General features: G+C 67.6%; 45 protein-coding genes (2 of these 45 running past the window's edge). 24 read left to right on the forward strand and 21 right to left on the reverse strand.

Translation table 11 applies throughout. From position 1 onward, the window contains the following. From ABZ942_RS20350 to pruA, 3 genes are all read right to left on the reverse strand, one after another. On the reverse strand, positions 1-1,117 hold the 5' portion of the coding sequence (locus ABZ942_RS20350) for an amino acid permease (RefSeq protein WP_357384120.1). 320 nt of this gene lie to the left of the window's left edge; only the first 1,117 of its 1,437 coding nucleotides appear in the window; it begins with the start codon at positions 1,115-1,117; its stop codon lies off the left edge, out of view. 186 nt (positions 1,118-1,303) lie between these two features. Continuing rightward, positions 1,304-2,272 carry a proline dehydrogenase family protein gene (locus ABZ942_RS20355; protein ID WP_357384122.1) on the reverse strand — a complete coding sequence of 323 codons (969 nt, stop codon included), beginning with the start codon at positions 2,270-2,272 and terminating at the stop codon, positions 1,304-1,306. After that, on the reverse strand, positions 2,272-3,909 hold the full coding sequence (pruA, locus tag ABZ942_RS20360) for an L-glutamate gamma-semialdehyde dehydrogenase (protein ID WP_357384124.1): 1,638 nt from the start codon (positions 3,907-3,909) through the stop codon (positions 2,272-2,274). The genes ABZ942_RS20355 and pruA overlap by 1 nt, the downstream gene beginning before the upstream one ends. Before the next feature lie 163 nt (positions 3,910-4,072). On the opposite strand from pruA, the gene ABZ942_RS20365 reads away from it, so the two are divergent. Then, positions 4,073-5,314, forward strand: coding sequence for a helix-turn-helix domain-containing protein (locus ABZ942_RS20365; RefSeq protein WP_357384126.1), 1,242 nt, complete (start codon positions 4,073-4,075; stop codon positions 5,312-5,314). A gap of 402 nt (positions 5,315-5,716) precedes the next feature. Here ABZ942_RS20365 and ABZ942_RS20370 read toward each other — a convergent pair whose 3' ends face one another. Then, positions 5,717-6,304: a TetR/AcrR family transcriptional regulator gene (locus ABZ942_RS20370; RefSeq protein WP_357384128.1), complete on the reverse strand. Its 588-nt coding sequence runs from the start codon at positions 6,302-6,304 to the stop codon at positions 5,717-5,719. A gap of 316 nt (positions 6,305-6,620) precedes the next feature. Between ABZ942_RS20370 and ABZ942_RS20375 the strand changes: the two genes are divergently transcribed. After that, on the forward strand, positions 6,621-8,462 hold the full coding sequence (locus ABZ942_RS20375) for an alkyl sulfatase dimerization domain-containing protein (protein WP_357384571.1): 1,842 nt from the start codon (positions 6,621-6,623) through the stop codon (positions 8,460-8,462). Between the two features lie 74 nt (positions 8,463-8,536). On the opposite strand, the gene ABZ942_RS20380 is transcribed toward ABZ942_RS20375, so the two are convergent. Continuing rightward, on the reverse strand, positions 8,537-8,779 hold the full coding sequence (locus ABZ942_RS20380; RefSeq protein ID WP_357384130.1) for a hypothetical protein: 243 nt from the start codon (positions 8,777-8,779) through the stop codon (positions 8,537-8,539). A 372-nt stretch (positions 8,780-9,151) separates the two neighbouring features. Here ABZ942_RS20380 and ABZ942_RS20385 point away from each other — a divergent pair, with 372 nt between their 5' ends. Then, a complete protein-coding gene (locus ABZ942_RS20385) occupies positions 9,152-9,784 on the forward strand; it encodes a hypothetical protein (protein WP_357384132.1) in 633 nt (210 codons plus the stop codon). Here the strand turns inward: ABZ942_RS20385 and ABZ942_RS20390 are convergent. Next, a complete protein-coding gene (locus ABZ942_RS20390) occupies positions 9,739-10,872 on the reverse strand; it encodes a BTAD domain-containing putative transcriptional regulator (RefSeq protein WP_357384134.1) in 1,134 nt (377 codons plus the stop codon). The genes ABZ942_RS20385 and ABZ942_RS20390 overlap by 46 nt on opposite strands. Positions 10,873-11,214: 342 nt before the next feature. On the opposite strand from ABZ942_RS20390, the gene ABZ942_RS20395 reads away from it, so the two are divergent. From ABZ942_RS20395 to ABZ942_RS20450, 12 genes are all read left to right on the forward strand, one after another. Beyond that, a complete protein-coding gene (locus tag ABZ942_RS20395; protein ID WP_357384136.1) occupies positions 11,215-12,147 on the forward strand; it encodes a LysR substrate-binding domain-containing protein in 933 nt (310 codons plus the stop codon). Between the two features lie 208 nt (positions 12,148-12,355). After that, positions 12,356-13,969 carry an AMP-dependent synthetase/ligase gene (locus ABZ942_RS20400; protein WP_357384138.1) on the forward strand — a complete coding sequence of 538 codons (1,614 nt, stop codon included), beginning with the start codon at positions 12,356-12,358 and terminating at the stop codon, positions 13,967-13,969. A gap of 150 nt (positions 13,970-14,119) precedes the next feature. Continuing rightward, positions 14,120-15,370 carry an NAD(P)/FAD-dependent oxidoreductase gene (locus ABZ942_RS20405; protein ID WP_357384140.1) on the forward strand — a complete coding sequence of 417 codons (1,251 nt, stop codon included), beginning with the start codon at positions 14,120-14,122 and terminating at the stop codon, positions 15,368-15,370. Beyond that, positions 15,367-15,972, forward strand: a complete 606-nt coding sequence (locus tag ABZ942_RS20410; RefSeq protein ID WP_357384142.1) for a GDSL-type esterase/lipase family protein — start codon at positions 15,367-15,369, stop codon at positions 15,970-15,972. Before ABZ942_RS20405 ends, ABZ942_RS20410 begins: the two co-directional genes overlap by 4 nt. 31 nt (positions 15,973-16,003) lie before the next feature. Continuing rightward, positions 16,004-22,357, forward strand: a complete 6,354-nt coding sequence (locus ABZ942_RS20415) for an SDR family NAD(P)-dependent oxidoreductase (protein ID WP_357384144.1) — start codon at positions 16,004-16,006, stop codon at positions 22,355-22,357. A gap of 167 nt (positions 22,358-22,524) precedes the next feature. Further along, on the forward strand, positions 22,525-24,555 hold the full coding sequence (locus ABZ942_RS20420; RefSeq protein WP_357384146.1) for a beta-ketoacyl synthase: 2,031 nt from the start codon (positions 22,525-22,527) through the stop codon (positions 24,553-24,555). Then, a complete protein-coding gene (locus ABZ942_RS20425) occupies positions 24,552-26,114 on the forward strand; it encodes a PfaD family polyunsaturated fatty acid/polyketide biosynthesis protein (protein WP_357384148.1) in 1,563 nt (520 codons plus the stop codon). The genes ABZ942_RS20420 and ABZ942_RS20425 overlap by 4 nt, the downstream gene beginning before the upstream one ends. Further along, entirely contained in the window at positions 26,111-27,799 is a 1,689-nt protein-coding gene (accA, locus tag ABZ942_RS20430) for an acetyl-CoA carboxylase carboxyl transferase subunit alpha (RefSeq protein WP_357384150.1), read from the forward strand. Before ABZ942_RS20425 ends, accA begins: the two co-directional genes overlap by 4 nt. Beyond that, positions 27,799-28,296 carry a biotin/lipoyl-containing protein gene (locus ABZ942_RS20435; RefSeq protein WP_357384152.1) on the forward strand — a complete coding sequence of 166 codons (498 nt, stop codon included), beginning with the start codon at positions 27,799-27,801 and terminating at the stop codon, positions 28,294-28,296. Before accA ends, ABZ942_RS20435 begins: the two co-directional genes overlap by 1 nt. Then, the gene (locus ABZ942_RS20440; protein ID WP_357384154.1) at positions 28,293-29,675 is read left to right on the forward strand and encodes an acetyl-CoA carboxylase biotin carboxylase subunit; all 1,383 of its coding nucleotides are present in this window, start codon (positions 28,293-28,295) and stop codon (positions 29,673-29,675) included. Before ABZ942_RS20435 ends, ABZ942_RS20440 begins: the two co-directional genes overlap by 4 nt. Positions 29,676-29,774: 99 nt before the next feature. Then, complete coding sequence (locus ABZ942_RS20445; RefSeq protein WP_357384156.1) at positions 29,775-30,779, forward strand: acyl-ACP desaturase; 1,005 nt, start codon at positions 29,775-29,777, stop codon at positions 30,777-30,779. Positions 30,780-30,912: 133 nt separating this feature from the next. Continuing rightward, complete coding sequence (locus tag ABZ942_RS20450) at positions 30,913-32,382, forward strand: DUF222 domain-containing protein (protein ID WP_357384158.1); 1,470 nt, start codon at positions 30,913-30,915, stop codon at positions 32,380-32,382. A gap of 39 nt (positions 32,383-32,421) precedes the next feature. Here ABZ942_RS20450 and ABZ942_RS20455 read toward each other — a convergent pair whose 3' ends face one another. The 10 genes from ABZ942_RS20455 to ABZ942_RS20500 all read right to left on the reverse strand — a co-directional run bounded on the left by ABZ942_RS20455 (position 32,422) and on the right by ABZ942_RS20500 (position 42,305). After that, the gene (locus ABZ942_RS20455) at positions 32,422-33,111 is read right to left on the reverse strand and encodes a DUF998 domain-containing protein (protein ID WP_357384160.1); all 690 of its coding nucleotides are present in this window, start codon (positions 33,109-33,111) and stop codon (positions 32,422-32,424) included. Further along, a complete protein-coding gene (locus ABZ942_RS20460; protein WP_357384162.1) occupies positions 33,108-34,280 on the reverse strand; it encodes a lipase family protein in 1,173 nt (390 codons plus the stop codon). Before ABZ942_RS20460 ends, ABZ942_RS20455 begins: the two co-directional genes overlap by 4 nt. Before the next feature lie 217 nt (positions 34,281-34,497). Continuing rightward, on the reverse strand, positions 34,498-35,310 hold the full coding sequence (locus tag ABZ942_RS20465) for a carbohydrate ABC transporter permease (protein WP_357384164.1): 813 nt from the start codon (positions 35,308-35,310) through the stop codon (positions 34,498-34,500). Further along, positions 35,300-36,262: a sugar ABC transporter permease gene (locus ABZ942_RS20470; RefSeq protein WP_357384166.1), complete on the reverse strand. Its 963-nt coding sequence runs from the start codon at positions 36,260-36,262 to the stop codon at positions 35,300-35,302. The genes ABZ942_RS20465 and ABZ942_RS20470 overlap by 11 nt, the downstream gene beginning before the upstream one ends. 4 nt (positions 36,263-36,266) lie before the next feature. Next, positions 36,267-37,130 carry a metallophosphoesterase gene (locus tag ABZ942_RS20475; RefSeq protein WP_357384168.1) on the reverse strand — a complete coding sequence of 288 codons (864 nt, stop codon included), beginning with the start codon at positions 37,128-37,130 and terminating at the stop codon, positions 36,267-36,269. Between the two features lie 11 nt (positions 37,131-37,141). Beyond that, the gene (locus ABZ942_RS20480) at positions 37,142-38,515 is read right to left on the reverse strand and encodes an ABC transporter substrate-binding protein (protein WP_357384170.1); all 1,374 of its coding nucleotides are present in this window, start codon (positions 38,513-38,515) and stop codon (positions 37,142-37,144) included. A gap of 46 nt (positions 38,516-38,561) precedes the next feature. After that, positions 38,562-39,695, reverse strand: a complete 1,134-nt coding sequence (locus ABZ942_RS20485; protein WP_357384172.1) for an ABC transporter ATP-binding protein — start codon at positions 39,693-39,695, stop codon at positions 38,562-38,564. A 9-nt stretch (positions 39,696-39,704) separates the two neighbouring features. Beyond that, positions 39,705-40,598 carry an alpha/beta fold hydrolase gene (locus tag ABZ942_RS20490; RefSeq protein ID WP_357384174.1) on the reverse strand — a complete coding sequence of 298 codons (894 nt, stop codon included), beginning with the start codon at positions 40,596-40,598 and terminating at the stop codon, positions 39,705-39,707. Continuing rightward, positions 40,595-41,119 (reverse strand): YiiD C-terminal domain-containing protein, encoded by a 525-nt coding sequence (locus tag ABZ942_RS20495; protein WP_357384176.1) that lies wholly within the window; start codon positions 41,117-41,119, stop codon positions 40,595-40,597. The genes ABZ942_RS20490 and ABZ942_RS20495 overlap by 4 nt, the downstream gene beginning before the upstream one ends. 28 nt (positions 41,120-41,147) lie before the next feature. After that, on the reverse strand, positions 41,148-42,305 hold the full coding sequence (locus tag ABZ942_RS20500; protein WP_357384178.1) for an acyl-CoA dehydrogenase family protein: 1,158 nt from the start codon (positions 42,303-42,305) through the stop codon (positions 41,148-41,150). A 239-nt stretch (positions 42,306-42,544) separates the two neighbouring features. Here ABZ942_RS20500 and ABZ942_RS20505 point away from each other — a divergent pair, with 239 nt between their 5' ends. From ABZ942_RS20505 to ABZ942_RS20515, 3 genes are all read left to right on the forward strand, one after another. Then, positions 42,545-43,477, forward strand: coding sequence for a PDR/VanB family oxidoreductase (locus ABZ942_RS20505; RefSeq protein WP_357384179.1), 933 nt, complete (start codon positions 42,545-42,547; stop codon positions 43,475-43,477). A gap of 110 nt (positions 43,478-43,587) precedes the next feature. After that, positions 43,588-44,295 (forward strand): hypothetical protein, encoded by a 708-nt coding sequence (locus ABZ942_RS20510; RefSeq protein WP_357384181.1) that lies wholly within the window; start codon positions 43,588-43,590, stop codon positions 44,293-44,295. A gap of 124 nt (positions 44,296-44,419) precedes the next feature. After that, on the forward strand, positions 44,420-45,973 hold the full coding sequence (locus ABZ942_RS20515; protein WP_357384183.1) for an NAD(P)/FAD-dependent oxidoreductase: 1,554 nt from the start codon (positions 44,420-44,422) through the stop codon (positions 45,971-45,973). Between the two features lie 4 nt (positions 45,974-45,977). Here ABZ942_RS20515 and ABZ942_RS20520 read toward each other — a convergent pair whose 3' ends face one another. From ABZ942_RS20520 to ABZ942_RS20535, 4 genes are all read right to left on the reverse strand, one after another. Beyond that, positions 45,978-46,961 carry a zinc-binding dehydrogenase gene (locus tag ABZ942_RS20520; RefSeq protein WP_357384185.1) on the reverse strand — a complete coding sequence of 328 codons (984 nt, stop codon included), beginning with the start codon at positions 46,959-46,961 and terminating at the stop codon, positions 45,978-45,980. A gap of 15 nt (positions 46,962-46,976) precedes the next feature. Next, positions 46,977-47,399 (reverse strand): organic hydroperoxide resistance protein, encoded by a 423-nt coding sequence (locus ABZ942_RS20525; protein ID WP_357384187.1) that lies wholly within the window; start codon positions 47,397-47,399, stop codon positions 46,977-46,979. After that, entirely contained in the window at positions 47,396-47,848 is a 453-nt protein-coding gene (locus tag ABZ942_RS20530; RefSeq protein ID WP_357384189.1) for a MarR family transcriptional regulator, read from the reverse strand. The genes ABZ942_RS20525 and ABZ942_RS20530 overlap by 4 nt, the downstream gene beginning before the upstream one ends. Before the next feature lie 216 nt (positions 47,849-48,064). After that, a complete protein-coding gene (locus ABZ942_RS20535; RefSeq protein ID WP_357384190.1) occupies positions 48,065-48,847 on the reverse strand; it encodes an IclR family transcriptional regulator in 783 nt (260 codons plus the stop codon). An 87-nt stretch (positions 48,848-48,934) separates the two neighbouring features. Here ABZ942_RS20535 and hutH point away from each other — a divergent pair, with 87 nt between their 5' ends. The 5 genes from hutH (at position 48,935) to hutI (ending at position 55,895) form a co-directional block, all read left to right on the forward strand. Beyond that, positions 48,935-50,494 (forward strand): histidine ammonia-lyase, encoded by a 1,560-nt coding sequence (hutH, locus tag ABZ942_RS20540; protein ID WP_357384192.1) that lies wholly within the window; start codon positions 48,935-48,937, stop codon positions 50,492-50,494. 70 nt (positions 50,495-50,564) lie between these two features. Further along, positions 50,565-52,217, forward strand: a complete 1,653-nt coding sequence (gene hutU / locus ABZ942_RS20545; protein WP_357384194.1) for a urocanate hydratase — start codon at positions 50,565-50,567, stop codon at positions 52,215-52,217. Positions 52,218-52,249: 32 nt separating this feature from the next. Next, positions 52,250-53,449, forward strand: coding sequence for an allantoate amidohydrolase (locus ABZ942_RS20550; protein ID WP_357384196.1), 1,200 nt, complete (start codon positions 52,250-52,252; stop codon positions 53,447-53,449). Then, on the forward strand, positions 53,446-54,750 hold the full coding sequence (locus tag ABZ942_RS20555; protein WP_357384198.1) for a formimidoylglutamate deiminase: 1,305 nt from the start codon (positions 53,446-53,448) through the stop codon (positions 54,748-54,750). Before ABZ942_RS20550 ends, ABZ942_RS20555 begins: the two co-directional genes overlap by 4 nt. Further along, the gene (hutI, locus tag ABZ942_RS20560) at positions 54,738-55,895 is read left to right on the forward strand and encodes an imidazolonepropionase (RefSeq protein WP_357384200.1); all 1,158 of its coding nucleotides are present in this window, start codon (positions 54,738-54,740) and stop codon (positions 55,893-55,895) included. Before ABZ942_RS20555 ends, hutI begins: the two co-directional genes overlap by 13 nt. 1 nt (position 55,896) lies before the next feature. On the opposite strand, the gene ABZ942_RS20565 is transcribed toward hutI, so the two are convergent. Continuing rightward, on the reverse strand, positions 55,897-56,934 hold the full coding sequence (locus tag ABZ942_RS20565) for a PQQ-dependent sugar dehydrogenase (RefSeq protein WP_357384573.1): 1,038 nt from the start codon (positions 56,932-56,934) through the stop codon (positions 55,897-55,899). Positions 56,935-57,129: 195 nt separating this feature from the next. On the opposite strand from ABZ942_RS20565, the gene ABZ942_RS20570 reads away from it, so the two are divergent. Next, positions 57,130-57,671, forward strand: partial view of a LysR family transcriptional regulator gene (locus tag ABZ942_RS20570; protein WP_357384201.1) — the 5' portion only. Its footprint extends 358 nt past the window's final position; the window shows 542 of its 900 coding nt (coding positions 1-542); the start codon lies at positions 57,130-57,132; the stop codon falls past the right edge of the window.

Here is a 57,671-nt window from a genome sequence, read left to right on the forward strand (position 1 = left end):
CCATCACCGCCGCACCGATGCCGACGATCCAGGTAACCCTGGTCGGCACCTTGCGCACCGGGTGGGTTTTGGCGAACCACTCCGGCAGCAGCCCGTCGCGGCTCATCGCGTACCAGACGCGCGTCACGCCGAGCATGAATGTGAGCACCACGGTGACGATGCCGACGATCGCGCCGATCGCGATGATGTTCGCGATGCCCGGCATGCCAACGGATTCGAACGCGGTGGAGAAGCCGCTAGTCGGGCTGATCTCGGTGTACTTCTGCATACCGGTCAGTACCAGCGTCGCCAGCACGTACAGCACCATCGCGATGGCCAGCGAGTAGAGGATGGCCTTCGGCAGATGCTTCTTGCCGTCGGTCGATTCCTCGGCGGCCGTGCTCATCGCGTCGTAGCCGAACACCGCGAAGAACACGGTGGCCGCGCCGGTCCACACCGCGCCCTGGCCGAACGGGAAGTACGGGGTGTAGTTCGCGCTGTCGATGTGGAACACACCGAGCACCACGATCAGCACCACCAGGGCCACCTTGATACCCACCGCGACGGTCTCGAACCGGCCGACGCTCTTGATGCCACGCGAGAGCAGCCACGCCGTGCCGAGACAGAACAGCATCGCGAAAACGTCCACCACGTGGCCGTTTCCGGTGCCGTGCGCGCCCATCATCCAGTCCGGCAGCGTGATATCCACCTGACCGAGCAGGAAGCGGAAGTAGCCGGACACGCCGATCGCGACCACCGCCGCGACCGCGATGTACTCCAGCAGCAGATCCCAGCCGATGAACCAGCCCGCGATCTCACCGAGCGAGACGTACCCGTAGGTGTAAGCCGAACCGGCCTTCGGCACCATCCCGGCGAACTCGGCGTAGCAGAGCGCCGCCGCCGCGCTGGCGACGCCGGCGATCAGGAACGAGATCAGCACCGAGGGACCGGTGACGGAGTGCGCGACCGCGCCGGCGAGCGTGAAGATGCCCGCGCCGATGATGCCACCGACGCCGATCGCCGTGAGCTGCCACAGGCCGAGCGACCGTGCCAGCTGTTCATCGGCAGGGCTTTCGTCATCGACCTGCCCCATGGGTTTGCGGCGCAGCATTTGGCCGCGCAACTCCGCGATGGACATGTTGTTCCTTTCGTCCTCCGCGCCACGCGACAATGCGTAACGCAGATCACACTTCGAGCTGTGGTTACTAAATACGACCACAGCGCGACTGTGATCGGCGAGTTGGCCAAATATTGTTCAGTGTCGTTGGCCAACCGGAACTGGGCGGCCGGTCGCAAGTGCACTATGCGACGCGACCGCTGTCCGTCACCGCTGGTTACCGGGCTTCAGCGAGCGCAGGAAGAACGCGACATTGGCCGGACGCTCGGCCAGCCTGCGCATGAAGTAGCCGTACCACTGGTCGCCGTAGGGGACGTAGACCCGCAGATGGTTCCGCTCCTCGACCAGCCTGCGCTGCTCGGCGTCGCGGATGCCGTACAGCATCTGGAACTCGAAGTCGTCGGGCTTGCGGTGCGTCGTCTCGACACACCGCTGTGCGGCGTCGATGAGCGCCGGATCGTGCGTCGCGACCATCGGGTAGCCGTCGCCGAGCATCAGGACGCGCAGGCAGCGCAGATACGACGAATCGACCTCGGTGCGACTCTGGAACGCGACCGAGGCCGGTTCCTTGTAGGCGCCCTTGCACAACCGGATGCGTGACCCGTAGCCCGACATGTCCCGGCAGTCGCCCTCGGTGCGCCGCAGGTACGCCTGCAATACGGTGCCGAGGCTCGGGAAGTCGCGGCGTAGTTCGCGCACGATGCCCAGGGTGGAATCGGTGGTCGTGTGGTCCTCGGCGTCGATGTTCACCCATACGCCCGCCTCCGCGGCCGCCGCGCAGATCCGGTGCGCGTGCTCGAGCGCGATCGCGTGCCCGCCCTGCGGCAGCGACTGGCCGAGCGCCGACAGCTTGAGCGAAACCTCCAGCGGCCGAACCGATTCCGTCTCAGCCCTGATATCGAGATCGGCCAGAGCGGACAGCATGTGCAGGTAGTGCGTGACGGTGGTGCGGGCCTGCTCGAGCTCGGTGGTGTCCTCGCCGAGGTAGTCGATGGTGACGTACCGGCCGGAGCCGAGCAGCGCCTCGACCGCTGCCACCGCCTGGTCCGCGGAGTCACCGGCGACGAACCGGTCGACCAGTTTCTGGGTCGTCGGCATCTTGGTGATGGTGCGTTCCATGCGCGGCGAGCGAGACGCGGCCAGCATGGCGGGGCGCAGCAGCGCGGAGAAGGCCATCAGAGCTCCTGGTGCGGGTAGCGGTGATCGGTCGCCGGGACGAACGTTTCCTTGATGGTGCGAGCAGAGGTCCAGCGCAGCAGGTTCTGTGGCGAGCCTGCCTTGTCGTTGGTGCCGGAGGCGCGCGACCCGCCGAACGGCTGCTGGCCGACGACCGCGCCGGTGGGCTTGTCGTTGATGTAGAAGTTGCCCGCGGCGAAGCGCAGGCCCTCGGTCGCCTTGGCGATCGCGGTGCGATCGTCGGCGATGATCGCACCGGTCAGCGCGTAGGGCGAGCCCTTGTCGACCAGGTCGAGGGTCTGCTCGAAGGAGCCGCGGACCGAATCGTCGTAGACGTGCACGGACAGGATCGGGCCGAAGTACTCGGTGCTGAACGCCTCGTCGGTCGGATCCTCGCCGAGCAGCACGGTCGGGTCGACGAAGTAGCCGACCGAGTCGTCGGCGTGCCCGCCCGCGGCGATCGACAGGCTCGGCGTGGCCTTCGCGCGGGCGATGGCTTCGGCATTCTTGTCGAAGGCGCGCTTGTCGATCAGCGCGCCGCCGTAGTTGCTGAAGTCGGTGACGTCGCCGTAGGTCAGCGTGGCGACCTTGTCGACGAACTCGCGACCCATCTTGGCCCACACCGACTTCGGGATGAACGCGCGCGAGGCGGCCGAGCACTTCTGGCCCTGGTAGTCGAACGCGCCACGGATCAGCGCGGTGGTCAGCACCTCGGGATCGGCGGAGCTGTGCGCGACGACGAAGTCCTTGCCGCCGGTCTCGCCGACCAGACGCGGGTAGGAGTTGTAGTCGGTGATGTTCGCCGCGACCGAGCGCCACAGGTGCTGGAACGTCGCGGTCGAACCGGTGAAGTGGATGCCCGCCAGGCGGGGGTCCGCGAGCGCGACGTCGGAGACCTTGGGACCCGCGCCGTTCACCAGGTTGATGACACCGGGCGGCAGACCGGCCGCTTCGAGGAGCTTCATCGTCCAGTACGCCGCGACCGACTGGGTCATCGCGGGCTTCCAGACGACGGTGTTGCCCATCAGCGCGGGCGCGGTGGGCAGGTTGCCCGCGATGGCGGTGAAATTGAACGGGGTGATCGCGTAGACGAAGCCGTCCAGCGGACGGTACTCGACCTTGTTCCACACGCCGGGGGAGGAGATCGGCTGGTCGGCCAGGATCTGCCGCGCGAAATGCACGTTGAAGCGCCAGAAGTCGACCAGCTCGCACGGGCTGTCGATCTCGGCCTGGTACGCGGTCTTCGACTGGCCGAGCATGGTTGCGGCGGCGATGGTTTCGCGCCACGGGCCGGCCAGCAGGTCGGCGGCGCGCAGGAACACCGCGGCCCGGTCCTCGAACGACAGCGCACGCCACGCGGGTGCCGCGTCGGTGGCCGCGGTGATCGCGTCCTGCACGTCGCTGGGCTTCGCCGTGGTGAGCGTGCCGAGCACGGCGGCATGCCGGTGCGGCTGCACGACCTTGATCGTCTTGCCCGAACTGCGCCGGTGCTCGCCCGCGATAACGTGGTGCACCTCGGTCGGGGTCGCGCCGAGCTCGGCCAGTTTCGCCTGCAACCGTGTACGTTCCGCACTACCGGGGGCGAACGTGCCGACCGGCTCGTTGGCCGGCCGCGGTGTGGACACGATGGCGTCCATGGTTCCTCCTGCTGGATGGGGCAATGCGGCCTCGCGCATACGCGGCTCGCAAGCGCTCTGTACTGAGGTCAGCCGAAGTCAACACCGGAAAAGTGCGCGGGAAATGGGCTAAAAGGACAAAGATGGGATGAGTGTGTTGTCGAGTTGGCCGAAAGGCGTAGTCGTGGCTGTTGATAGTGGGCTTGTTGCCGCGGACATCGACCTGTTCGGTTTGGCGCAGATCGTTGCGCAGAACGCGGGTGGCATGGTGTCGATCGAGGATCCGCAGTCGCATGTGCTGGCCTATTCCGCCTCGGACGAGGCGGCGGACCAGATGCGGGTGATGTCGATCCTGGGGCGGGAGGGGCCGCGCGAGTACCTGGCGGTGCTGCGCAAGTGGGGCGTGTTCGACCGGTTGCGGCGGACCGACGAGGTCATCGATGTGCCGGAGGCCGAGGAGCTGAACATCAAGCGCAGGCTCGCGGTGAGCGTCCGGCATCCCGCCGACGGCGCCGCGCGGGCGCCGCGGGTGCTCGGCACGATCTGGTTGCAGCAGGGGGATCAGCCGTTCAAGCCGGATGCCGCCGAGATCCTGCGCGGGGCCTCGGCCATTGCGGCTCGGCTCATTTCGCGCAGTCTCGATGCGCCGTCCACCGAGGCGTTGCTGGTGCAGCGACTGTTCGGTGAGGGCGGTTCGGTGGATGTGGCGTCGGTGGCCAATGCGTTGAACCTGCCGTTGACGGGTCCGGCCGCGGTGGTCGGGTTCGCGCTCACCGCCACCGAAACCGCGCCTGCCACCGAACCTGCCGCGCTGGGCAACATGCTTCGCTTGCGGGCCAGCTCATTTCGTAACGACTCGGTGACGGCGACGCTCGGTGATCGCGTTTATGTCCTGCTGCCCAGTTATAAGGCCGCGCATGCTGTTACCGCGTGGACGCGCCAGCTGGTCGAGCAGCTCGAATCCAAACGCGCGCTGGCCCTTCGAGCGGCCATCGCCTGTCCCGTGCCCGACCTGAGCACTGTCGCCGACGCGCGGCGCGAGGTCGATCGAGTGCTCGACAGCACCGTCGCCACCTACCCACGAGGGCGCGTCACCACTCTCGCCGACTCCCGCACCGCCGTGCTGCTCGGTGAGATTCTCGACCTCGTCGGTGCTCGACCCGAGTTGCACGACCCTCGGCTGCGCGCACTCGCCGACTACGATCGCAAGCATTCCGCGAACTTGCGCGAGAGCGTCGACATCTACCTGCGCGAGCACGGCGACGTCCGCAACGCCGCCACCGCCCTGCAGATCCACCCGAACACGTTGCGCTACCGCATTCGTCGGGTCGAAGAGATCCTCCGCATAGACCTCACCGACCCCGCCGATCGACTGCTACTGGAAATCCAACTCGCCCTGCACCGGCGCGCGCACGGCCGCGGCTGACCCGTGCTGCTGCCGTGTCCGCTAGCACTTCCCCGTGGCAGCGTCCCGAATCCCGGCGATCGTTGATTGCCGGTCTACCTCGCTCAGTGCCGGCCATTGTGCTGACTGCGGCAGCATCGAAATCGTCTCCTCCGCAGTCTTATTCGCCGAGTCCTGACTGACTTCCTTCAACTTGCTGAGCACCGGCAGATAGTTCTGGCACGACTTACCGCGCACCTCCGCATTCAACGGAGGACTACTCGGCTTTGCGTCCGAACCCCCCGACGAACTACATCCGGAAAGCACTAATGCCACCCCAATAGCCAGCAACCCAACGATTTTCATGCCCGTTCTCCTCATCAGAATGGCAAGACCCTACCCGCCCCGATCATCGCCGTCCACGCAACTGATCGGCGCTGTTGTTCAGGGCTGATGCGGGTGGGTGAGGAGGGCTTGGACGGCTTGGCGGATGGTCTTGGAGGCGGCTTGGGCGGACAGGCCTCGGCGGTCTATCAGGTGGTGGCGGAGGGGCCAGGCGAGGGTGGCTTCGAGGAGGTGTAGGCGGGGGTCGCGGTGTGGGAGTTCGGGGGCGAAGGTTTGCGCCAGGGCATCGCGGATGCGGTTGTCTGTCAGTCGCATTCGTTGATCGATGGCTGGGATGCGTTGGGATTCCAGTAGGCCGAGGATGCGGGGGTTGCGTTGGAGGGCGAAGATCGCCGCACCCTGGCGGACCGCCGCGTCGATGCGCTCGGCGAGGGGGAGGGTTGGGTCGGGGGGTTCGATGAGGGCTTCGACGTCGGCGGATTGTTGGTCCACGGCGGCGATGCGGAGGTCGTCGCGGCCGGGGAAGTGCACGAAGATGCTGCGTTCGGAGACGCCGGCGCGGGTGGCGATGGCTTTGGTGGTTGGGTCTGTTTCGCCGTCGATGACCAGTGTCAGGAGGGCGTCGACGATGGCGCGACGGGTTTGTTCGGGGTTGCGTCGCCGCCGGGGTCGGGTCGCCTCACTCATAGGGTCCATCCCATCACATGATCCCACTATTGCAGCCTTACTGCAATAGTGGGTAGGGTCGGTCGTCCCCGGTGGCGGTCGGTCTGTCGTGGGAGTCTGAGATGGGAGCGCGAACGTGGTCGGTGAGCAGGAGAAAGGCTCGGTAGCGCGGGTTTCTCGGCGTGGTGTGTTCGGTGTCGGGGCGGCCGCGTTGGCGGTGGCGGGGACCGGGGCGGGGTTGAGTGGGTGCGGTGATTCGGTGGAGTTGAATCCGTCAGCGACGCCGGTCGAGCCGAGTGGGCATATCGCCGAGGCGAACAAGGCGATCGCGGGGGCGATGCCGTTCTCCGATGTCACCGATTTCGCCGATGCTGATCGCGGGTGGATTGCCTCGCTCGAACCGGGAGTCGTCCAGGATGCCACGGGGAAAGTGGTGTGGGACAACGACTCCTACGGATTTCTGCGGGAACCCTGTCCGCTGTCGGTGAATCCGAGTCTGTGGCGGCAGTCGCAGCTGACCGCCAAGCAGGGGCTGTACGAGATCGCGCCGGGTTTCTATCAGGTCCGTGGGTTGGATCTGTCGAATATGACGCTGGTCGAAGGTGATACGGGTGTTGTCGTCATCGATCCGTTGGTGTCGACGGAAACGGCGGCCGCGGGGCTGGCGCTGTATCGGAAGCATCGTGGCGATCGGCCGGTGACCGGGCTGATCTACAGCCATGCTCATGTCGACCATTTCGGTGGCACCCTTGGGATTACGACGAAGGAAGACGTGGCGGCAGGGCGCTGCCCGGTGCTGGCGCCGTCCGGATTCCTGGAACATGCTGTGTCGGAGAACATTTACGCGGGGACAGCGATGGCGCGGCGCGCGGCGTACATGTACGGAGCCGCGCTGCCTCGCGGGCCGAAGGGACAGATCGGGGCGGGGCTGGGGCAGACCACCTCGGTCGGCACGATCACCCTGCTCGAGCCGACGCGCGACATCATCCGGACGGGACAGGAAGAGACGATCGATGGCGTGCGGATGGTGTTCCAGCTGACACCGGGCACCGAGGCGCCGTCGGAGATGAACTTCTATTTCCCGGATCGCCGGATCCTGTGCATGGCCGAGAACGCCACGCACACCATGCACAACCTGCTCACGTTGCGCGGTGCGCTGGTGCGCGACCCGCACGTGTGGTCCAGGTATCTGACCGAGTCGATCAACCTGTACGCCCGGAACGCGGATCTGGTGTTCTCCTCACATCATTGGCCGATCTGGGGCACCGACAAGGTCGTCGAATTCCTGTCCGTGCAGCGAGACATGTACGCCTACTTGAACGATCAGACGCTGCGTCTGCTCAACCAGGGTTACGTCGGCAGCGAGATCGCCGAGATGCTCCAGCTGCCGCCTGCGATCACGAAATCGTGGTCCACGCACGGCTACTACGGCTCGGTAAGCCACAACGTCAAAGCCATCTACCAGCGCTACATGGGTTGGTTCGACGGCAATCCCGCGCATCTGTGGGAGCATCCGCCGGTCGAGTCCGCCAAGCGGCATGTCGAGGCGATGGGGGGCGCCGGCGATGTGTTGAACAAGGCGCAGAAAGCCTATGACGCAGGCGATTACCGCTGGGCCGCCCAGCTGGCGAACTACGTGATCTTCGCCGATCCACAGAACAAGACCGCGAAACGCTTGCAGGCCAGCATCTTCGAGCAGCTCGCCTACGGCTCCGAGAACGCCACGTGGCGCAACTTCTACCTGAGCGGTGCCACAGAACTCCGCAACGGCCCCTTCGGCACGCCGACCTCGGGCTCGTCGGCCGGTCTGCTCGCCGCGCTCACCGTCGACCAGGCATTCGACGCGATGTCCCTGCGCATCAACGGCCCTCAGGCGTGGGATACCACCATCACCTCGGACTGGCGCTTCCGCGACGACAACGACCGCCTGCACCGCGCCGAACTCCGCAACGGCGTGCTCATCCACTACGACCGCAGTCCGAACGACGGCCTGCCCGCCGCTGACGCGACGATCACGCTCACCCGCGGCGCGCTGGCGCGAACTCTGTTGGCCGGTCAAGACTTTCAAGCGGCCGTACGGAAGGGCGACATCTCGATCGAGGGCGACATCATGGCGCTGAAGAAACTCAAGGATCTGTTCGACAAGCCGGACCCGAACTTCGCCATCGTCACGCCGTGACAGGTTTGTTCCCCAATCGACTGGGGAGCGCCGGGCGCCGTCCATCGTGCCATGCTTCAAACGGTGTTCGGAATTCAGGAAGAGCTCGGAAAGTGGTGGCTGGCGGCCCGAACCATGCGCAGATCCGGCCCGATCACCGGATCGTTGGTAGTGGTGGCCGGGCTGCTGATTTCGGGGTCGGCGGCGCAGACCACGGCGCACCCGAACACGACGGGGGACTCGTCGGCACTGTCGATCAGCCTGCCCGATCCGACGAGCGACCAATCGACAGACCTTGTTCCGGCGGTTCCGAGTACGACCGACGCTGCAGCTCCCATAGATCCCGGTTCGAGCACGCCAGGGGAGGACACGACCCCCGTCGACCCGCCGATCGCGCCACTGGACCCCGTGCCGCCGCCGACAGACTCGCAGGATCCCGCGCCGATAACAGAGCCGTTGGACACCTCGCCTGCTCCGGATCCGCCGATCACAACAGATCCGCCGGTCACGTCTGACCCGCCCCTGACGACCGACCCGCCGATTACAACAGATCCGCCCATCACGACAGATCCGCCGATCACAACCACGACGGACCTGCCGACGCCCACGTATACGACGGACGTGCCGAGCTCTTCGTACCCAACGCAACCACCGAAGATCGAGCTATCAATCGAGGTGACGATCGGTATCGGCGGCCGCACGCCGATACCATGCGCGAGCTTCTGCCCTTCGCCGTCGCCGTCGGCAACGCCGATTTCAGATCCCTGCGTGACCACGCCCACACCGACGACCAGCCCGCGCCCGACCGTATCGGTGTCGCCGCCGACGACCTCATCTCGAACCCCCACCCCGACAACAGTTTCCACATCGAAGCAACCAACGGTAACCACCCGCTCAACCACCCCGACATCGCCGCCCCGCCCCTCCATATCCTGCCGCCCGACAACAGTCCAGCCCTACAGCCAGCGAACAACAACACCGCCGACAACAGCCACAACCCCGACCCGAACCGCTCCGACCCCCACTCGCCCAACGCAAACCACCTCGACCCGCCCAACGCAAACCACATCGCCGTCCGCGCACCCCACCCCACTGCGCTGAACTGCTGCCCGCAAAAGAGAGCGCCGAAACCGACCACCGCCGCGGATTCCCAGCGCACGGGCAGTGCGCGCTTGGGGGCGAGGAACGGGGGTGCAGACCATGTCTGCGGTCCAGGTGTTGACCAGCCGGTCTCGGCTGAGACCAACTCTCGCCCCACCCACCAACGGTCCACTAACGACGCACCAACGGCCCGCCCTCAGCCCGGCGAATCCAACGGCACCAGCGTGAACGTCAGCTCGTAGTCGCCGATCCGGATCACCGCCCCGTCGATCAGCACAGCGGCATCGACAATCCGCATCCCGTCGACGAAAACTCCGTTCGAGGACAGCAGATCCTTGATCAGGTAGGTGATCCCGTTGTGCATGATCGCCGCGTGATGCCGACTGACCTTGCCGTGCTCGAGCACGATGTCGTTGTCAGGCAGTCGCCCGACGCGGGTGACCGTGCCCGAGACGGTGTAGGTCTGGCCGGAGCGTTCGCGCAGCAACGCCGTTTGCTCGCCGGCACTCTGCTCGACGATGGTCGTCGCGCCGATCGAGGCCGCGGCGGCCCGCGCGCGGCTGTCCAGGGGATCCTGGCGCAGGATGCGTGCCTCCAACTCGCGGATCGGCAGGCTCGGATCGATGCCGAGCTGGTCGGCGAGGGTGGCGCGCAGCCTACGGGTCGCGTCGAGCGCGTCGGACTGGCGGCCGTCCACGTACAGGGCGGTGATCAGCTGTGCCCAGAGTGGTTCGCGCAGTGGGTATTCGCCCACGAGCAGGGCGAGTCCGGACACGACGACATCGGCCCGTCCCTGCGCGATATCGGCCTCGGCGCGCGCCTCGATGGCGCTGAGCCGGTCATCGTCGAGCACCGTGGCATACGCGTCGGCGAAACCGAGCCCGCGTAGATCGGCGAGTACCGGCCCGCGCCACTGGCCGAGCGCATTCGACAGCAACTCGCTGGCCATCCGAAATTGCCCAGCGCTCAGCGCCCGCAACCCGGCTTCCTTACCCATCCGGAACCGCTGCACATCGCTGGCGCCTTCGGCCACCGTGACCCGATAGCCGAGACCGACCTGCGCCAGTACCGAACGTGCATCGATACCGTTGTCACGCAACGGCTTGCGCAGATTGGAGACGATCGTGTGCAGGCTGACCCGGATATCCGGCGGCGGGCTGTCCTCCCACACCGCCTGCGCCAACGCCTCCACCGACACCGGCCGATTCGCATTGATCACCAAATACGCCAATACCGCCCGCTGCTTCGGTCCGCCGAGAGCCTGCCCGACACCGTCGATCACCAACTCCACCGCACCGAGCACACCGAATTGCGCGCGACCCTCGGTCATAGCCCCTCCTCCCGACACGACACCACCCACACGGTACCGAGAGAACGCGGTCATCGGTGCGACCCGCGGCCGCGAAACGCGCGTGCCGAAATGGCTTCGCCGACGGTGTTTTGCCTGGCCCGCAACGGTTTCCGGCCACTGTCAGCTACTGGAGGGCTTGCCCTCCGATGCCCGATCGGGGATGCTGGATGGTCACGGGATTCGACTTAGCACATGCCACTGCCGGACCGGGGCGAGTTCACCCGCCCGCAACTGTCCCGGCAACATCCGTGCGATCGCGGTTCATCCGGGGTTACCCGACGCGGCCTACCTTTCGGAGTACGCGGAAAAGGAGCCGGCGGCATGGAGTTCCGACATCTGGTTTCATTCATCACGATTGCCGAAGAGCTGCATTTCGGCCGCGCAGCGCAGCGCTTGCATCTCACGCAGCCCAGTCTCAGTGCCCAGCTACAGAAGCTGGAGAAATCGCTTGGCGTGCAACTGGTCGCACGCAACTCACACGAGGTCAAGCTGACCCCGGCGGGACGGGAGTTCGAGAGTCAGGCCCGGATCATCGTGGCCCAGATGGACCGGGCCGCCCAGGTCGCGAAGGCGACCGCGGAGGGGCGGGCGGGCACGCTCAATATCGGCTACAACCTGCCGGCCAGCAGGCATGTGCTGCCGGAGGCCCTGACGAAGATGACCGAGCAGCATCCCGACATCGTGGTGTCGCTGTGGGAGAAGCGCACCGGGCCACAGTTGGCCGCGCTCTCCGACGGCTCGCTTGACCTGGCGCTGGTGTACGGCCACCCGAGTACCACCGATTTCCGGTATCGACGTCTGCTGCATCGGGTTCCGCTGGTGGCGGTGGTCGGCAGGCGGCACCGGTGGGCCGACCGGCCCGGCGTGCCGTTCGCCGAATTGGAGGGCCAGGAGTGTGTGCTGTTCGCGCGCGAACAGTGTCCGGCCATGTACGACTCGATCTTTCGCGCGGCGGCGGATACCAGGATCACCCTGTCGGTCGCGCAGACCGCGGACGATCCCGGCGCCACCGCGCACATGGTTTCGGTGCGGCCGCTGGTGGGGTTCGCCTCGCTGCCGCGCGCGATTTCGATGGGTATGGGTGCGCCGGGGAGTAGTTCGGTGGCAGTGAAATTGCTCGATCCGGTGCCGACTTTGGATTTGTACGCGGTGTGGCGTGCGGACGAGTCGAATCCGGCGGTATCGCTTTTCCTGGAGTGCGTGGATTCACCTGACTCGGCACGCATCGATATTGCCCGCGCGGTGTCTGCTTAGTCTCTTCGATAGGCTGTGACATTCGCGCGGTAGGAACCGCGATATCGACCGGGCCGTAATAAGGTGCGGGCGACCAGAATTCGACATTGTGAACACGGAGTTTACCCACGCCGTCGGCTCCGCCGGCTGCCGTCCCCCAAAGTCTGTCAGCACAGTGTCCAGCACCGAGAATGGAATCGACCTTCCGGACGACGCGAGTTTGTACTCGGTGATTTCCGGAGCGGCCGCCGAACACCCGCAACGGCTTTCGCTGTGCGGCGCGGACGGAACGCAACTCACCTGTGCCGACGTCGATCGGCAGGCCCGCGCATTGGCCTCGGCGCTGGCGGCGCGCGGGGTGGCGGCAGGGGATCGGGTCGCGATCCTCGGCCGCACCAGCTTGGAATGGGCGCTCCTGGATTGCGCTGTGCTCGCGCTCGGCGCCGTGGTGGTCCCCGTATACCCGACCTCCTCGGCGTCGCAGATCGAGCACATCCTGTCCGACAGCGGCAGTGCGTATTTCGCCGCCGAGGACGCTGCCGACGCCAAACGGCTGCGGGCGGCGGGCGCCCGAGAGGTGTGGACCTTCGCCCAGCTCGCCACCTGGGCGGGCGGCGAGGTCGACCCCGATCTCGCGGAACGCCTCGCGGCGGTGCGCGCCGAAGACCTGGCCATGATCGTCTACACCAGCGGCACCACCGGAGTTTCCAAGGGCTGCTTGATCACTCACCGCAACATGTTCGTCTCCTCGGCCAACACGGTGCGCCAGACCGGCACCATGTTCGACGGGACGACCGTGCTCGCCCTGCCGCTGTCGCACGTGTTCGGCCAGACCATCCTGTTCGCCTGCCTGGCCGGCGGCAGTCAGACCCATCTGCTGCCCGGCATCCCCGATCTGGTGCCGGTGCTGCCGACGCTGCGCCCGACCTTCCTGGCGCTGATTCCGTTCGGGCTGGAGAAGATTCGCAAGTACTGCCGAACGATGCTGTCCGGCACCGAGGAGCAGGAGGCGGTGGCGCGCGGGCTGGAACTGCTCAGCGCGCAAGGCACCCCGGAGGACTCGGAACATCCGGTGGCCGCGGCGCTCGGCGGCCGGCTGCGCTACGTCATCTCCGGCGGCGCCTCGCTCGACGATTCGACCAGTGGCTTCTTTGCGGGTTTCGGTGTGGTGCTGCTGAACTGCTACGGGCTCACCGAGGCGGCGACCGCGGTGACCGTCAGCGCGCCGGCGACCAACCGCCTCGGCACGGTCGGCAGGCCGATCCCGGGCACGTCGGTGGCGATCGCGGAAAGCGACGGCGAGGTGCTGGTCGGTGGCCCGCACGTGTCGCCCGGCTACTGGGGTGCGGCCGCCGACCAGTCCGTCGTGGACGACGAAGGTTGGCTGCGCACCGGCGATATCGGTGAACTCGACGCCGACGGTTACCTGCGCATCACCGGCCGCAAGAAGGAAATCCTGGTGACCTCCGGCGGCAAGAATGTCGCGCCCGCGCCGCTGGAGGACCGGCTGCGGCTGCACCCGCTGGTGAGCAACTGCATGGTGGTCGGCGACGGCCGCGACTTCGTCACCGCGCTGGTGACCCTGGATCCGATCCAGCTGCTGCGCTGGCGTGACGGCAGCGCCGAGGGTGATCTGTCGGCCGCCATCCAGTCCGCGGTGGACGACGCGAATTCGCTTGTCTCCAGAGCAGAGTCGATTCGAGCATTCCGGATCGTAGACGGTGATTTCACCGTCGAGGCCGGATTGTTGACTTCGTCACGGAAATTGCGCAGGGCCGCCATCGCGGCCGCATATGCCGCAGATATCGACGTTCTCTATCAGGCTCGGCAGCCCGCGCTATAAGCCCTGCGTCGGTGCTGCCCGGGCCGAAGCCGGACTGGGTAGATAGGCCGTGCCAATCGCCCGATGAATTACGGCTGCGCGCGGTGGTTCCCGCCCCGGCGCGGCCACAGACTCGAATTCAGAATTCGACTACCGGAAAGTGATGCGAACATGTACGACGTCATCGTTGTCGGAACTCGGGTCGCGGGTTCCCCGCTGGCCATGCTGCTCGCCAGGAAGGGCTACCGGGTCCTTGCCGCGGACCGCGCCACCTTCCCCAGTGACACCCCGTCCACCCACTACATCCACCAGGCCGGCCTCGGCCTGCTGCAGTCCTGGGGCCTGCTGGACGAGGTCGTCGCCTCCGGTGCCCCGGCGATCCGGCACCTGAACTTCTCCTACACCGACATCGTGATCAAGGGCTTCGCCGACGTGTCGGCCGACGGCATCGACGCCGTGTACTGCCCGCGCCGCACCGTGCTGGACAAGATCCTGGTCGACGCCGCGGGCAACGCGGGCGTCGAGGTGATCAACGGATTCACCGTCAACGAGCTGGTTTTCGACGGCGACCAGGTGGTCGGCATCCGCGGCCAGGTCGGCGAAGGCGCCGAGCAGGAGTTCCGCGCCACGTTGGTGATCGGTGCCGACGGCGCGAACTCGACGGTCGCGAAGGCGGTCGGTGCCGAGGTCTACGAGGGGTCCCCGGCGGCCTGCTTCATCTACTACTCCTACTACGACGGCGTCGACTGGGGCATGCAGCACCGCACCGGTTTCGGCGAGCAGCAGTTCGCGGCCTGGCCGACCAACGACGGGCTTTCGCTCGTCGCGGTGATGCGAAAGCGGGATCGGTTCCGCGAGTTCCGCACCGACCCCGATGCCGGCGTGCAGGAGATCGTCTCCCAGATCGACCCGGAACTCGGTGCGCGCCTGAAGGATACGGGCAAGCGGGTCGAGCAGTTCCGGCCGATGCTGTACCCGGACAACTACCGTCGCCGCTCCTTCGGCCCCGGCTGGGCGCTCGTGGGCGACGCGGGCTACCACAAGGATCCGTTCACCGGTTGGGGCATCACCGACGCGTTCAAGTCGGCGCAGCTGCTCTCGGATCTGGTGCACGAGGGCCTGTCCGGCGACCGTCCGATGGAAGACGTGCTCGCCGAGTACGAGCGGGAGCGCGACATCCAGAGCGCCAGCACTTTCGAACTGACGCTGAGCATTTCGGAGCTGTCGCTGACGCCGTACTACGACTCGGTGTTCCGTGCCACCAGCTACGACGCGGAGTACACCAAGGGCTTCTTCGGGCTGATCGCCGGAATCTACTCGCCGGAGAAGTACTTCGGCGAGCAGGAGCTGGCCGATCTGTACGAGAAGGTCGACTTCCCGGCGGCCGCACGGCATGTCACCAAGGATGGGGTTTCGGCATGAGGGTCCCCGGCCTAACGGCAGTGGGGGACAGCTTTGTCGAGGGCCGCGGCGATGCCGCGGCCGGGGGCGGGTACCGGGGTTGGGTGCCCAGGCTCGGCGGGCAGCTCGGCCTGCGGCCCGCCGCGGTGCGCAACTTCGGCGTGCACGGCGCGACCACGACCGTCGTGGTGGAACAGCAGCTGCGCCTTGCGGTCTCGGCGCGGGCAGGCCTCTACGGCGTGGTGGTCGGCGTGAACGATCTGGTCAGCGATTTCGACGAGAGCCGGTTCGTGCGCAACCTCGGCACCATCTTCGGCGCGTTGCGTGCCAGTGGCGCAACAGTGTTCACCGCGAGCTACCCCGATATCCCGGCACGGCTGCCGGTACCGGACGGGTTCCGTGGCCTGCTGCGCGAGCGGTTCGCCTTCGCCAATACCGCGCTCGGCGAGGTCACCGCCGACACCGGGACGCTGCTGCTGGATATCGCGACCCAGCCGGACTGGGCGCTGCCCGAGGTGTGGACCGCCGACGGCCTGCACCCGAGCTCGCTCGGCCACCACATGTTCGCCGCGGGCGCGGCCGAGCTCATCGCGTCGCGTACCGCGACCACCGTCGCCGCCTGATCTTTCTCCATCCGGTTCGAGAGGAACTTTCGTGACAGACGACAGACGCCTGGCGCGCAACCCGATCGCCATCGTCGGGATGTCCGGGCTGCTGCCCAACGCGCACAACCATCGTGAGTACTGGCAGAACATCGTCGACGGCGTGGACTGCACCACCGAGGTGCCCACGTCCCGATGGAGCCTCGACGACTACTTCGACGCCGATCAGGACGCCCCGGACAAGACGTACTCGCGTCGCGGCGCCTTCCTGCCCGATATCGAGTTCGACCCACTGGAATTCGGGCTGCCGCCGAACCAGCTCGAGGTGACCAGCACCATGCAGACGCTGAGCCTCGGCGTGGCCCGTGATCTGCTCATCGACGCCGGCGCCGTGGATTCCACCTGGTACGACCCCGGCCGGACCGGCGTGGTGCTCGGTACCACCGGGCCGGTGCCGTTGATGCACCCGCTGGCAGCGCGGCTGTCCACGCCGGTGCTGAAGGAGGCGGCGCGCTCGGTCGGGCTGTCCGATACCGACGCGGACGCGATCGCGGACAAGTTCGTCGCGGCGTTCGCGCCGTGGGAGGCGAATTCGTTCCCCGGCCTGCTGGCCAACATCACCGCGGGCCGGGTCGCGAACCGGTTGGGTCTCGGCGGCATCAACTGCACCGTCGACGCGGCCTGCGCGGCCTCGCTGGCCGCGCTGCGGACGGCGATCGCCGAGCTGCAGGACGGCCGGGCCGACATGATGATCACCGGCGGCGTGGACACCGAGAACACCATCTTTATCTATATGTGCTTCAGTAAGGTGGGCGCGCTGTCGTCGAGTGGGCAGATCAGCCCGTTCGCCTCGGACGCCAACGGCACGCTGCTGGGCGAGGGCATCACGATGCTCGCGCTGCGCAGGCTGGAAGACGCACGGCGCGACGGCAATCGGATCTACGCGGTGATCCGCGGGCTCGGGTCGTCCAGCGACGGACGGGCCAAGAGCATCTACGCGCCGCGGGCCAGCGGGCAGCGCGTCGCACTCGATCGGGCCTACGCCGACGCGGAGTGCTCGCCCGCCGACGTCGCGCTGATCGAGGCGCACGCCACCGGCACGCCGGTCGGCGACAAGACCGAGCTGACCGCGCTGAAAGGGCTGCTGACCGACGCGACTTCGGAGCCGCGCTTCGCGGCGCTGGGCAGTGTGAAGTCGCAGATCGGGCACACCAAGGGGGCCGCAGGTACGGCGAGTCTGATGAAGCTGGCGTTCGCGCTGCACCAGAAGGTGTTGCCCGGCACCATCAATGTGTCCGCGCCCAATGCCGAGATCGCCTCGGAGGACGCGCCGTACTACGTGAATACGCGAACCCGTCCGTGGATTCGTGATCCGCAACGACCCGTGCGCCGGGCCGCCGCCTCGGCATTCGGCTTCGGCGGCACCAACTTTCACGTTGTACTGGAAGAGGCCGACTCCTCGCGCGACGAGCCGGTGCTGCACCGGACCGCGCGAGCACATCTCTGGCACGCGCCTGATGTCGCCGCGCTGGTGGACGCGGTGCGCAGTATCGACCCGGTCGACGGTGGCGACATTCCAGAAGACCACGCGCGCATCGGATTCGTGTCGGTGGACGACGAGAGCGCCGAGCATCTGCGCACCCTCGCCGTCGATGAGCTGGTGCGTCGGCCGGACGCCGCGACGTGGGATCACCCGGAGGGCGTGTACTTCCGGGCCGCCGCACTGCCGGACCGCAAGGTCGGCGCGCTGTTCGCGGGGCAGGGCAGCCAGTACGTCGATATGGGACTGGATGCGGCACTGAACAATCCGGCGGTGGGCGCGGCGTTCGACGCGGCCAACACCGCGTTCACCGGTGCGCCGGTGCGGGTGTCGTCGGTGGTCTTCCCGCCGCCGGCCTTCGACGAGGAGACCGCGCAGCAGCAGGAAACCGCCTTGCGCCGTACCGAATTCGCGCAGCCGGCGATCGGCGCGTTGTCCGCGGGACAGTTCGAGGTGCTGCGCGGGTACGGGTTCCGGGCCGACGGTTACCTCGGCCACAGCTTCGGTGAACTGACCGCGCTGTGGGCCTCGGGTGCGCTGGGCACCGAGGAGTACTTCGAGCTGGCCAGGGCGCGCGGCGTAGCGATGACGCCGGAGGAGGGTGTCGAGGCGGGCACGATGGTGTCGCTCGGTGCCTCCCGGGCGACGGCGGAGGAACTGGTCGACGGCGTCGACGATGTGTGGATCTGCAACCACAACGCGCCCGATCAGGTCGTGATCGGCGGTGGCACCGAGGGCGTTGCCGCCGTGGTCGCGCGCAGTGCCGAGCGTGGCGTGGCGACCCGGGCGCTACCGGTATCCGGTGCGTTCCACACGCCATACGTCGCGCATGCGGTGGCGGCGTTCGCGAAAGCGACTGCCACGGTGTCGATCGGCGTTCCGGACGCTCCGGTCTACGCGAACACACCCGACGCGCATTACGGCAGTGACGTCGCGGCTAATCGGGACCTGCTCACCGAACAGCTCAGCAAGCCAGTGGAATTCGCGTCGGCACTGACGGCGATGCGTGCGGCGGGCTGCACGGTATTCGTAGAGTTCGGTCCCAAGCAGGTGCTGACCTCACTGGTGCGGCGCACCCTCGGCGACGACGTGGTCGCCATCCCCACCGATTCCGGGCCGATCGGCAACAGCGATCTCGCATTGGCGCGGGCCGCAGTCCGGCTGGCCGTGCTCGGCTTCGGTTTGCACGAGATCAACCGGCACGCGGCCCCGTCCGCGGTGCGGCACCAGCCCGGTCGCGCGATGACCGTGACGATGTCGGCGCCCGAATACGTGCCCGAGAGTCGCCACGCGGCGTACGCCGCCGTGCTGGACGACGGATACCAGGTGAGCCTGGCAGCGCCGGCCGCCCCCGTGACTACCCCTGTCGACACCGTGGTCGATCGCCAGCCGGAAATACCGGCTATGGCCCCAACTTTCGCCGAAGCAACGGAGACCACCGTGTATCAACCACCGCAGTCCTACGACCCGGGAGCGGACGCGCTGGACAGCGCGCTCGTGCAGCATCTGCAGACGCACCGCCAATTCCTCGACGGACAGCTGGATATGGCCCGCGGGCTGGCCGGTGTGCTCAGCGGTGGGTCGCTCGACGACGCGATGGTGCGGGCGATCGAGGCCGTCAAGGATCACGGTGTCGCGATCAGCGAGAGTCATTCGCGGGCCAGTGATGTGCTCGCACAATTGGCGGAGCTGGAAAGCGGTTTCACACCGTCGGCGCGGCCTGCGGCTCCGGTCACCCGTCGGGTCGAGTCGGCGCGGCAGCCTGCGATCGAGTCGGCGCCGGAGCGACGGCCGCTGACGACGGCTCCGGTCGTAGAGCAGCGTCCGCCGGTAGCGCCCGTGGAAACTGTTGCGGCACCGGTCATTACGGAGACACAGACCAACGGCAACGGATCGCATGCACCGGTCGCCGAAGCAGACGACCAGGTGTCGGCCGACGCGCTGCGGCGGGCGTTGCAGGAAGTCGTGGCGGAGAAGACCGGTTACCCGGTCGAGATGGTGGATCCCTCGATGGATCTGGAGGCCGATCTCGGCGTCGACTCCATCAAGCGGGTGCAGGTCATCGGTGCACTGCAGGAGCGTTTCCCGCACCTGCCGAACCTCGGCCCGGAACAACTCGGCACGCTGCGCACGCTCGATCAGATCGCTGACCTGCTGGGTGAGTCTGAGCCGAATGGACCTGCTGTTTTTCTGAGCGGGACTGATTCGGCTCCGAACGGAACGGCTCCGTCCAACGGTTCCGAACCGGCCGATGCGGGCGCACCTACCGGTGACATCCTGCGACGTGCACTGCAAGAGGTCGTGGCCGAGAAGACCGGTTATCCGGTCGAAATGGTGGATCCGTCCATGGATCTGGAGGCCGATCTCGGCGTCGACTCCATCAAGCGAGTGCAGGTCATCGGTGCACTGCAGGAACGGTTTCCGGACTTACCGAGCCTCGGCCCGGAGCAGTTGGGCACGCTACGCACCCTGGATCAGATCGTCGACGAGCTCGCCACGTCGGTGGGCGGTGATGTCCACCCAAAAGCTGAGGCCGCGGCCGAAACGCCGCGGCACGCCGTCGAACTGATCACCCTGCCCGCGCTGGACCGGGCCGTCGCGCCCTACCGCGCGGACGCGGGGGTCGCGCTCTTGGATCTCACCGGAGAGTCGGAACCTGACTGTGCCGCACTCGAATCCGCGCTCCGCGGGCTCGGATGGGTGGTCCACCGCGTCAGCGGCCCGGCCGAGGTGTCGGAGCTCGGCTCCCTCGAGGTATGCCTCGTGATCGTGGGCAGCGGTTCGGCAGAATGGGATTCGGCACAGCGGTGGCTCGGTGAGACTATTCTCGCCGCCGGTCAGGCGGTGCCGCTGCTGCAGAAGGCAGACGACAGGGCAAGTTTCATCACAGTTACTCGTCTCGACGGCCACCTCGGCTTCGCGGGTACCGCTGATCCGGTGGGCGCGCTGCTCGGTGGCGTCGGCGGGGTCGTGAAAACGCTTGCCGCCGAACAGCCGTCGCTGTTCTGCCGAGCACTGGACATCGACCCTGGTGTCGCGCCGGACAAGCTGGCCGATCTCGTGACGGCCGAATTGTTCGACGCGGCACGGGACACCCTCGAGGTCGGGATCGACGCGGTAGGGGAGCGGCGGACGCTGGTGCCCAGTGCGTACGCGGCCACCAGTTCTGTGACCATCGTAAGTCCCGGTGCCGAGCAGCAGCCGAGTCTACTGACGGCGGAGGACGTGCTGCTGGTTACCGGCGGCGCGCGCGGGGTCACGGCGACGTGTGTGAAGGCACTGGCTCCGCGCAGCGAAGCGCGATTCGTCCTGCTCGGTCGATCCGAACTGGCTCCTGAACCCGACTGGGCGGCAGGGGTTTCCGATGCGGAGCTCAAGTCCGCGGCGGTTCGGGCTTTGGCGAGCACGGGAGTCAAGCCTCGGGAGATCGAGCGCGCGTGCTCGGGAGTGCTTGCCGCCCGGGAGATCCGTGCCACGCTGGCCGAATTGGGTTCGCGGGCGGAGTATCTCGCGGTGGATGCCACCGACGAGGCCGCGGTGCGGACCGCGCTCGAGCCTTGGCACGACAGCATTACCGGTGTCGTGCACGGGGCCGGCGTACTTGCCGACTCGATGATCACGGACAAGACCGCCGAATCCATCGGACGCGTCCTCGAACCCAAGATCTCCGGACTGGCCACCGTGCTCACAGCGCTCAGCGAGCTGCGGCACCTGGTGCTGTTCACCTCGGTGGCGGGTTTGTTCGGCAACGCGGGTCAGGCCGACTACGCCGCCGCGAACGAGGCACTGTCCCGGTTCGCGGTGAGCTGGCGGCGGCATCATCCCGACTGCCACGTCACCGCGATCGACTGGGGCGCCTGGGACGGCGGCATGGTGACTCCCGCGCTGCGGGGCCACTTCCTGGCCCGCGGTATCGCGCTGCTCGATCCCGAGATCGGCGCGGCGGCCTTCACCGAGCAGTTCACGGCGGACCACCGCGAGGACACCGTCGTCCTCATCGGTCCCGCGAACGGGCTGTCCGGTGACAGCGGAGTCGAACCGAGCGCCGTCTGCGCACGGCGAGTCTTGACCGGGCTCACCGACGAGCCGGTCATCCAGGCCCACCGCATCGGCGAACACGTCGTGCTGCCGGCCACTTTCGGCCTCGGCGCGATGATCAACCTCACCGAACGCAGCCTGACCGGCCGAACAGTGGTCGGGGCCAGGGACTTCCAGGTACTCAAGGGCATCGTGTTCGACCACCCCGTGGACGAGCTCGAACTCGAACTGATACCCGGTGCGTTCGCCGACGGCCGCACCCTGATCGAAGCGAACATCCGCAGCGGCAACGTGCTGCACTTCCGGGCAACGCTACTGCTGGCCAGCGGAGCGGACAAAGCGCCGAACAAGCTGATTCCGAGCGGATCGGCCAGCGACGCCGACATCTACCGCGACGCCATCCAGTTCCACGCGCCGGCCCTGCAGGGTCTGCACCTGGTGCGGGCCGCCTCCGACGACGCCATCGTCTTCGAATGCTCGCTCCCGGCAACACGAGTGGCGAACGGCGCCTACGCGGGCCGCCTGCACGACCCGGTCCTCGCCGACCTGATCCTGCAAGGGCCACCGGTGCTCGGCTACCGCCTGCTGGGCGGCGCCTGCCTGCCCCTCGGGGTCGGCCGGGCCGACTACTACCGGCCACTGCCCACCGACGAGACCTTCCTGCTCACCGTGGACAACCCGCGAACGGGACGCGTCGATGCCCGCATCGACGCCACCGCGACCACGGCGGACGGCGCAGTGCTGCAACGATTCTCGGACGTCACCGTGGTGACGACACCGGATCTGACAGAGAAGTTCCAGACCTCGGTGAGGCGGTGGATGGCATGACAGTCCTGGAGTTCGACGGAATACCGTTCGATCCGGTGGCAGGTGCTCGGGTGGCGCCTGCTGGGGCGTCGGCAGCGCAGGTGAATCAGGCGGCCGACGTGGCGGCAGCAGGCGGCGGGGGGAACCCGATCACGTCATCGCGAAGTGACCGACCGAACGGTGACGCGGTGGCCGTGAGGTCTGAGAACGGTGGCGTTGCGGCCGATCGGGGCCAGTACCAGAAGACCGGGCGGCTGATCGACACCGATGCGGTCAGAGATGCACGAGTCTTGCAGCCGCTCAGCGAGATTCGATCCGGCGTCGTGGCGGCGCACCGCGCAGCGCTGACCGCTCAGGTGGCGTTACAGCGGGCGGCCTGGCAGCGGACGCTGCGGACGGCGACCTCCGCCCGAGTGGCGAGCGCCGACACTGCTGCGGCAGCGAGTGGTGTCGGTGAGGGCAGCGGGTTCTCCGGCGACGGTCGCGTGAGTGCCGCTCGTGGCGAGCGAACGGCCCGCGGCGGGCTCTCGAATGGCATCGGATCCGCTGGTGTCACGGACGCCGAGCAGGTGGCCGCCGCAGGCGAATCGGCGTTCAAGGCGCTGGCTCGCACTCGGCGCAGCAGGGTGGACCACGCTGCCCTGGTTCGCCTCACCGAGTGTGACGTGGTCAGCGTGTTCGGGGCCGGGCATCAGCGCTCCGGTGTCGTCTCGGTGGCGCGGCTCGCCGCGGCGGAGCCCCTGGTGCTTACCGAGGCGGCGCTCGAGTTGCGCGGTGGTACCGGTAAGGGGCGCGTAGTCGCGCAATTCGACGGCGACCCACGTGCGGCCGCGGTACAAGCGGCAGAACTGTTCGCACTTTTCACCGGCATGCACCTATGCCTCTCGGCGAGCACGCTGGCCGCAGCGCCGGTCAATGGCTCGATCCAGGGCATCACTGGCGGAACCTTGGAGCTGGTTGTCACCGACATCGACTTGGTGCCACGGCCGCACGTCACCGCGACGGCGAATATCGCCGGTACCCAAGGGGAGTTGCAGGTCACCGTCACGGTCGTGGAAGCGGTCGGCGCGGGCGTGGGGCCGGGCGAAGCCGCACCGAGCCTGCTGCTCAACGAATTCCACATGACACACCTGGCGCGCGGCGATCAAAGCATCGCCATGGGAACGGAATTCGCCGAATACACCGGCGTGCGGGCAACCCGCCTGCCTACCGGCGGCTTGCTGCTCGTCGACCGAGTCATCGAATTCGACGGTGCGCGTGGGCGATTGGACGGTGCGGCGTACACCACCGAGTACGACTCACCCGCCGACTCCTGGTATTACGGTGACACCGCCAACGAATCCATGCCGCACTTCGTCTACATGGAAACCTCGCTGCAGGCCGCGCTGCTGATGGGCTACTACGCCGGGCCGACGCTCACCCAGCCCGGTGTCACGCTCAGCCTGCGCAATCTCGGCGGCACCGCGACGGTGTTGCGGCAAGTCGACCTGCGGGACAAGACGATCGAGCAGTCGTCGCGGTTGCTGTCGACCACGATCCTGCCCGGCTCGTCACTGCAGACGTTCGACTACACCCTGGCCGTCGACGGCGAACCGTTCTACACCGGCGAGACCATGTTCGGCTACTTCAGCGACGAAGCCCTGGCCAACCAGACCGGCCTCGACGCCGGACGGGCTGCGCCGACCTGGCTGGACGAACACGCGAACACACCGACCCGGACCATCGACGTCGCCGCTCGACGCGCCGACCCGAACGCCGAGCTGTGCGCCCGCCGGACCCTGGCCCTGATCGACCACATCGACGTAGTCGACGGCGGCGGCAAATACGAAGCGGGCTACCTGCATTCGCTGCGCGCGATCGACCCGTCGGACTGGTACTTCGACCGCCACTTCCACCTCGACCCGGTGATTCCGGGTTCGCTCGGCGTGGAATCGGTGATCCACGCGGTGCAGGAGTGGATGCTCGACGCCGGATTCGCGGACTCGCTGCGCGATCCGGTCTTCCGTATCCCCGCCGACCTGCCGTTCAGCTGGCGCTACCGCGGCCAGTTCCTGCCCACCGACGGCACGGTGGAGCTGGACGCGCACATCAAGAAGGTCCGGCGCGGACCGAACGGCGTCACCGTCATCGTGGACGGCTCGCTGTGGAAGCCGGGCCTGCGCATCTACGAACTCATCGACCTCGCGGTCGAACTCGTCGAGCGAGAGGACGGCCGATGACCACGTCCCGGATGAGTGCCGTCGCGCAGACGGCCGACGACATCAGTGCGCTGTTGCTCGATGTGCGGCAGCCGGTGTGGCTCGTACGCTATGACGGCCAGGTGGGTGCGACCTCCGACGCGGGCATCGTGGCCCGCTCGGAGGTCCTCACCGCGGTCGCCCCGCTGCCGCCGGAACTGCTCGGCGACAAGCAGTTCCACGCCGCCCACGGCGTGCGAGCCGCCTACGCGACGGGGGCGATGGCCAATGGGATCGCCTCTCCGGCACTGGTTTCGGCGATGGCACGGGCGGGGTACCTCGCCTCGTACGGTGCCGCGGGCGTGACGCCTGCGACGATGGACGCGGCGCTGGCGGAGCTCAGCGCCACCTTGCCGGGAATGCCCTTCGCCTGCAACCTGATCCACAGCCCGTCCGAACCGGCACTGGAGCGGGCGATCGTCGATTCCTGCTTGCGTCATCAGGTGCGCTGCGTGGAGGCCTCGGCGTTCATGGGCCTCACCGCCGAGGTCGTCCGCTACCGGGTCGCCGGGCTCGGCGTCGATCGGCACGGGCAGCTCGAGGTGCGGAACCGGCTGATCGCCAAGGTCTCCCGCGTCGAGGTCGCCGAGCCGTTCCTGCGCCCGGCACCGGCTGCTCTGCTGCGTCAGCTGGTCGCGTCGGGCGATGCGACGGCCGAGCAGGCGCGGCTGGCCGAGCAGGTGCCGATGGCCGACGACATCACCGCGGAGGCGGACTCCGGCGGCCACACCGACCGCAGGCCGCTGCTCGTGCTGCTGCCGGAACTGATCGCCGCGCGCGATCGGAGCACCCTGCCCGCCGCCGCGGCGGTACGGATCGGCGCGGCAGGCGGTATCGGCACACCCGCTGCCGCGGCTGCGGCGTTCGCACTGGGCGCCGCCTACGTGGTGACCGGCTCGATCAATCAGGCCACCCGCGAGGCCGCGCAGTGTGACACCACCAAACAGCTACTGGCCCGAGCGGATTTCGCCGACTGCACGATGGCGCCGTCCTCCGACATGTTCGAGCTCGGCGTGCAGGTGCAGGTGCTACGCCGGGGCACCATGTTCGCCGCCCGTGCGCAACGGCTGTACGACACCTACCGTGCGTACGCCGGAATCGACGATATCCCAGCCGAACTACGCCGGGACCTCGAAGCCACGTTGTTCCGGCGGCCACTGGACACCGTGTGGCAGGACTGCGTCAGCTACTTCACCGAACGTGACCCCGCGCAACTGGTCGGCGCGGCCGAGGACCCCAAACGCAAGATGGCCCTGGTGTTCCGGTGGTACCTGGGCCTGTCGTCCGGATGGAGCATTCGCGGCGAAGCCGACCGGGTCGCCGATTACCAGGTGTGGACCGGCCCCGCGATGGGTGGCTTCAACAACTGGGTCGCCGGGACATACCTGGCCGCGCTCAGCAACCGGCACGTCGCCGACATCGCCGACCAGATGATGCTCGGTGCGGCGTATCTCACTCGAATCGCCCAGCTACGCACCGCCGGTGCCCGGTTGCCCGCCGACTGCACCCGATTCGTTCCGCGACCGATGGAGCACCCATGACGACACTGGAGACCGGTCCCGATACCCAGACCTCGTGGATGGTGTGCCCGTCCTGCGGCGCCATGATCTACGCGAAGCGCTACGACCGGGCCGGCCGGGTTTGCCCGGACTGCGACGGCCACGGCGTGCTGACCGCCGACCAGCGCATCGAGGCGCTGGTCGATCCGGACTCGGCGCACCGCATCGAGGTCGCCGCGACGGTGCGAGATCCGTTGGAGTTCAGCGACTCCCGGAGTTATGGCGAGCGGCACGCCGAGGCGCAGCAGCGCACCGGCATGACCGACGGCATCAGCTGCGTCCGCGCGGCCATCGGCGGTGCCCCGGTTGTGTTGGCGGTCATGGATTTCCGGTTCCTCGGCGGCAGTCTCGGTGTCGCGGTGGGTGAGGCGGTGACGACCGCCGCGGAGGCGGCGCTGTCCGCCCGTGTGCCGCTGGTGCTGGTCACCGCTTCCGGCGGTGCGCGCATGCAGGAGGGCATCCTGGCGCTGATGCAGATGGCCAAGACCAGCCAGGCCCTGCGCGATCTCGATGACGCGGGCGTGCTGACCATTTCGATGATCACCGACCCCACCTACGGCGGCGTCGCGGCCTCCTATGCCACCTCCACCGACATCATCATCGCCGAACCCGGTGCCCGCCTGGGCTTCGCGGGCCCGCGGGTGATCCAGCAGACCATCGGGGAGACGCTCCCGGTCGGCTTCCAGACGGCGGAGTTCCTGCTCGAACACGGTGTGGTAGACATGATCTGCCATCGCTCAGCACTGCGCGACCGGTTGGCTCGGCTGCTCGCCCTGGCCGCCGATAGTCCGCGACGGATCGATTTCGTCGAGTCGACCCCGCCGGTGCGGACGGATCCCGCGCAGCTTCCGGTCCGTGAAGCGTGGCAAAGCGTTCGTGCGGCAAGGGAATTGGGCCGTCCGACGGCGCTGGACTATCTGGCGGCCTCGTTCGACGAGTTCGTCGAGCTGCACGGCGACCGGCTGTCCACCGACTGCCCGGCGATGATCACCGCGCTCGCCCGCCTCGACGGTGCGCCGGTGGTGGTGATCGGAACGCAGAAGGGCCACACCGCCACCGAGCTGTCCAAGCGCAATTTCGGGATGCCGACACCGGGCGGGTATCGGAAGTCCGCGCGAGTGCTGCGACTGGCCGCCAAACTCGGCATTCCCGTGATCACCTTGATCGACACCGCGGGCGCTTACCCCGGTATCTCCGCGGAGGAACAGGGCCAGGCGGTCGCGATCGCCGAATCCTTGAAACTGCTTGCCGGACTGCCTGTTCCGGTGGTCGCCGTAGTGACCGGAGAGGGCGGTAGCGGGGGAGCGCTTGCGCTCGGAGTGGCCGATCAGGTGCTCGTGCTGGAGAACGCGGTGTACTCGGTGATCAGCCCGGAAGGGTGCGCGTCGATCCTGTGGAAAGACTCCGCTGCCGCCCCGCGCGCGGCCGCCGCGCTACGCGTCGACTCGACCTCCCTGCTCGAACTCGGCGTGGCAGACGCGGTGGTGCCGGAACCGGACGGCGGCGCGCACCGCGACCCGGTCGCCGCTGCGGCGCACCTGCGCCAGGCACTCCGGCACGCCATTTCGGGTCTCGGCGCACTGCCGGTCCGGCAACTACTCGACCAGCGGCACAACCGATTCCGTGCCTTCGGTCTGCCTCGCACGACGAACCATCAGGAGATGTGATGACCGAGTCCCTGACCACCGAACCGGTCGGCTGCGCGCTGACCGCGGCCGATGCTGATCGTGCGCTGACCGTGCTGTCCCGGCATGCGCTGTCCGTGCGTGCGGAGACGGCACCCACGTCGGTGACAGTGGCCAATGGGCCACTGGTGCTGCAGATCAGCTGGGATGCCGAGTCGTCCGTGACGGAGACAGTGGCCGCAGCGTCAGTCGCTGTTGTCGAAGCCGCTCCGGTCGAAATAGCATCGGACGTAAATACTTTCACCGTAGTTTCCGAAACCGTCGGCGTGTTCTACCGCTCCTCGGAGCCCGGTGCCGCGCCGTTCGTCACCGAGGGTGATCCGGTCCGGGCAGGCCAGCAGATCGGCATCGTCGAGGCCATGAAGCTGATGATCCCGGTGACCGCGACCCGCGAGGGCCGGGTGGCGGAGTTCCTCGTCGACAACGGCGAAGCGGTCGAGCACGGCGCGCCACTGCTGGTGCTCGAGGTGGTGCGGTGACGACCCGGACGATCCGTAAGGTGCTGGTCGCCAATCGCGGCGAGATCGCCGTCCGGGTCATCCGCACCTGCGGTGAACTCGGCATCGAGACGGTCGCCGTATATTCGGTCCCCGACGCCGATTCGGCGGCGGTTCGGCTCGCCGACCAGGCGGTTCGGATCGGACCCGGTCCAGCCAAGCGCAGCTACTCATACATCCCCGCGATCATCGAGGCGGCCAAGGCGACCGGTGCGGACGCCATCCACCCCGGATACGGATTCCTTTCCGAGGACCCGGATTTCGCGGAGGTGTGCGCGGCCGAAGGTTTCGTCTTCGTCGGCACGCCTGCTGCCGTCATGGCCGACCTCGGCGACAAGTCGACCGCGCGCGCCCTGATGGACGCCGCCGGCTTGCCGCTGTTGCCCGGCAGTCGCGATCCGCTCGAAACCGCCGAGGACGCACAGACTCTCGCCGACAGCATCGGTTACCCGGTGATCATCAAGGCAGTCGCGGGTGGTGGCGGGCGTGGCATGCGGGTGGTGCGCGATCCGGCCGATTTCGCGGGCGCGTGGCAGGAGACCCGGGCCAACGCCACCGCCGTCTTCGGCGACGGTCGACTCTATGTCGAGCGTTATCTCGACTCGGCTCGGCACATCGAGGTGCAGATCCTCGCCGACAGCCATGGCACGGTCGTCCACCTCGGCGCACGGGACTGCTCGCTGCAACGTCGCCATCAGAAGCTCGTGGAGGAGTCACCCGCGCCCGGTCTATCCGATGAACTGGTCGCGCGCATCGGTGCCGCCGCGGTTCGCGGTGCCGAGGCCGTGGGTTACGTCGGTGCGGGCACCTTCGAATTCCTGCTCGATCCCGAGGGCCGTTTCTACTTCATGGAGGTGAACTGCCGCCTGCAGGTCGAACATCCGGTCACCGAGATGGTCACCGGTACCGACCTCGTCGCCGAACAGTTGCGCATCGCCGCCGGACTGCCGCTCACGCTGTCCACGGAATCCGCCGTGCCGCGGGGTGTCGCGATCGAATGCCGCATCAATGCCGAGGACCCGAACCGCGATTTCGCACCGGCTCCCGGCACACTGACCGAGTGCGTGTTGCCCGGCGGGCCGTTCGTTCGGATCGACACCCACGTGGGCCCCGGCTACGCCATTCCACCACATTATGATTCGCTGCTCGCCAAGATCATCGTGTGGGCCCCCGACCGGCCCGCGGCGATCGCCCGCATGCGGCGTGCGCTGGCCGAAACCCGTATTCGCGGCACGGGGATTGCCACTACGGCCGAGTTCCTGCACGACATCCTCGACCATCCGCGCTTCCGGGCCGCCACCCACGACACCGCCTTGATCGGCACTGCCACCAGTTCTGGGGGCACGAGAGCGGCCAGTTGAATTGCCACCTACGGATCCGTAGGCTCGCGGAGGTTGTCGCGCTGGCGGTCGTTGTTCGGCCGGTGCACTGTGAGCCAAAACGTCTGAGGGGTAACGCAAATGGGGAGACTTCTGACCCAGCTCGAGCTGCTCACCGAGCTCGAGCCGGTCGCGGCGGAGAACGTCAATCGGCATCTGTCGATGGCGAAGGCCTGGCACCCGCACGACTACGTGCCGTGGGACGAGGGCCGCAACTTCGCCGCGATGGGCGGTGTCGACTGGGACCCCGGCCAGTCGCAGCTGTCCGACGTCGCCAAGGCCGCGATGATCACCAACCTGCTCACCGAGGACAACCTGCCCTCCTACCACCGGGTGATCGCGGAGAACTTCTCCCAGGACGGCGCGTGGGGCACCTGGGTCGGCCGCTGGACCGCAGAGGAGAACCGGCACGGCATCGTGATGCGTGACTACCTCGTGGTCACCCGCGGCGTCGACCCGGTCGAACTGGAAAACGCCAGGATGCTCGCGATGACGACCGGCTTCGATCCGCTGGCCGTCGCCAAGTACGGCACCATCGATCCCAGCGATGTCCCCGATACCGGCTTCCTGCTCGGCGTGGCCTATGTGACCTTCCAGGAACTCGCCACCCGCCTGAGTCATCGCAATACCGGCCGGGTCTGCAATGACGCGATCGCCGACAAGATGCTGCAGCGCATCGCGGCCGACGAGAACCTGCACATGATCTTCTACCGCAACATGTGCGGCGCCGCCCTCGACCTGGCCCCCGACCAGGCCATCGAAGCCATCGCGCTCGTTCTGATGAACTTCCAGATGCCCGGCGCGGAGAACCCGAACTTCCGTCGTTACGGCACCCTGATGGCCAAACACGGCATCTACGACATGCGCCAGCACCTCGAAGACGTGGTGATGCCGGTCCTGCGTATCTGGAAGATCTTCGAACGCACCGACTTCACCGCCGCGGGCGAGCAGACCCGCGAAAAGCTCGCCGACTACCTCGCGAAGTACGAACGCGACATGCTCAAGTTCGAGGAACGCCGCGACCGCATCGCCGCCCGCCAGGCCACCAAGCGTGACTCGGCCGCCCTCACCACCACGCTGCGGTGATCAGCGGCCGTCGATTGCCAAAGGTGTTGACTTCGCACACCTTTCAATGTGAAAACCTGCAGATCAGATAGGTTTTCTACTGGCGCCGACGGCTGGGGCTCGATAGGGTTAGAACATGAGTTCGAGCAGTGTCGTGCAGCAGGAACGGGTCGCCGACCCGCTGCTCGGTGCTGTGTCCGATCTGCTCGAGCGGCCATTGACTCACATGTCCGATGACAAGATCATCGAGCTGCTGCGTGATGTCGAACAGGCCAGCAGGATGCTCGCGGCCGTGGGGCATCGGTTGATCGTGCAGGCCTCGGACCGAAACTTGCCGAATCAGACCGGTACCGGCACGGTGAAGAAATTCTTGATGCACACCCTGAGGCTGTCCAGCCCGGAAGCCGGTGCGCGAGTCGCGGCAGCGTTGTCGTTGGGGTCGTGGCATGACATGGCCGGCGAGGCACGCGAAGCGCGCCTGCCCGCGACCGCGGCGGCGCAAATCGACGGCGAGATCTCGGTCGATCATGCGCGGCAGATCGCGGCGGTGATGAAGCGTGTCCCCGGTTCGACGGCGAATACGGAATTCGAGGCAGCGGAACAGCTGCTGGCCGATTTCGCGCGGACCGGCTCGCCCGATGACATACCCAAAGTAGGCGAGGCGATTTTGGCGTATCTGGATCCAGACGGGGAACGTACGGACGACACCGACCGTGCGCGAATGCGCGGTATCACTATCGGCCGTCAGCGTGCCGATGGGATGTCGCCGATCAAAGGTGAGATCACCCCGACGTTGCGCGCACTGCTGGATCCGGTCATGGCCAAACTTGCCCGACCCGGCATGAACAATCCGGACGATCCGGAAAGTCCTTCCGGGGATAGTGAATACGTCGATCGGAACGAACTCGCTGCCGCAGCACGGCGGGATGCCCGCAGTGCCGCGCAACGCACCCACGATGGATTCGTCGCCTTGTTGACGCACTGTGTCGCACGGGAGAAGCTGGGATCTCATCGCGGACTGCCGGTCTCGACGATCTTGACGATGAGCGTTGCGGATGTCGAGAAGGCTGCCGGGGTCGCGACCACCGCGACCGGGGGCTTGGTCCCGATGAGCGAGGCGTTGAAACTGGCCGAAGAGGCACAGCCTTTCTTGATGGTGTTCGACGCACAAGGCGAGCCGTTGCATTTAGGAAGCGCCAAACGTTTTGCTTCTGCCGCACAGCGATTGACGTTGATCGCCGCCATACGCGGCTGCTCGCGCCCCGGTTGTGATGCTCCCGCCAGTATGTGTGCCACCCACCACGTCACTGACTGGAGCAAATCCGGCCCCACCGACATCAGCAACGAAACCCTGGCCTGCGATAGCTGCCATGCCATGGTCCATGACGGGCCTGGCGGCTGGAAAACGGTGGTTCTGGGACCGGAGTCGGCGCATCCTGGCCGGGTCGCCTGGATTGCACCACCTCATATCGATCCCAGTGGGAAGCCACAAGTCAACAATCGTCATCACCCCGGCGAACTTCTCGCCGAAGCGCTCTCGCGCGTTCATCATCGGAAAAAGCGAGAGCGGCAACAACACCGTGAACGATTGCCGCAAGAACAGTCGTTGACCGGCGTTGCCTGACGCGGATCATGGCAGGCTGACCGGCGTCGGGCGAGACGCTCAGTCGGCCTGGCGTTGGATGCTGGGTAGGGCGAGGAGGAGGGCGGCGCCGGTGAGGACTCGCCAGATGACGAATGGGTCGATGGCGAGGCGTTCGGCGGTGCCTGCGCCGAGGCCGAGGTGGTCGGGGGCGAGGCTGGTGATCATGCCGATGATGGTGACGATGATCAAGGCGAGAGTTGTTGCGGTGTAGGCGCGGTGGGTTCGGTAGGCGCGGGCGATGATGATCATGATCGCGAGGCCGGAGAGCAGTTCCAGGTAGGCGCCGGTTGGGTGTAGGACAGCGCGGAGGTGGTTGCCGCCGGGGACTTCGCCTGCGCTGCCCGGGAAGGCGCCGACGAGGACAATGCCGATGCAGTTGATCAGGGCGAGGTAGGGAATCGCCCGTCCGGCACGGGTTTTCGGCAGTAGGGGGGTGAGCAACAGCGCTGCGGCGAGTACAAGGACGCCGAGCAGCACGAACTCGGCCGACATCAGTGCGTGCCACGGCGAACAGATGTAGCGGGGCGTCGACGCGCCGTATTGCGCCATGTCGCCGAAGCATTCGGGGACGCCGAGGTCGCTGATCATGTTGTCGGACCAGCTGTATGGGTGCGCGTCCTGCCAGCGGTCGCCGACGATCAGTTCAGCGATGTAGTAGCTGATCGTCAGAATCAGCAGCGCCGCACCGGTTTTCAGGCGGGTGGTCACCGGCGGCAGGTGGTCGGCGGGACGGGGGCGCCCGTGAAGCGGTCGTTGATCCAGGCGGTGACCAGATCGCCGCGGGCGCGCCAGGCCTCGTGGCCGCCGGGCAGCACATGGTCGACGAGGTTGATGCCGAGGCCGCACATGTCGGCGACGGCCTGGTTGCCCCACGCGGTGTTGACCAGATCGTCGCTGTCGCCGCGCGAGATGAAGGTCGGAATGTCGGTGGCGACCTTGGGCAGGTTGCCACCGGTTTCGTAGTCGTCGAGCGCTTGCCGGGCGCCATCGTCGACGAACGACGCGGCGGCGGGTGTTGCGGCCTGGCCGATGGCCAGGTCCCGCAGTGTCGTCTGGCCGGTGCAGAGTCCTTCGAGGCGCGGTGCCGCGGTGAGCAGCGCGCCGTGCAGAACCTTGTCGTAGGAGTAGTCCGGGTGGTCATAGCGAACGGCGGCCACCAGGTAGGGCAGCAACAGGTACTGGCCGACGGTCAGCGTGTTCGTTGCCGCGGCCTTGGCGAGTTCGCTGCGCAGTGCGGGCGAGAGCAGCACATTGCCGAGGATCTTCAGCTCAGGCGCGTAGGTCTTGGCCGTCTCAGCTGCGGATTCCGTGGCCCGCCCGCCCTGCGACAACCCGACGAGCACAACCTCTTTGGTGACCGGCACATCGAGTTGCTGCGCCGCCCGAACGGAGTCGAGGACGTCATATCCCGAGGACTCCGCTTGTAGATACGGTGCCGAGCCGGGGCCGTCGAGCCCTTGGTAGTTGGTCATTACCACCGCCTTGTGCGCGTCGAGCAGATTCGCAACCGTGACGTCGTTGCCGAACAGTTCTGGCGAACTCGTCGGAGCACAGTCATTGGCTACCCCGGAGGTGCCGTGACCATAGGCGACCAGCGGCCAACCCCCTTCCGGTGCAGTGCCTTTCGGCAAGTACACCGCACCCGACACCTCGATGGGCGATTTGTCCGGGGAGGTGGAAATGTAGCGGAAGTACGTCGCCGAACCGGCTGCCGCCGAGATCTTCGGACCGCCGTTGGTCAACGGCCGCTGCGAGAGGAGCGTGCCCGGTTTCTGCGGTGTCTCGGCCGCAGTATCCGAAGAGGACCCGCAACTTGCCGCCATCAGCACCGCGGCGGCGGCCAGGGAAACCCACGTCAGTGCCCTCTTCGGACGCACGATCCATTCGCTCCTTCGACTCTGCTGCGCTCGGTTTTGCTATCCCCGCGTCATCACCGGCCCTGCGTCAACGATTCGCCTGCGCATGATGGCGCCCGGTCGATTCGCCGGCGGTGACGTTCCCAGCAAGATCAGGATGTCCGGTGATCGTCGTCTCCGCATCGGTGAGTGAGCGGAATCTCAGTTTGCGCACCGATTCGTAACCGACCACCTGAAACTATTTCAGTCCAGACCTTACGAAGGCGTTCACGATGTGGCGTTGCAACAACAGATACATCACGAGAACGGGCAAACAGGCGAGGCTCGCCAGCGCCATCATCGGTCCCCACTGATCACCCTCGGTGCCCATGAAGCTGCGCAGCCCGAGCTGGAGCACGCTGTTGCCTTGGCGAAGCACGACCGCGGGCCAGAAATACTCGTTCCAGGCATTGATGAACAACAGAATGCCCAGGGCGGCCAGGGCGGGTCGCAGGTTGGGCACGACCACGGTCCACAGGATCGACCACGACGACCGCCCGTCGATCTTGGCGGCGGCGACCAGCTCCTTGGGGAAGCTCGCCATGTGCTGACGCAACAGCAGCACCGCCAGTGCCGAGCACAGCGTCGGCAACACGACACCGATCAGCGAGTTGATCAACCCGAGCTGGGTGAGCAGCACATAGTTCGGCAGCATCGTCACCTGGAACGGCACCAGCCAGGTACCGACAAAGGCCAGATACAGGATCTTCTGGAACGGAAACGTGTACATCGCGAACGCGTAGGACGCCAACAGCGCGACCAGCAGCTGACCCACCGCCGACAGCGCCGCGATGAAGAAGGTGTTGCCGATCAGCCCGACCACGTCGACCTTCGCGGCCGCGTCGGTGTAGTTGGCGAACGAGATCGGCCAGGGAATCGGCGACAGCGAGGTGACGTCCTCCGGCCTGCGCAGCGAGGTGGCGAACAGCCAGTAGATCGGGAAAATACACACCACAGCCGTCACCGCGAGCAGCGCGTGGCTGCCCGCGGCGCGAAGACGATCAATCATCATGGAAGGCAACCTTTTCCGAGATCCACACCAGGATCCCGGCGATCACACCGAATCCGGCGAACAACAGCACTCCGGCAGCCGCGCTGAGCCCGGCATCGAAACTGTGGAAGGCGTAATCCCACAGCAGGTAATAGATATTCGTAGTGGCCTGTGCGGGACCGCCCTGCGTCATCGAGTCGATGAGCGGGAAAGTCAGCACGGGACTGAGCAATACGGTGGTGAGCACGAGGAACATCACGGTGGGCGACAGCAGCGGCAGCGTGATCCAGCGCCGGATCTGCCCCGGACTCGCCCCGTCCACCTGAGCCGCCTCGTTGTAGTCGCCACTGATACCGGCCAATCCGGCCCATACCACCAGCACCGAGAACCCGAGCAACTGCCAGCCGGTGATCGCGATGATCACCAGGTGCGCGGTGCTCACGTCGTACACCCAGTTGCGATCCGAGCCGAGCAACTGATCGACGAACCCGGCGCCGGGATGCAACAGCCACCGCCAAACGGCCGCAGCCGCAACGGGAGCCACCAGGAACGGCACGAAGATGAACGCCTGATAGATCGTCCTGGCCCGCCCGTGTACCCGCTTGCTCGCCAACGCGATGAGCACCGGAAGCACCACGGTGAACGGCAGCAGGCCGAGAATCAGCGCACCCGTGCGGCCGATCGAATTCCAGAACGCCGGAAGGTCCATCAGCCGTTGGTAATTGCCGGTTCCGACCGGCTTCATCGGCGAGGTCGGCAGCAGATTCCAGGAGTAGGTGGACAATTCGAACGCCTGCACCAGCGGCCGGTAGGTCCACACCACGAGCAGGAACAGCGCGGGTGCCAGATATAGGTACGGCACCACGAACCGCCCCGCCCGGCGGAACCGGGCGAGGCGGTGCGGCGGCGGGAGCGGGGAAGTGACCGGCTCGGCCACTTCCTCGGCAACGCGCGGGGTTTCGATGACGAACATCGACCTACCTGGTCTCGGCCGCGGCCAACGCGGCGAGCTGATCGAGCACGTCCTGTTCCGTTCTGTCGTAGACGGTTTCGGCGGGCGTCGCCTCGATCGCGGTGGCCACCAGCGACGAACCGAGCAGATCGATGCGGCTGTACCCGAATCCGACCAGCCCGCGATGCCGGCCGACCGGCGCGATCGGATCGATCCGATACGACAGCGCGGGCCCGATCCAGACCGGGATGCCACCGAGCGCGGCCGCACCGGTCAGGTGGTTGTGCCCGCAGACGATCAGCCGCACATCCGATCCGGACAGCACCTCTTCGAGCAGCTCAGGCTGTTCGAGCTTGAGGTACTCGGTGGTCGCGATCGGCGACGGGATCGGCGGGTGGTGCAGCACCAGCAGCGTGCCGTGTTGCGCCGGTCGGCGCAGCTCCTCGGCCAGCCAGTCGAGCTGTTCCGGTTCCAGCCGTCCGTCGTGTCGGCCGGGGGTGGAGCTGTCCAACGCGATGATCCGCAACCCGGCCACCTCGGTGACACTGTCGTGCGTGACATCGGGATCTATTGCCGCGGCATCGTTTCCGAACAACTCGGTGCCGAACGCCGCGCGCTCGTCATGATTGCCCATCACGTACACCGTCTGCGCGCCGAGCTCGGCGGCTACTGGCTCGACCGCGTCACGCAGTCGCCGATATGCCTCGGGCGACCCGTTGTCGGTCAGGTCTCCCGACAGCACCAGTGCGTCGATCCGCTGCTGCGATGCCCGCAGCTGCTGCAGCACATGGGTGAGGTTCTCGTAGGTATCGACCTTGCCGTGCACCTTCTCTCCGGCGGGCCGGATGTGGGTGTCGGTGAGCTGGACGATCGTGACCGGCGTGTTCATGCTGTGTCCGTTCATGAGACCGGCAGCAGTTTGGCGCCCTGCTCACGCGCTTCGGTCAATGTGGCCTGCGGATCCTTGCCCTGGAACACGATCGCCTCGACCGCGTCCATCATGCTGTCGCGGATCTGCAGATAGTTGGTGCCCGGCATGGAGATCCACGGCTCCATGTTCGCCAGCTGGGCGACATTCGGCTGCAGTAGTGGGTTCTTCGCGGACCAGTCCTTCAGTCCGGCAGGGTCATCCATCAGACCGGTGCGCAGTGGCAGGTAGCCGATGCCCTGCGCGATCTTGGTGTAGGCATCTTCGCTGGTGAGGAACTTGATCAGCTCCCAGGACGCCCGCTGCTTGGCCGGGTCGTTCGACAGAATGTGCAGGGAGGCACCGGAATTCGTCGGTATCGGCGGCTTGCTGGCGTAGCTCGGCATGGGGGCGGCCCGCAGGTCCCACTTGTCCTTGGCGCCGGTGGTGAAGGTGCCCTGGATTGCGCTGGTCTCCAGGATCATGCCGATATCGCCGCGGGCGAACGCCTCGTAGCCCTGTTTCTGGTTGAGCTTGGGCATGCTGCCCGACTCGACGAGCTGCTGTTGCTGCCGTGCGACCTCGACGACGGGCGCGTCGGCGAAGGTCAGCGACTTGCGGTCCTCGGAGATGACCCGGCCGCCATTGGACCGGACCAACGACTGGAAGCACCAGTCCTTGGCGGTCTTGGTCAGGCAGTCGACGTAGATGCCGCCCTTACCGGTCTTGCTGGTGATCGCGCTGGACGCTTCGGCGACCTGCTGCCAGGTGGTCGGCGGCTTGGCCGGATCGAGCCCGGCTTCGGTGAACAGTGACGCGTTGAAATACAACACGGGCGTGGAGAAGACGAACGGCACACCGTAGGTGTGGCCGTCCCAATCGGCGAGGGTGCGGGCCTTCGGTGCGAACGGGTACTTGGCGCCGTCGAAGTTGCGCTGGACCTCCTGCTTGGAGACCAGCGTGTCCAGCGGCTTGGCGCCCAGCTGATGGACGGTGTAGTCCAGGTCGCTGAAGCCGAGCTGGGCGACATCCGGCGGGGTGCCCGCGACCGTCTGGTTCTGGATGCTGGAGATGGTGTCCGTGGCCGGGTTCGGGCTGTTGCCCTGCGGCTTCTGCGCGGTCACCGTGATGTTCGGGAACTTCTTGCGGAAGTCGCCGATGAGCGTGTTGAAGGTATCGGTCCACGCTCCGGCGAGTCCGTAGTTGTAGGACTCGAACACGATGGCCACGTGCTGATCCGGCTTCAGGTCCGGGATCTGCGCGGTGCTGGAGTTCGAATCTGTGCTGGTGCTCCCGAGTCCGCCGCAAGCGCTGAGCGCGACGGTGGTTGCGAACACCATGCCCAAGATGGGCGCGGTGCGGTTCACGGTGTTCTCCTCATTGTTCGGTGATGTCGGACGGCGTTGTCACGAGTCAGGCGACGGCGACGACTGCGTCGGCGCCGTCGCGTAGCGAATCCGGCTGTGGCTCTTGCCAGGTCATGCGCAGGCCGGATTCGGGGTCGAAGAGGTGGATGTGGGCGGGATCGACGCGCAGCCCGATGCTGTCGTCGGCGTGCACCTCGGCGGGGCGCGGTGCGCGGGCGCAGAGCGTGTGGTCGCCGGTCGTGAAGTGGATCAGTTCCTCGCTGCCCAGGTTTTCCACCATGGTCACCTCGCCGCGGATGTCGGCTGCGGCCATGTCGAGCCGAAGATGTTCCGGGCGGATACCGGCGATAACATCGACGGAGGTGCCGAAATCATCAGCGGTGATGGATAATTCGACGTCGATGCCGTCGGCCGCCAGGAACAGCTTGCCGCCACGTTCGGTGACGACGCCGGGGAACAGGTTCATCGGCGGAGCGCCGAGGAATCCGGCGACGAAGGTGGAGCGCGGCCGGTCGTACAGCTCGGTCGGCGTGCCCACCTGCTCCACCTGCCCCTCGTTGAGCAGCGCGATCCGGTCGGCCATGGTCATCGCTTCGACCTGGTCGTGGGTGACGTAGAGGAAGGTCGCCCCCAGCCTGCGGTGCAGCGCGATCAGCTCGGCGCGGGTGGCGCTGCGCAGTTTGGCGTCCAGGTTCGACAGCGGCTCGTCCATCAGGAAGGCGCCGGGATCGCGAACCATGGCGCGGGCCAACGCGACTCGCTGCCGCTGGCCGCCCGACAGCGCGCCGGGCTTGCGGCGCAGCAGCTCGCCGAGACCGAGTATTCCGGCCACCTCGGCCACCCGCTCGGCGATCTTCGTGCGCGGCGTGCGCCTGGCCCGCAGCGGGAAGCCGATGTTCTTGGCCACCGTCAGATGCGGGTAGAGCGCGTAGCTCTGGAACACCATCGCCAGGTCGCGCTGCTGCGGCGCCCGGTGCGTGATGTCGTTGTCGTCCAACAGGATCAGGCCGCCGGTCGGATCCTCCAGGCCCGCGATCATTCGCAGCAGCGTGGACTTGCCACACCCACTCGGCCCGAGCAGCACCAGGAACTCGCCGTCGGCGATGTCCAGGCTCACCTCGCGCACCGCGTAGGTCGCGCCGAATTGCTTCGACACCTTGTCAATTCGCAGTCTTGCCACCAGTTCTCCTCAGCCGGGCAGTTCGCCGGCGACAATCCAGGTCGCGACGCGGGCCGCGATCGCCGGGGAATCCTTGACCCAGGTGAAGTGATCGCGATGCTCGACCGGCGAGTCCTCGTCGATGTGCCACTGGGTGACGCGCGCGTTCGACATCCGGGAGACCAGGAAGTCGACATTGGACTTCGGGCCGAGCACGTCGTCGGACAGCGAGATGACCAGCACCGGCGCTGTCATGTTCCGCAGCAGCGTGTTGTACTGGCGCGCACTGCCTTTGGGGCAGTAGTAGCTGGTCAGCGAGTGCATCGCCCAGTCGCGCATGACGCCACCGGGCATCGGCGCGGGGATCAGCACGCCGCCGGGCCAGTGGCCCTTCCAGCGCGCGACCAGGCCGATCCACTGGATCTGGCTCAGCGCCTCGAACCAGCGTCGCGGACCGAACGCCCACCAGAACACCGTGCCGGTGCCGATCACGGTGACCCCGGCGACGCTGTCCGGCTCGGCGGCGGCGAACAGCAGCGCTATCTGCCCGCCGAGGCTGTGCCCGAACAGGTGGATCGGCGCGTCCGGAAAGCGTTGCCGCACTGTGGCGAGGATCGCGGGCATGTCGATCTCCAGCATTTCGCGATAGCCGAAGTTGCGGTGCAGCCCGAGCTCGGGCTTGGCCTCGCCGTGGGCCCGCAGGTCGCAGGTGGCGACCGAAAGCCCCTGGGCGTTCAGCTCTTTGGCGAGTAGCAGGTAGTTCTTCGCCTTCATCGCCATGGCGGGCAGGATCAGCACCACCGGCGCGTCGGCCTTCTTGCCCGGCAGGAAGCGGACGGTGAAGGTGACCTCGTCGGAGGTCGTGACGGTGGTCGATTCGAGGCCGGTGAACTCCGAGCCCTTCTTGGGTGCCGCAGTGGTCACCGGTCCGTCTCCGGGATCATCACATCGCAGACGTAGTCGAAGGTGAACTTGGCGACAACCACATCGCCGTCGTCGACCAGGGCAGCCTTGCCGGACAACTCGAAACGATTCGACACAGTGGTGTTCAGCACCTCGGCGAGTTCGCGCCGGTCGACCGTGGCGATCGCGCGGATCCGGCCGACAGCGGGCTTGCGGTACGACGCCGTGCCCGCCCGCAGCACCAGGCGCTCGATGGCGGACAGCCGCGGGGCGGCCGCACCGACGAACGCCGCGGCGCCACCGATATCGGCGGCGGTGAACAGCGCACCCGCGTGCACGGTGCCCATGTGGTTACGGACGCCGTCGACGGCGGGGATCTCGACCACGGCCCGCTCGGGGCCGATCTCGGTGATCAGGGTGCCGACGTGGCGGCCGAACGGCACCATGTCCTGCGACACGGCCCGCAGGTATTCATAGTCGACGGCGGCACCGTCGAGTTCGGGGTAGGCGGCGGCGAAGCCGGCGATCTCTCGCGTGGTCATGCGGTACTCCCTTCAGCGATTACGGATGTCAGCGCTTGCGCAGCGCGCGCCGGGCGATGGACCAGCGCAGCACCTCGGACGGTCCCTCGTAGATGCGAAATGCCCTGGCCTCGACCAGGAATCGAGCCACCAGGTAGTCTTCGCAGACGCCCAGGCCGCCGTGCAGCTGCACCGCGCGGTCGAGCACCCGCCAAACCGCTTCGGAGACGAAGGTTTTGGCGATCGATGCGTCGTGGCGCGCCTGCGACGATGTGGGGCCCTGCGCGTCGATGGTCTCGGCCGCGGTGCGGATGACGCCGCGGGCGGCGGCGATGTCGATCTCGTTGTCCGCGACCATGCCCTGGGCCAGACCGTGTTCGGCGATCGGCACGCCGAAAGAGGTTCGGGTGCTGATGTGTTCGATGGCGAGGTGGTGCGCGCGCACGGCGAGCCCGAGCCAGTTCATGCAGAACACCAGCCGGGACGGGGCCAGCCGCACCTGAGCGAGCACCAGTCCCTGGCCGACCTCGCCGAGCACGGCGGAGTCGGGGACGACGCAGTCGACGAAGGTGACCTCGCAGTGTCCGCCGGGGGCGCTGGTGTGGTCGAGGGTCGCCATCCGGCGGCCGACCCGCAGGCCCGGGTTGTCCTGGTCGACCAGGAACATCGTCGGCCCGTCGCCGGTCCTGGCCACACAGATGGTGAACGCGGCGCCCTGCGCGCCGGTGGTGAAATGCTTGGCGCCGTTGATGATCCAGCCGTCGTCGGTCTCCTCGGCCACCGTCTGCAGCATGCCGGGATCGGAGCCCGCGCCGGGAGCCGGTTCGGTCATGGCGATCGCCGAGCGCACCTCGCCAGAGGCGAGCGGTGCGAGGTAGCGCTCCTGTTGCTCGGCGTTGGCTACGTGGGCGAGCAGATGGATGTTGCCGTCGTCGGGCGCCCAGGCGTTGACCGCGATCGGGCCGAGCAGGCTGGCGCCGGCTGCCTCCAGCACTTGGGCCTGGCCGCGGGTGTCCAGGCCGAGCCCGCCGTACTTCGGGTCGGACAGCGGGCCGAACACCCCCGCCTCCTTGGCCTTCTTCTGCAGGTCGAGGCGCAGCGCGTCGTCCATCACCCGCCCGTCGACGATGACCTCGCGTTCCACCGGAACGACCTGGTCACGAATGAACTGGGTGGTTTTGTCCACCAATTGCCCCACAGTCGTCATGGCGCCAGTTTCGGGGCCGCGGGGCCGTCTGAGTCGGGGCGATAGTCAACGTCGATCGCCCGAATCGACTGCGCTTTTTCTTGGTGCGTTGCCAGGGGATGTCCGCGACGGTGATCCTGCGGCACACGTACTTGATTTGTCGCAGGTGGCGGCGTGCTGGGCGGTCTACCGGTGCCGTGACCTGACGTCTTGTCGAACAACTCGCGAACGAAGCCGGCAACCCGCGAAAGAGGGTAGGGATGACTGAAATTCCGGTACGGGTGTCGGCTCGCCGTGACGAGGCCGAGGGCGTGTTCTCGCTCGAGCTCTCCGCCGAGGCGGGCGGGGAGTTGCCGAGTTGGTCACCGGGCGCGCACATCGATGTTGCTGTGGGTGCCGCGGGGGTTCGTCAGTATTCGTTGTGCGGTGATCCGGCGCAGTCGAGCCACTGGCGCATTGCGGTCTTACACGAGCCCAGCGGCCGTGGCGGATCGCATCATCTGCACAGTACCGCTCTTGCCGGTACTGTGCTGCGAGTGTCGATGCCGCGCAACAATTTCGAGCTGGTTGATTGCGAGCGGTATGTTTTCCTGGCGGGTGGCATCGGGATCACCCCGATCCTGCCCATGGTGGCCGCCGCTGAGGCGGCAGGCGCGCGTTGGTCGCTGTATTACGGCGGCCGTACGCGCGCGCACATGGCGTTCGCCGACGATCTCGCGAACAGGTATCCGGCCGCGAAGCTGTTGCCGCAAGACGAACACGGCCTGCTGCCGCTGGCCGACATCCTGGCCGAGCACAGCGATGCCGCGGTCTACTGCTGCGGGCCGGAGCCGTTGCTCGCCGCTGTGGAGGCCGAGGGGGCACGACAGGGGCTGCCCGTGCACCTGGAGCGATTCGTGCCCCGGCCAATGGAATTCGCGCCGAACAAGTCCTTCGAGGTCCGATTGGCAAGCAGCGGTAGAACTTTCCAGGTCGGCGTGCACCAGTCCATCGCTGATGTGCTGGAGCGGGCCGGCATCAGTATTGTGACCTCCTGCCGCGAAGGTACCTGCGGCACCTGCGAAACAGCCGTTCTCGCAGGCGATATCGACCACCGCGACTCGCTGCTCACGGCCGACGAGCAGGCGCGGGGCAACACCATGATGCTATGCGTTTCGCGGGCAAGATCGGATGTGCTCGTGCTGGATCTGTGACTCGGTCCGCACGGTGTGCCACCGGCCGCCGGGCATTGACTTGTCGGCGCGTTCCGCGACCGGCACGCGGCACGCTCGGCGTGCCGAATCTCTACAGGAAGAAGGTATAGATGAGAAAAATCGTTGCGGTGGCTGCAGGGGTGGCCGCCGCAGTCGGCATCGCCGCCGGCACGGCCGCGGCACAGCCCACCGGTGAGGACGCGATCGACTTCACCGCTAACGCGACCGAGACCCAGACCGTCATCAAGACCGACGGCGGCTCGATGGTCGTCGAGGACGGCGTCTTCAAGATCAAGGCCGCTAACGGCAGCACCCTCACGGGCACGCCGCTGAAGTTCCGGGTCGACGAGTTCGAGTTCCCAATCGTGGCCGACATCGCCGATCACACCGCGACGCTGACCCCGCAGTTCGAGATGGACAAGGCGACCTACAAGCCGGTCGCCCTCCCGTTCGAGGACAAGGCGCCGTGGAAGACCGACTACGACCGTGAGCAGGCCGCCTGGTCCCGCATGACGAGCACCATCTCGATGGGTGCCACCATCGGCACCCTGGTCGGTGGCCTCGGCGGCGCGGCCGTCGGTTGCGTGCTCGGCGGTATTCTCGGTGCCACCGCTGCCGCTGCCACCATCATCGGCATGTTCGGTCCGTTCATCCCGGCCGCGGCCGTCGGCTGCCTCGGCGGCATCATCGCGGTCGGCGCCTTAGGCACCGTCGCGGGCCAGATCCTGGTGACCGCGCCGGTCGCCATCGGTGCGGCTATCCAGTACTTCGCCACTATCGCCCAGCCGCCTATGCCTCCGGCGCCCCCGGCCAAGTAGGTAGTGGAGAAGATCCCAACGGCATTCGTTGGGGGACACTCGGCCCCGTCCGGTTTACTCGACCGGGCGGGGCCTTGTTCGTGTTCGGGTGTCGATCGCCGGTAATCCGTGCTATCGAGGACGGATGAAGCCGACGCGGTCGACGTATGACGTGGTGGTTGTGGGTGGTGGTCACAACGGGTTGGTGGCCGCCGCCTATCTGGCGCGGGCCGGACGGTCGGTGGCGGTGCTGGAGCGGCAGTCCGCTACCGGTGGTGCGGCGGTCTCGGCGCGAGTGTTCGCCGGGGTGGACGCGCGGTTGTCGCGCTACTCGTATCTGGTGAGTTTGCTGCCTCGGCAGATCGTCGACGAGTTGGGGTTGTCGTTCGCGACGCGACGTCGGCGGATTTCGTCGTATACGCCGGTGGGGGCGGGTGGGCTGTTGGTGGATACCGGTTCCGCGGAGCGCACCCGGGAGAGTTTCGTTCGATTGACCGGATCCGATCGGGATTTCGTTGCGTGGCAAAGATTTTATGCGATGACCGGGCGGCTGGCCGAGCGGGTGTTTCCGACGTTGACGCAGCCGCTGCCGTCGCGGGCGGAGTTGCGGAGCATCGTCGACGACGAGGTGGCTTGGTCGGCGCTGTTCGAGCGGCCGCTGGGGGAGATCGTCGAGTCGGAATTCGCCGATGACACGGTGCGAGGGGTCGTGTTGACCGACGCGTTGATCGGAACGTTCACGCACGCGCACGATTCGACGCTGCGGCAGAACCGCTGCTTTCTGTATCACGTGATCGGCGGCGGCACAGGGGACTGGGATGTGCCGGTGGGCGGCATGGGCGCGCTCACGGACGCGCTCGCCGAGTCCGCGCGCGCCGCGGGTGCGGAGATCGTCATCGATTGCGCGGTGACCGGGATCGAAACCGATGGTCGCGCAGCCGAAGTGAGCTATTCGGACGGCGTGGTGAGTGCGGGCCACGTGCTGGTGAATGCCGCGCCACACGAGCTCGCACGGCTGCTCGGCCAGGTGGCGGAGATGAAACCCGAAGGCGCGCAGCTCAAAATCAACATGTTGCTGAATCGCCTGCCCCGGCTACGTGACGGCTCGGTCGACCCGCGCGAAGCGTTCGCCGGGACCTTCCATATCGGCGAATCGTACGCACAACTGGACCGCGCGTATGGCGAGGCGGCGATCGGCCGGATTCCGTCCGCGCCGCCGTCGGAGATCTACTGTCACACGCTGACCGACCCGTCGATCCTGTCGCCGGAACTGGCGGCGCGGGGCGCGCACACCCTCACCCTGTTCGGACTACACACACCGGCAAAACTTTTCGCCAAGGATCCGGCGGCGGTGAAGGCTGAACTCGTGAAAGCGACCATGGCCCAGTTGGATTCGGTGCTCGCCGAGCCGATCGCCGATTGCCTCGCCATGGACGAGAACGGCGAGCCGTGTCTCGAAGCGAAGACCCCGCTCGACCTCGAACAAGAGGTGGGCTTACCGGGCGGTCATATCTTCCACCGCGACTTGGCGTTTCCCTACCGAGCCGACGAGGCAGCGACAGACCCGGCAGCACGGTGGGGTGTCGCGACCGGGCACCGCAATGTCCTGCTCTGCGGCGCGGGCGCGGTGCGAGGCGGCGGCGTCAGCGGCATTCCAGGTCACAATGCCGCCATGGCCGTGCTCGAACCGCGCCCGTAGCGCGTCAGACCTTCGGTGCCAGCACGACCTTCGCGCTGCGACCCGGGCTTTCGGTGGCGACGGCCGCGTCGGCCGCCGCGTCCAGCGGATAGATGGCCTCGACGTCGAGCTTCAGTACGCCCTGCGCCGCGGCGGACACCAGTTCGCCGATGAGCCGCCTGCGATCCTCGGGCGAGGTCTCCTCGATTCGCTTGGAACCCCAGAAGCCCTTGACCACAGTCTGTTTGAAGATGAGGTCGCCTGGGCTGAGCGTCATCGGCTGGCCGGACAGCGCACCGAACGAAATCAGCTCGCCCTTGGGCGCCAGCAGGGCCATCGCATCGCTGGCCGCGCGCCCGCCCACCTGATCGACGGCGCGCACGATAGGCGCACCCGACGTGGCGGCGACGGCCGCCACACGCCAACCCTCGGCCTCGGTATCGAACACCGGCTCGAAGCCTGCGGCGAGCAGCGCCTCGACCGATTTCGGCCCGCGCACCAGGTTCAGCACATGGACACCACGTTGCCGCGCAAGCACATTCACCAGTCGGCCGACCGCGCCGTTGGCGGCGTTGATCGCGATCCAGTCGCCTGCGGTCACCTCGAGATCCTCGAGCAGCATCAGCGCGCTGAGTGGCATGGCCAGCAACTGGGCGGCGGTCTCGTCGGACACCGCATCCGGCACCGGCACCACCTGAGCGGCCTTGGCGACGAAGTAGTCGGCCCACACGTTCTGCGCGCCGGAGACGGTGACCCGTTGGCCGACGGTCAGTCCGGTCACGCCGGGGCCGAGCGCGTCGATCCGGCCCACGCCCTCGGTGCCCGGGATGGCCGGCAGCGGCGGCTTGTACCCGTACACGCCACGAACGATGGCGAGGTCGTGATTATGGATGGGCGCGAGGATCAGCTCGACGCGCACCTCACCTTCGCCGGGTTCGGGCTGCGGCCGTTCGGCCGTGTTCAGTACGTCCTTCGGTTCGCCGAAGCTTTCGATAACTACCGCACGCATGCTCTGCTCCTTCGTTCAGTCTTCGGCGACAACGACGTCGACGTCGATGTTGCCGCGGGTGGCGTTGGAGTACGGGCACACCTGGTGTGCCTTGTCGGCGAGGGCCTGGGCGTCCTCGCGGGACAGGTGCGGCAGCGAGACCTCGAGGGTGACCGCGAGCTCGAAGCCGCCTGCGTCGTTCGGGCCGATGCCGACCTTCGCGCCGACCGCGGAATCGTCGACATTCGCCTTGGCCTGCTTGCCGACCAGGCGCAGCGCCGAATGGAAACAGGCCGCGTAGCCCGCGGCGAACAGCTGCTCGGGGTTGGTGCCCGCGCCGCTGCCGCCCATTTCCGGCGGGGTGGCCAGATCGACGTCGACCTTGCCGTCGGTGGTGCGTGCGTGCCCGTTGCGGCCGTCGCCGGTCGCCAAGGCCTCCGCGGTGTACAGGATCTTCATGACTGTTCTCCTTCGATCGGTGGTGCCGAGAGTGCGCTGGTCAGTCGCCGCAGGGTTGCCCGCAGCGCCAAGAATTCATCGACGGAAAGGCCGCAGGCCTCGGCCATTTCGGCCGGGATGCCGCGGGCCTCGTCGCGCAGTGCCTGTCCACGTTCGGTGAGCTGGACATCGACGCGACGTTCGTCGTCGGCCGCGCGTTGCCGCCGCACGAGACCCGCCGCCTCCAACCGCTTGAGCAGCGGAGACAGCGTGCCGGAGTCCAACGCGAGGGCGTCGCACACCTCGCCGACGCTACGCCCGTCGCGTTCCCACAGGGCGAGCATCACCAGGTACTGCGGGTAGGTGAGCCCGAGCCGTTCCAGTTTCGGCCGGTAGACCGCCGTCATCGCTCGGGATGCCGCGTACAGCGGAAAGCACAGCTGCTCATCGAGGGTCAGATGGTCGGTCATGTCCAATAAAGTAGTTCACAACTATATTGTGCACAACCAATAATCTGGGTGTTCCCGGTCACAATCCGCAGCGTCGCGAGATGTAGAGTGTCCAAGCCAGCCGAGCTGACAAGAACCGACTTCCGTGCGTTCGCGGAACAGGCACCAGTGGCGGGCCGACTCCGAATCCACCAGCGAGGAACCCTCTGCGGCGTGGGGCGGCATCGGCCGCAAGCCTTAGGTCGCTCGGCCGCCGATGCGCTGAGTGAGACTGTCGGCGGTCGCACGGACCCGGCCGGCCAACGGTGTCCAGTCGGCCGGGCACGGAATGGCCTCGCAGTGGTGCCGCAGCGTGACGCTGATGGCCGCGATGGGTCGTTGGTTGTGGTCGAAGACGGGATATGCGACCGAGGCGAACCCAGGTGTCACGTGGCCGTCTTCGCAGGCCCAGCCTCGATTGCGCTCGGTGGCCAGGATGGTGCGCAGGGACGCGAGCGAGTGGGGACCGCGCTCGGTGCGGCGCACGAACGAGGCCGCCGACGGGAACAGCGCGCGAATCTGCGCGGCCGGGAGATAGGCCAGGATCGCCCGGCCGCAGGCGGTCAGATGTGCGGGCAGCCGCACGCCGACTCCGGTGACCAGGGTTTCCGGGCGTGACGGACGTTCCTTGATGAGGTACAGCAACTCGTTGCCGTGCAGCACGCCGAGGTGCGCGTTGTGCCCGACCTCCTCGACCAGCTCGCGCAGCAACGGTCCCGCTAGCCGTTCGAGCGGATCGTGGCGCAGATAGGCGGAGCCGAGCTCGAACGCGGCGATGCCGAGCCCGTAGCGGCGCTCGCTGGGCAGCCGGGTGACGAAACGGGCCGCCTCCAACTCGCCGAGCAGGTGATAGGTGGTAGACCGGGGCAGGCCGAGCTCGCGCGCGATGGTCGAGGCGGAGATGGGCCCGGCTCGCCCCGCGAGTAGCTGCAACACCGCAAGGCCACGGCGCAACGCCGGGACGTCGCTGCTCGTTCCCATGCCATCTCCTCGGCAAGTCTTGGATATCAGACAGAATCGGACCGACCCTCATTCTCCACTGCCCGCCGCGACGGTGGAATGGACCCCATGCCCGAAACTGCACAGCTACCCACCGTGGCACTCGACGGACCGTTGACCGGGGAACAGGTCGTCGCGGTCGCGCGGCTCGGCGCCAAGGTCCATCTGAGCGAGGCGACGCAGGACCGGCTGGCGCTGGCCCGTGCGCACGTCGACGCGCTGGCCGCGGGGACGGTGCCGACCTACGGCGTGTCCACCGGCTTCGGTGCGCTGGCGACCCGCCATATTCCGCAGGAGAGCCGGGTCGCGCTGCAGCGTTCGCTGATCCGCTCGCACGCGGCGGGTGCGGGCCGCCCGGTCGAGCGGGAGGTGGTACGCGCGCTGATGGTGCTGCGGCTGCGCACCCTGGCGACCGGCCACACCGGGATCCGGCCGGAGACCGCGGCCACGCTCGCCGCGCTGATCAACGCCGACATCACCCCGATCGTGCACGAATACGGCTCGCTCGGCTGTTCCGGCGACCTCGCGCCGCTGGCCGCGGTGGCGCTGGCGCTCATGGGCGAGGGGGAGGTGACCGACGCCGACGGGAACGTGACGGACGCGGCAACGGCCTTGAGCGCCAACGGAATCAAGCCGGTCGTGCTGGCCGAGAAGGAGGGCCTGGCGCTGACCAACGGCACCGACGGCATGCTCGGCATGCTGGTGCTCGCGCTGGCCGACCTGCACATGCTGCTCGATATCGCCGACCTCACCGCGGCCATGAGCGTGGAGGCGCTGCTCGCCACCGACCGGGTGTTCGCCGCGGACCTGCAGGCCTTGCGCCCGCATCCCGGCCAGGCCAGCTCGGCGGCGCGGATCAGTACCGCACTGGTCGGCTCGGAGATCGTAGCGAGTCACCGTGGGCCGGACTGTAATCGGGTGCAGGACGCCTATTCGCTACGCTGCGCTCCGCAAGTGCACGGCGCGGCCCGCGACACCGTCGCGCACGCGGAGCTGGTCGCGGGTCGCGAATTGGCTGCCGCCGTCGACAATCCCGTGGTGCTCGCCGACGGCAGGCTGGAATCCAACGGCAACTTCCACGGTGCGCCCGTCGCCTATGTGCTCGACTTCCTCGCCATCCCGGTGGCCGACGTGGCGAGCATGGCCGAGCGCCGCACCGACCGGATGCTCGATGTCGCACGGTCGCACGGACTTCCGGCGTTCCTGGCCGCCGATCCCGGCGTCGACTCCGGGCACATGATCGCCCAGTACACCCAGGCCGCCGTGGTGAGCGAGCTCAAGCGGCTGGCCGTGCCCGCCTCGGTGGACTCGATCCCGAGCAGTGCGATGCAGGAGGATCACGTGTCGATGGGCTGGTCCGCGGCCCGCAAGCTGCGCACCGCGGTGGACGGCTTGACCACCGTGCTCGCCGTCGAATACCTAACGGCGGCAAGGGCGCTGGACTTCCGTGCGCCGTTGCGCCCGGCGCCCGCCACCGGTGCGGCCCTCGCCCTGCTGCGCACCAAGGTCGACGGTCCTGGCTCCGATCGTCATCTCGCTCCCGAAATCGCCGCCGCCGAGGCGCTCATCAGCTCCGGCGAGCTCGCCCGCGTAGTCGCGCCGCACTTCGCTTCATCGAACGGGTCGTGACAGCGGGGTTTGTCGAACTTTGCTGCGGCCGAGTCCGGTTCGCGGCAGCAATTCATTGGAGGTTGGTTCTATGAGTCGGATAGTTCGGGCGGCGCGGGGCACGCAGCTGACCGCCAAGAATTGGCAGACCGAGGCGGCAATGCGGATGCTGCACAACAACCTTGATCCGGAGGTGGCCGAGCGGCCCCAGGATCTGGTGGTGTACGGCGGCACCGGGAAGGCGGCCCGCAACTGGGCCAGCTTCGACGCGATCACCCGGTCGCTGACCACATTGGAGTCCGACGAGACGCTGCTGGTGCAGTCGGGCAAGCCGGTCGGGGTGTTCCGCACGCACGAGTGGGCGCCGCGGGTGCTGATCGCCAACTCCAATCTCGTTGGCGACTGGGCGAATTGGCCGGAGTTCCGCAGGCTCGAATCGCTCGGGCTGACCATGTACGGGCAGATGACCGCGGGCTCGTGGATCTACATCGGCACGCAGGGCATCCTGCAGGGCACCTACGAGACGTTCGCGGCGGTGGCCGACAAGCGATTCGGCGGCACCCTGGCGGGCACGCTCACGCTGACCGCCGGTCTCGGCGGGATGGGTGGCGCGCAACCGCTGGCGGTCACCATGAACGGTGGCGTCGCGCTGGTGATCGAGTGCGATCCGGCCCGCGCACAGCGGCGGGTGCAGGAGCGCTACCTCGACGAGATCGCGACCGACCTCGATGACGCGGTGATGCGGGTGACGAATGCGCGCAGGCAGCGAAAGGCGTTGTCCGTCGGCCTGATCGGCAACGCGGCGGAGGTGCTGCCGCAGCTGCTCGCGCAAGGACTCGACCCGGAGATCGTCACCGACCAGACCTCCGCGCACGACCCGCTGGCCTACCTGCCGCGCGGCATCGCCGTCGAGGACTGGGCGGACTACGCGGCCAAGAAGCCGGACGAGTTCACCGATCGCGCCCGGGAATCGATGGCCGAGCACGTCGGGGCCATGCTCGGCTTCCTGGACAAGGGCGCCGAGGTCTTCGACTACGGCAACTCACTGCGCGGCGAGGCCGCGCTCGGCGGCTGCGACCGGGCCTTCGATTTCCCCGGCTTCGTCCCGGCCTACATCCGTCCGCTGTTCTGCGAGGGCAAGGGCCCGTTCCGCTGGGCGGCGCTATCGGGCGACCCGAAGGACATCGCGGCCACCGACCGCGCCATCGTCGACCTGTTCCCGGAGAACGAATCGTTGCGTCGCTGGATCAGGATGGCCAGCGAACGCGTTGCCTTCCAAGGACTTCCGGCCCGCATCTGCTGGCTCGGCTACGGCGAGCGGCACCTGGCCGGGCTGCGCTTCAACGAGATGGTGGCCAGCGGCGAGCTGTCCGCGCCGGTGGTGATCGGCCGCGATCATCTCGATTCCGGCAGCGTCGCCTCGCCGTACCGGGAGACCGAGTCGATGGCCGACGGCTCCGACGCCATCGCGGACTGGCCGCTGCTCAACGCGCTGCTCAACACCGCGTCCGGTGCGACGTGGGTGTCCATCCACCACGGCGGCGGTGTCGGCATGGGCCGGTCCATCCACGCCGGGCAGGTGTGTGTGGCCGACGGTACGCAGTTGGCCGCGCAGAAGATCGAGCGCGTGCTCACTAATGACCCTGGCACCGGCGTGATCCGGCACGTGGACGCGGGCTACGACCGCGCCGCCGAGGTGGCCGCCGAGCGCGGTGTGCGCATTCCCATGCACGAGGCGCCGTGAACCAGATCCCAGAGCACGGTAGGAGCGACGCGGTGGGCGTGAACCAGTTGATGGCCGAGATCGCCGGCGTCGGCCGGGATTCCCGGCGCGGCGGCTACTCGCGGCACGTCTACGACTACGCCGACTTCGAGCTGCGGGACTGGTTCATCGATCAGGCCTTGGACAGCGGCCTGGACGTGAATACCGACCGCAACGGCAACATCTGGGCTTGGTGGGGAAGCCCAGGGGCCGACGCGGTCGTCACCGGCAGCCATCTCGATTCGGTGCCAGGTGGCGGCGCGTACGACGGCCCGCTCGGCGTGGCCAGCGCGCTCGCGGCGGTGGAGATCTTGCGGGGCAAGGGTTTTGCGCCGACAAAGCCGCTCGCGGTGCTCGTGTTCGCCGAGGAGGAGGGGGGACGGTTCGGTGTGCCGTGCCTCGGCTCCCGGCTGCTCACCGGCGCCATCGATGCCGATCGGGCGCGCGGTCTGCGCGACGCCGAGGGCATCACGCTCGCCGAGGCGGCCGTGAAGGCCGGGCATGACCCGAAGCGTTTCGGCGCCGATCCCGAAGCACTCGCCCAGATCGGCTGTTTCGTGGAACTGCATGTCGAGCAGGGGCGCGGGCTGATCGAGCTGGACAGTCCGGTCGCCACCGGCAGCAGCATCATCGCGCACGGGCGGTACCGGTTCTCGTTCTCCGGCCAGGGAAATCACGCGGGCGCCACCCGCCTCGTCGATCGACACGATCCGATGCTCCCGGCCGCGACGGTGGTGGCGGCTGCGCGACGAGCCGCCGCCGCGATGTCCGACGCGCGCGCCACAGTCGGCAGGCTGGTGCCCAATCCGGGCGGCACGAACGTCATTGCGTCCAGCGTGGATCTGTGGCTGGACGCGCGGGCCGCCGGTGACGGCCGCACCGCGGCGCTGGTCGAGGACATCACCGAAGCGGCGCGGGCTGCCGCCGAGGCCGAGGGGTGCCAGCTCATCGTCACCGAGGAGTCCTATTCGGACGACGTCGTTTTCGACGAAACCCTCCGGAACCGGATGGACAAGGTGCTCGGCGGCGTACCCGCACTACCCACCGGCGCCGGGCACGACGCGGGCGTGCTCGCCGCGCACGTGCCCTCCGGCATGCTGTACGTGCGCAACCCGACCGGGATCAGCCACGCACCCCAGGAGTACGCCGAGCCCGCCGACATCGACAGCGGCGCAGAGAGTCTCGCGCGAGTGCTGGAAGAACTGGCCGGATGAGTACCTACTGGGCCGAATACGCCTGGCTGCCGGACGGACCGGCCGCGGCGGTGACGATCGAGGTGACCGCCGCGACGATCCAGTCGGTCACCCGTGACACCGAGCGAACCGGCACGGTGCTGCCGGGCATGACGATCCCCGGCTTCACCAACGCGCACTCACATGCCTTCCACCGCGCGCTGCGTGGCCGTACACAGCACGATCAAGGCACGTTCTGGACGTGGCGTGAACGCATGTATGCCGTTGCCGCCCAACTGGATCCCGACTCCTACTATCGGCTTGCGCGCGGGGTGTACGCCGAGATGGTGTTGGCGGGGTTCACGAGTGTGGGGGAGTTCCACTACCTGCATCACGCTCCGGGCGGTGCGCGGTACGCGGATCCGAACGCGATGAGCGCGGCACTCGCGGCGGCGGCTGATGATGCCGGTATTCGGCTCACTCTGCTCGATACGTGTTATCTGGCAGGCGGATTCGGCGTGGAGCTGGGGGAGCGCCAACGCCGTTTCAGCGACGGTAGCGTCGACGCGTGGGCCGAACGCGCCGCCGCGTTCACGCCGAAACCGGAGCTCGTTCGAACCGGTGTCGCCGCGCACTCGGTGCGCGCGGTGCCCGCGGCGGCGCTCCCGGTGGTCGCCGCGGCGGCCTCGGGTCGGCCGGTGCACGTCCACCTGTCCGAGCAGCCCTCGGAGAACGCCGATTGCCTTGCCGCACACGGCCGTACACCGACCGCGCTGCTGGCGGAGGCAGGCCTGCTCGGGCCGCAGACGGTTGCGGTGCACGCGACTCACCTCACGGATGCCGACATCGCCCTGCTCGCCGACAGCGGCACCCGCGCGTGCTTCTGTCCCACCACCGAACGCGACCTCGGCGACGGCATCGGCCCGGCCCGCGCCCTGTCCGACGCGGGAGTGGGCCTGTGCCTCGGCACCGACAGCCACGCGGTGATCGACGCCTTCGAGGAGTGGCGCGCCCTGGAACTCGACGAGCGGCTCGCCAGCCGGGCCCGCGGCCGATTCAGCCCGGCCGAGCTCTACCGCGCCGCGACCGATCACGCGTCCATCGGCTGGCCCGAGGTCGGCCGGATCGCCCCGAACGCGGCGGCGGACCTGGTCACCATCGACCTGGACTCGATCCGCACTGCGGGCACGGCCCCTGCTGCCGCATTGTTCGCCGCGACCGCGAGCGACGTCCGCTCGGTGCTCGTCGCGGGCCGCCCTGTCGTGTCCGATCACCGCCACCTGCGGGTGGCCCATCCAGAAACCGTGTTGCGCGAGGAAATCGAGGCATTGTGTCGACCCTGATCACCGGCATCGGCGAACTCACCACCAACACCGAGGACGGCCCGCTGCGCGACGCGGCGGTGGTCCTCGACGGCGAGCAATTCGCCTGGATCGGCCCGGCGAGTGCTGCTCCCGCCGCCGACGACCGGGTCGATCTCGGCGGCCGGGCCGCGTTGCCCGGCTGGGTCGACAGCCACACCCATCTCGTCTTCGCGGGCGACCGCACCGCGGAGTTCGAGGCCAGGATGGCCGGACGCCCGTACCGCGCGGGCGGCATCGCCACCACTGTGGCCGCCACCAGGGCCGCGTCCGACGACGAGCTGTCGGTCAACTTGGCCCGGCATATCGCCGAGGCGCGTCGGCAGGGCACCACCTGCCTGGAGACCAAGACCGGATACGGTCTCAACGTCGCCGACGAACTCCGCTCGGCCAAGCTTGCCGCGGCCGCCGCCGATGAAGTGACCTTCCTGGGCGCTCATCTGGTCCCGGTCGACATGGACCCCGACAAGTACGTCGATCTGGTGTGCGGTGAGATGCTCGACGCCGTCGCGCCCTACGTGCGCTGGGCCGATGTCTTCTGCGAGACAGGCGCTTTCGACGAGGGGCGGTCGGATCGGGTGCTGCGTGCCGCGCACGCGCGCGGGCTCGGCCTGCGGGTGCACGGCAATCAGCTCGGCGAAGGCCCCGGCGTCCAACTGGCGGTGCGCCACGGCGCGGCCAGCGTCGATCACTGCACCTACCTGACCGACGCCGACATCGAGGCCCTCGCGTCCTCCGACACCGTCGCTACCGTGCTGCCCGCCTGCGACCTGTCCACCAGGCAGCGTCTCGCACCGGCCCGCGCATTGCTGGACGCCGGTGCCACAGTCGCGTTGGCCACCAACGCCAACCCAGGCAGCTCGTACACCACCTCGATGGCCTTCTGTGTCGCCACTGCCGTACTGCAGATGGGGCTTTCGGTGGCCGAGGCGGTGCACGCGGCGACCGCGGGCGGTGCGCAAGCGCTGCGCCGCGACGATGTCGGTGTCGTGCGCGTCGGTGCTCGCGCGGATCTGCAAGTGCTGGACGCACCGTCGGTCACCCACCTGGCTTACCGTCCGGGCGTGCCGCTGACCTACGCGGTATGGCGGCTGGGCCGACCGGTTCGGGTGCCGATGTTCGACTGACTCACCGCGCCGGGAAACGAAGCACGCGATCGTCGTTCGGTTGCGGGTTACCCCGGCCGTCGGTGTTGGACGTGGTGAGCCACAGCGCACCGTCCGGCGCGACCGCGACCGTGCGCAACCGACCGTAGCTGCCCCGCAACACATCTCGGGTCTGACCGACCGTGCCGTCCCGCAGCGGCACGGTCCACAGCCGCTTGCCCTGTAATGCCGCGGCGTACAACGTGTCTCCGGCAATCGCGATCCCCGACGGCGACGCCTCCGACGTCGCCCACGTCACCAACGGATCGGTGAACCCACGATCCACTCCGCCGACACCTTCGACCGTCGGCCATCCGTAGTTGTGTCCCGGCTCGATCAGATTGATTTCGTCGAACCGGTTCTGCCCGAACTCCGCCGCGAAAAGCCGCCCATCGCGATCCCAGGCCAGGCCCTGCACATTCCGATGCCCCAGGCTGTACATCGGCGATCCCTCGGTCGGATTACCCTGTGCCGGTTGCCCTTCCGGCGTCAGACGCAGAATCTTCCCATTGGGACTCGCCGGATCCTGCGACCGCCCACTCTGTTCCGCGTCGCCGGTCCCGACATACAACAGGCCGTCCGGCCCGAACGCGATCCGGCCGCCATTGTGATTGGACGACTTGGCAATCCCGTCGAACAGCACCTCCGGCTGCCCATCCAGCCGAAATCGGGCGATCCGATTATCGGATGCGGCGGTGAAGTAGGCATAGACGTAATGGTTTTCGGCATACTGCGGCGACAACGCCAGACCGAGCAGACCGCCCTCACCGCTCGCGACAACACCGGGCACCTGGTACACCTGCTCCGGCGCATGCCCGGACCCGATCCGCAGAATGCGCCCGCTGTTCCGTTCCGCCACCAGCGCATTGCCGTCGGGCAGGAAGGCAAGCCCCCACGGCGCCTCGATCTCGTGCGCGATCTCCTCCGCCGCACGGAGGTCGGGCGCGCCGGACGGTTTACTCGGCGCGGTGCTCTGCACAGTCGCGGGCGCGGACTTGTCGCTGCTTTCGCACGCCGAGATCACGCCGACGGCCAGTATGACGGCGGCCGCGACACCGGCAGTACGACGACGCGCTGACCTGACTTCTGGATAGCTCACGCGGGCACCTCCGACCATATTTGTATGTGCGCGGCGCGCGGGACGAAGCCACATCGGTTGGCTGCGCACCCCGGGCGGTAGCCTGACCCAGTCTTGTCCCCGAACCACGTTGAGGTCATGGAACTTCGTCAACTGAGGTATTTCGTCGCGGTGGCCGAGGAGCTACATTTCGGTCGGGCGGCGGAACGGCTGATGATTGTGCAATCGTCAGTCAGCCAGCAGCTCGGCCGGCTCGAACGCGAGCTCGGCGTCGTGCTGCTGGAAAGGTCGCCTCGCAGCGTCCGGCTCACCGAGGCCGGGGCGGCGTTCCTGCCTGCCGCGAAGAAGGTCCTCGCGGCAGAGAAACGCGCGCGGACCAGTGTCGCGGACTTCCTGACCCCGCCGACCGTGCTGCGCATCGGCACCAGCCGCGGGATGGGCGAGCGGCTGGAGCGCCTGCTCGTTGCGCTGAAGTACCGTGCGCCCGGGGTGAAGGTGGAACTGACATCGGCGGCGCTCGGGCAGCGGCTGCGCAAGGTGTCGGAGCACGAGTGGGACGCGGCGTTCCTGCGCGGCGAGGTGGTCGCGCCGGAGGGCGTGCAGCAGATTCCGGTGTGGTACGACGAACTGGTCGTCGCGCTGCCCGCTGATCATCCCTCGGCCACTGAGCGGTGTGTCGA

This window comes from Nocardia sp. NPDC046473 (genome assembly GCF_040645995.1).
GTDB lineage: Bacteria > Actinomycetota > Actinomycetes > Mycobacteriales > Mycobacteriaceae > Nocardia.

Bases quoted from the DNA above. Each gene is read 5' to 3' on its own strand.
- ABZ942_RS20445 (WP_357384156.1), top strand. From the start codon at position 29,775: ATGGGGAGACTTCTGACCCAGCTCGAGCTGCTCACCGAGCTCGAGCCG.
- ABZ942_RS20475 (WP_357384168.1), bottom strand. From the start codon at position 37,130: ATGAACACGCCGGTCACGATCGTCCAGCTCACCGACACCCACATCCGG.
- ABZ942_RS20385 (WP_357384132.1), top strand. From the start codon at position 9,152: ATGCGCGAGCTTCTGCCCTTCGCCGTCGCCGTCGGCAACGCCGATTTC.
- ABZ942_RS20435 (WP_357384152.1), top strand. From the start codon at position 27,799: ATGACCGAGTCCCTGACCACCGAACCGGTCGGCTGCGCGCTGACCGCG.
- ABZ942_RS20535 (WP_357384190.1), bottom strand. From the start codon at position 48,847: ATGGGAACGAGCAGCGACGTCCCGGCGTTGCGCCGTGGCCTTGCGGTG.
- ABZ942_RS20380 (WP_357384130.1), bottom strand. From the start codon at position 8,779: ATGGGAGCTGCAGCGTCGGTCGTACTCGGAACCGCCGGAACAAGGTCT.
- pruA (WP_357384124.1), bottom strand. From the start codon at position 3,909: ATGGACGCCATCGTGTCCACACCGCGGCCGGCCAACGAGCCGGTCGGC.
- ABZ942_RS20470 (WP_357384166.1), bottom strand. From the start codon at position 36,262: ATGTTCGTCATCGAAACCCCGCGCGTTGCCGAGGAAGTGGCCGAGCCG.
- ABZ942_RS20425 (WP_357384148.1), top strand. From the start codon at position 24,552: ATGACCACGTCCCGGATGAGTGCCGTCGCGCAGACGGCCGACGACATC.
- hutU (WP_357384194.1), top strand. From the start codon at position 50,565: ATGAGTCGGATAGTTCGGGCGGCGCGGGGCACGCAGCTGACCGCCAAG.
- ABZ942_RS20520 (WP_357384185.1), bottom strand. From the start codon at position 46,961: ATGCGTGCGGTAGTTATCGAAAGCTTCGGCGAACCGAAGGACGTACTG.
- ABZ942_RS20410 (WP_357384142.1), top strand. From the start codon at position 15,367: ATGAGGGTCCCCGGCCTAACGGCAGTGGGGGACAGCTTTGTCGAGGGC.
- ABZ942_RS20510 (WP_357384181.1), top strand. From the start codon at position 43,588: ATGAGAAAAATCGTTGCGGTGGCTGCAGGGGTGGCCGCCGCAGTCGGC.
- ABZ942_RS20375 (WP_357384571.1), top strand. From the start codon at position 6,621: ATGCCGTTCTCCGATGTCACCGATTTCGCCGATGCTGATCGCGGGTGG.
- ABZ942_RS20530 (WP_357384189.1), bottom strand. From the start codon at position 47,848: ATGACCGACCATCTGACCCTCGATGAGCAGCTGTGCTTTCCGCTGTAC.
- ABZ942_RS20555 (WP_357384198.1), top strand. From the start codon at position 53,446: ATGAGTACCTACTGGGCCGAATACGCCTGGCTGCCGGACGGACCGGCC.
- ABZ942_RS20495 (WP_357384176.1), bottom strand. From the start codon at position 41,119: ATGACCACGCGAGAGATCGCCGGCTTCGCCGCCGCCTACCCCGAACTC.
- ABZ942_RS20465 (WP_357384164.1), bottom strand. From the start codon at position 35,310: ATGATGATTGATCGTCTTCGCGCCGCGGGCAGCCACGCGCTGCTCGCG.
- ABZ942_RS20395 (WP_357384136.1), top strand. From the start codon at position 11,215: ATGGAGTTCCGACATCTGGTTTCATTCATCACGATTGCCGAAGAGCTG.
- ABZ942_RS20370 (WP_357384128.1), bottom strand. From the start codon at position 6,304: ATGAGTGAGGCGACCCGACCCCGGCGGCGACGCAACCCCGAACAAACC.
- ABZ942_RS20505 (WP_357384179.1), top strand. From the start codon at position 42,545: ATGACTGAAATTCCGGTACGGGTGTCGGCTCGCCGTGACGAGGCCGAG.
- accA (WP_357384150.1), top strand. From the start codon at position 26,111: ATGACGACACTGGAGACCGGTCCCGATACCCAGACCTCGTGGATGGTG.
- ABZ942_RS20500 (WP_357384178.1), bottom strand. From the start codon at position 42,305: ATGACGACTGTGGGGCAATTGGTGGACAAAACCACCCAGTTCATTCGT.
- ABZ942_RS20390 (WP_357384134.1), bottom strand. From the start codon at position 10,872: ATGACCGAGGGTCGCGCGCAATTCGGTGTGCTCGGTGCGGTGGAGTTG.
- ABZ942_RS20525 (WP_357384187.1), bottom strand. From the start codon at position 47,399: ATGAAGATCCTGTACACCGCGGAGGCCTTGGCGACCGGCGACGGCCGC.
- ABZ942_RS20355 (WP_357384122.1), bottom strand. From the start codon at position 2,272: ATGGCCTTCTCCGCGCTGCTGCGCCCCGCCATGCTGGCCGCGTCTCGC.
- ABZ942_RS20515 (WP_357384183.1), top strand. From the start codon at position 44,420: ATGAAGCCGACGCGGTCGACGTATGACGTGGTGGTTGTGGGTGGTGGT.
- hutH (WP_357384192.1), top strand. From the start codon at position 48,935: ATGCCCGAAACTGCACAGCTACCCACCGTGGCACTCGACGGACCGTTG.
- ABZ942_RS20405 (WP_357384140.1), top strand. From the start codon at position 14,120: ATGTACGACGTCATCGTTGTCGGAACTCGGGTCGCGGGTTCCCCGCTG.